This window comes from Dactylosporangium sp. NPDC000521, from assembly GCF_042898305.1.
Classification (GTDB): Bacteria; Actinomycetota; Actinomycetes; order Mycobacteriales; family Micromonosporaceae; genus Dactylosporangium.
In genome coordinates this window covers 1-57,671 of record NZ_JBIAYW010000009.1, presented here as the reverse complement: position 1 = coordinate 57,671, position 57,671 = coordinate 1, and the positions used below count along the sequence as shown (strand labels likewise).

The following is a 57,671-nucleotide window of genomic DNA, read 5'->3' as shown; positions in this document are numbered from 1 at the left end:
GGTGGCGCTGAAGCGGTACCCGATGGTCAACTCGACCTGGCAGGCCCCTCCGGGAGGCCCGGCCGAGATCCTGGTCAAGCACTACGTCAACCTCGGGATCGCCGCGGCGACGGAGCGCGGGCTGATCGTGCCCAACATCAAGGACGCCGACGCGCTCACCACGCGGGAGCTGGCCGACGGGTTGAACGACCTGGTGGCCACCGCCCGCGAGGGCAAGACGTCGCCGGCGGCGATGAGCGGCGGCACGTTCACGATCACGAGCGTCGGCGTCTTCGGCGTCGACACCGGCACCCCGATCCTGCCTCCGGGCGAGTCGGCGATCCTGGTGTTCGGCGCGATCCGCGACACCCCGTGGGTCCACAAGGGCAAGATCAAGATCCGGCAGGTGACGACGCTCGGCCTGTCCTTCGACCACCGGATCATCGACGGCGAGCTGGGCTCCAAGTTCCTGCGCGACGTCGGCGCGTTCCTCGAGGACCCCGAGGGATCGCTGCTGGCCTGGAGCTGAGCAGTCCAATCCACGGCAGGTGGCCCGGCGCTGACGCGCCGGGCCACTGTCATATGGCTGACGAACTGGGCGTTTGCACAGCCAGCGGCCCTACGAATCGTCGGTGCGTGCGCCGCGTCACTTGCTATTCGCTGGCTAAGGATCTTCCGCTGGGCGTGTAATGGATGCGAAGCAAGCCTCGTCCTTACATCCCAAGGAGCCAGCCGTGAGCACCTTCATGGAGCGTTACCGCGCCCGCCGCAACGCCGCCCGCCGCCTCGAAGCGATCGAGCGCGCCATCGCCAAGAACCCGTCCGCCGCGCTGCGCGACGAACTCCACGCCATGCTCAGCCGAAGTTGAGCCTGCGCACCAACCCCGCACTTGCCGCCCTGGTCCGACCCTCCCCGGACCGGGGCGGCGTCGTCTTGTTCACCTATTCTGGGAGCGCTTGCCGACGAACCTGAGCCTCCGCACTGCCATGTGTGGTTCAGGTCGACTACGGTCGCAAGGGTCTGACCCACAGGAGGCACGATGACGTCCGACCAGCCCCACCCGTCCGAAGCGGACGAGAGTGCGGCAAGCGCGCCGAGCTCACCCCCGCCCGGCACGCCACCGGCCGGCACCGTGCGAGCCACCGCGTCGGTCCCGATGCCGACCAGGCCTCCAGTCCAGCCGTCGTCCCCGGCGGCGCCGCCGACCCCCGCGACGTACGGCTCACCGGTCGCCTCCGCAGAGTCCGCCCCTGCCGCCTCGCCAGCCTCGCCGGCCGCTCCGCCTTTCGCGCCGGCCGCCGCGCCTCCCGCCGTCCCCGCCGCGACCGGCCAGGACGCGGTCGAGGGCGCCGAGCAGCAGCCGAGGCCCGGCCCGTTCCCGCCGGCCGGGCCGTTCGCGCCGCCGGCCCCTCCGCTTCCGGCCCGCGTGCCGCCGAACGTGCCTCCCGGCCCCGCGGGCAGCTTCCCCGGCTTCACTCCGGCGGCACAGGCCGGCGAGGCCTCGTCCGCCGCGCAGCAGAACGACCCGGCCGCGGCCCAGGACCCGGCCCAGGTGCCGGCGGGCCCGAGCGGCCCTCCTGCCGGCTACACCCAGGTGTCGGTGCCCGGCGCCGCACCGGCCGCTCCTCTTTCCGGTGCCGCGCAGGTGCCCGGATCCGGCGCGCCTTCGACCGGATCCGCCCAGGTGCCGGTGTCCGGCGTGCCCTCGTCGGGGTCGGCGCAGGTGCCCGTGTCCGGTGGTTCGCCGGCCGGTTCCGCCCAGGTGCCGTTGTCCGGCGTCCCGTCGTCCGGGTCGGCGCAGGTGCCCGGCATCCAGCACGGCAACGCCCCCGTCTCGGCGGCCCCCGTCTCGGGGAGCGCCCGGACGTATGGCACCGCCCAGGTCTCCGGCAGCGCCCAGGTCCCCGGCGCCATGCCGCCGCCGCCCGTGGTCCCGCCGACCTCCGCACCCCCGGCGACGTACGGCACCCCGGCCTCGGCACCCCCCACCGCCGCGCCGCAGGCCACGTACGGCACGCCTTCCTCCACGCCGCCGGCCACCTATGGCGCGCCCGCCTCGGCACCGCCGGCCACGTTCGGCGCACCCACGTCCGCACCGCCGGCCACGTACGGCGCACCCACTTCCGCACCGCCGGCTCCGCCGGCCGCGTACGGCGCACCATCCTCCGCAGCGCCCGCCGCGTACGGTGCGCCCACGTCCGCACCGCCGGCCGCGTACGGCGCACCCACCTCCGCACCGCCCGCGACGTATGGCACGCCGGCATCGGCGGCGACCGGTGCCGCCGCGGGCATGACGGCACCAGCGGGCGCTGAAGCGGGACAGCCCGCCGGTGCGGTGCCGGCTCCCCCGAACCTGGGGAAGATCCCGCCGCCGGCACCGTTCGCCGCACGGGCACAGGTGTCCGTCCCGCCCGCGAACGTGTCCCCGACCAGCGCGCCGCCGGCCAGCCTGCCGCCCACGAGCGCACCTCCGGCGTTGTACCAGGCGTCGGCGCCGCCGGCCAGCCTGCCGCCCACGAGCGCACCGCCGGCGTCCGGGCCACCCGCGACCGGCGTCTACCAGGCCGCGCCGCCGCCCGCCACGGGGGTGTACCAGGCGTCGGTGCCGAGCGCCGCACCGGCCGGCCCGCACTACAGCGACCTCGTCAACCTGCCCGGCGATCAACCCCCCGCTGGTGCTGAACCGGTCGGCGGGGCGCCAGTCGTACCGACGCCGCAAAACGACAAGAAGAGCAAGCGCGGCCTGATCATGGGGCTCGTCGTGGTGGTCGTGGTCTTCCTGCTCGCGGTGGCCGGCACGGGCATCGTGGTGGCGCTGAACAACGCCGACAGCACCAGCTTCGCCGTCAACTCGTGCGTCAAGCAGGACGGCAACTCGGCGAAGAAGGCGAGCTGCTCGGACAAGGAAGCATTCACGATCGTGCAGAAGGTGGAGAAGCCGGAGAGCTGCTCAGACTCGAGCCAGCCGTACATCGTGCTGCAGCACAAGGGGCAGAAGGACGAGGTCCTCTGCCTCCGTCCGGCCTCGGCCAAGTGACGTCGATGCCCGGGTCCGGCGGCGCATGGGAGCGCCCGGCGGCACTCGGGCAGACTTGAGGCATGACCGACCCGGCACAGTCGCCACTGCTCAAGGCCCGCGTCCGCGCTCCCGAACTCCGGGGGCGCGGATGGCTCAACACCGACGGACTCACCCTGTCCGATCTGCGGGGAAAGATCGTAGTTCTCGACTTCTGGACCTTCTGCTGCATCAACTGCCTGCACGTGCTCGACGAGCTGCGGCCGCTTGAGGAGCGGTTCGCGGACGTGCTGGTCACCATCGGGGTGCACTCGCCGAAGTTCGAGCACGAGAAGGACGCCGCGGCGCTCGCGGCCGCCGTGGAGCGGTACGGGGTCGACCATCCGGTGCTGGACGACCCCGAGATGGAGATGTGGCAGCAGTACGCGGCGAAGGCCTGGCCGACGCTGACCGTCATCGACCCCGAGGGCTATGTCGTGGCCACGATGGCCGGCGAGGGGCACGCCGAAGGGCTGGCGCGGCTGGTCGAGGAGCTCGTCCGCGTGCACGAGGCGCGGGGCACGCTGCGGCGCGGCTCCGCTCCGCAGGTCGCCGCCAGGACCGAGGAGACGGTGCTGCGGTTCCCGGGCAAGGCGCTGGCCTTGGCCGACGGGCACTTCCTGGTCGCCGACTCGACGCACCAGTCGCTGGTCGAGCTCGACGCCGACAACGAGACCCTGCTCCGCCGGATCGGCACCGGGCAGCGCGGCCGCAAGGACGGCACGGATCCCGAGTTCTCCGAGCCGGGCGGGCTGTGCCTGCTGCCCCCGCACGTGGCCGAGATCGCCGGGTATGACGTCGTCGTCGCCGACACGGTCAACCATCTGCTGCGCGGCCTGAAGCTCTCGACCGGCGAGGTGACCACGGTCGCCGGCAGCGGCCGGCAGTGGCGCGGCACCGTCGACTTCGACGCGCACGACTCCCTGGCGGTCGACCTGTCCTCGCCGTGGGACGTGGCGTGGTTCGACGACCAGGTCGTGGTCGCGATGGCCGGCATCCATCAGCTGTGGTGGTTCAACCCTGTGCGGCGCACCGCCGGCATGTACGCGGGGACGACCGTCGAGGCGCTCCGCGACGGCCCGCTGCAGGAGGTGTGGATGGCGCAGCCGTCCGGCCTGTCGTCGTCGCCCGACGGCACGACGCTGTGGATCGCCGACAGCGAGTCCAGCGCGATCCGCTCGATCTCCGGCGGCCGGATGTCGACCGTGGCCGGGCAGGGCCTGTTCGACTTCGGGCACGTCGACGGCCCCGCCGGGCAGGCGCTGCTGCAGCACCCGCTCGGCCTGCTGGCCCTGGCCGACGGCAGCGTGCTCGTCGCCGACACGTACAACGGCGCCATCCGCAGGATCGCCGACGGCGTGGTGACCACCGTCGTCGACGGCCTCCGCGAGCCGAGCGACCTGGTGCTCAGCTCGACCGGCGACGTCGTGGTCGTCGAGTCGGGCGCGCACCGGCTGGTCCGGCTCGCCCCCGGCACCCTGGCGGCGGCGGGCATCGACGTCGCCGGCGTCAGGCACCGCACTGAACGCCCCTCGACGATGCTCTCCCCCGGCGAGGTCCAGCTCGACCTGATCTTCGAGCCGGCGCCGGGCCAGAAGCTGGACGAGTCGTTCGGCCCGTCGACCCGCCTGGAGGTGTCCGCGTCGCCGCCCGAGCTGCTGCTGGAGGGCGCCGGCGTGACCCAGGACCTGCGCCGCCGCCTGGTCCTCTCCCCCGACGTCGCCGAGGGCGTGCTGCAGGTGGTGGCCCAGGCCGCGACGTGCGACATCGACGCGGAGTTCCCCGCCTGCCACCTGACCCGCCAGGACTGGGGCGTCCCGGTCCGCGTGACCAGGGACGGCGCCCAACGGCTTCCCTTGGTCCTCCGCGGCCTCGACGCCTGACACCGCGGTTCGTGATCCGGAAGACTTTTTGCTGCTGGAGCGACAAAAACTCTTCCGGATCAGGGAAGGGCGAAGGGGGTCAGCGGGAGGCCTGCGGCGAGGAGGGCGGCGCGGACGGCGGTCGCCATGGTCACGGCGCCCGGGGTGTCGCCGTGCACGCACAGGGACTCGAACTGCAGGTGGAGCACGGTGCCGTCGACGGCGACGACCTCGCCGGTGCGGGCCATGCGGACGGCGCGGTCGGTGACGGCAGGGATGTCGGTCAGGACCGCGCCATCGGCGCCGCGGGGCACCAGGCGGCCGTCCGGGAGGTACCCGCGGTCCACGAAACCCTCGGCGACCACCCGCAGGCCTGCCTCGGCGGCGAGGCCGGCCAGGACCGAGCCGGGCTGGCACAGCACGGGAAGGCCGAAGGTGGAAGCGGCGACGACGACGGCCGATGCGTGGGCGGCGTCGACGGCGGCGGTGTTGTAGAGGGCGCCGTGCGGCTTGACGTAGGCGACCGGGCCGAACGCCGACAGCGCGCCGATCTGGTAGCGCAGCTCGTCGGTCAGCGTGGTGGTGTCGACGTCGATGCGGCGGCGGCCGAAGCCGGCCAGGTCGCGGTAGCTGACCTGGGCGCCGATCCGGACGCCGCGGGAAGTGGCACTGGCGCAGACCCGGCGCATCGTGGAGGGGTCGCCGGCGTGGAAGCCGCAGGCGACGTTGGCGCTGGTGACGATGTCCAGGAGCGCGTCGTCGTCGCCGAGGGTCCAGATGCCGAAGCCTTCGCCGAGGTCACTGTTGAGGTCCACGGAACCGAACGGTATCGCCCGGGCGCGCCTGGGCGAGCAGCGGCAGATCCGCGGGGTCGACGACGGCGACGACCGGGTAGCCGCCGGTGGTGGGGTGGTCGGCGAGGAAGACGAGCGGCCGGCCGGACGCCGGGACCTGCACGGCGCCGAGGACGATGCCTTCGCTGGGAAGTTCGTGCTGGTGGGCGCGGGTGAGTGCGGGGCCGTCGAGCCGCGCGCCGATCCTGTTGCTGTCGTTGCTCACGGTGTACGACCCGGCGAGCAGGTCTGCGGCGGCGGTGAAGTAGTCGTGGCGAGGGCCCCAGGTCAGGCCGAGCGTGATGGGGCCGCTCAGAGCGGGGCGGGGCGCCACGTCCACGGTGGACGGGTCGCCGGTCGGGGGGCCGACCTCCAGGACGGTGGAGACGCCGACGACCGGCGGGCCGAGCGCGGCGAGGGTGTCGGTGGCGCGGCTGCCGAGCACCGGCGGCGCGGCGAAGCCTCCGCCGACGGCGAGGTATCCGCGCAGCCCGGCCACGGCGCGGCCGATCTCGACGCGGTCGCCGGCGCGGAAGTGGACGGGGGCGTTGATCGGCGCGGGCCGCCCTCCGACGCGCAGCGGTGCCGCCGCCCCGGTCAGGGCGAGGGTGCCGGCGAAGGACAGGGTCGCGGCGAACGGCCCGAGCGTGATCTCCAGGGCGGCACACGAGTCGTCGTTGCCGACGAGGCGGTTGGCGAGCCGCAGGGCCGGCTGGTCGAGGGCGCCGGAGCGGGGAACGCCGAGGTGCGCGAACCCGGGCCGCCCGCGGTCCTGCAGGGTGGTCAGCGGGCCCGCCGTCGCGACGGTGAGCGTCCTCATGCCCGCACCAGCTGGACGGTGCGGCCGGGGGTCAGCAGGGCGGGCGGATCACGGTCGATGTCGAACAAAACGGTGCCGGTGTGGCCGACGATCTGCCAGCCGCCCGGGGACGCGGTCGGGTAGATGCCGGCGAACTCCGCGGCGAGCGCGACCGACCCGGCCGGGACGCGGGGGCGCGGGCTCTCCCGCCGGGGGACGGTCCACGGCAGGCCGCTGAGGTACGCGAACCCGGGCGCGAAGCCGCCGAAGGCGACCGTGAGGGTGGTTTCGGTGAGCGTGCGAACGAGCGCCTCGACGGACGAACCGGTCATGTCCGCGACCGCCGCGAGGTCGGGCCCGTCGAACACGACCGGAATCGCCAGATTGTCCTGATAAAAGCGGACAAATGGCGGCGCTGGCCGTGAACGCAGCGAAGCGGCCAGCGACTCTGGCGCAGGGACCCCGTCGAGCAGGACGGTTCGCACACCGGGGACGATATCGGTGACCGCGAGGCGTCCGGCGGCCCGCTCGGCGTCCAGCGCGGTGAACCATGCCAGCGGATCGTCGACCTCGATCAGCAGGGCAGAGTTCCCGACGAGGCGGATCTCCATGACCGCCACCCTAGTTGGTGTCCGCCTCGATACTTGCCAGTAACCTACGGTACCGTAACCTGGAGGGCGTGACAGTGAAGACCGAGACCCGCCTGCGCCCGGTCGACCTCGGCAAGCCCAGGATGCGCGGCTGGCTGCACACCTACGCGTTCGGCGCCGCGATCATCTGCGGCATCGTGCTGTGCTCACTGGCCGCGGCCCGCCCGGGCTGGTCACCGTTCGTGAGCTGCCTCGTGTACAGCCTGACGGTGTGTGCCCTGTTCGGGACCAGCGCGCTCTATCACCGCCGGGTCTGGTCGCCCGCGAGGTACAAGCTGATGCGCCGCCTCGACCACTCCATGATCTTCGTGTTCATCGCCGGCACGTACACGCCGTTCAGCGTCCTGCTGCTGTCGGGGCATACCGGCGACGTCATCCTCACCGTGGTCTGGGGCGGTGCGCTGCTCGGCGTCGGCATGAAGCTGATCTGGCCCAACGCGCCCCGCTGGGTGGGCGCGCCGCTGTACGTCGCGCTCGGCTGGGTCGCCGTGGTGGTCCTGCCGGACATCCTGCACACGGGCGGCGTGACCGCGCTCGTGCTGACGATCGTCGGCGGCGCGTTCTACACGGTCGGCGCGGTCTTCTACGCCCTGCGCCGGCCCAACCCGTGGCCGACCGTCTTCGGGCACCACGAGTTCTTCCACGCCTGCACGCTCGTCGCCGCGATCCTGCACCACATCGCCATCTACTTCGCGCTGTACGCGAGGTAGACGGCGACGCGTGCGGTTCGTTCCGCGGATTCTTAGTAGGTCCGGTCCTCGTACGTACGGCGGCGCTCGACGACCTCGTTCACGGCCGGCCGGCGCCGCTCGACGATCTCGTCCGCGGTCGGCGGGATCGCGGTGCCACCGGCCGTCGGGACCTGGCGCACCACCGTGCGGCGGCGGCTGTTCCAGAAGTACAGCGTCAGGAGCAGACCGACCAGGCCTGCGAGCTGGAAGATCCAGCCGATCGTGTCGAGGTTGAACGGCCCGAGGTCGGTGTCGTCCAAGCCGAACGTCATGATCGCTCCGATAACGATCAGAAGAATGCTGCCACCGATACCCATCGAGGCCTCCAGGACGTTTGGTCGATAACCATCTGTACCGCTGGGTTACCCACCTACGTCGCCGCTCAATCGGGCACGCTGTAGGGCATGGCTGACGGCATCACTGGGCGCACCCTGATCCTGCTCCGGCACGCGAAGTCCGTCGACCCGGACCCGTACCCAACCGACCTCGAACGCCCGTTGAGTCCCCGCGGCCGCCGGGACGCCGCCGCGGCCGGCGACTGGCTGCGCGCGCAGGGCCTGCTGCCCGACCTGGTGGTGTGCTCGACCGCGGTCCGGACCCGCGAGACGCTGGACGGCCTGCGACTCGACACGACGCCCGTGGTGTTCGAGCACCGGGTGTACCTCGGCCCGGCCCACGACACGCTGGACCTGCTGCAGAACGCGCCGGACGTGGCGACGCTGCTGCTGATCGGCCACAACCCGACCCTGTCGATGCTGTCGGACCTGCTCGACCCGGACGCGCTCCCCGACGAGGGCCTGGCCACCAGCGGGATCGCGGTCCACACGGTGACGGGCCCGTGGCGCGGCCTGGAGACCGCGACGCTGCGGGCGCACCACACAGCCCGCGGCTGAGCGAACAGAACGACGCTGCGGCGCACCACACGGCCCGCGGCTGAGCGAAACAGAAAAGCGGGAGGGCGCCATTGCCCTCCCGCCAGCTTCTGTGGAACAGAGCCCTAGAACGCGTCCTCGGAGACGTCCATCGCGTCCAGCGTGGTGGCCTCGATGACGCGGCGGTCGGACCCGGTCCGCGGGAGCACTTCGCGGGCGAAGAACTTGGCCGCGGCGATCTTGCCTTCGTAGAAGGCCTTCTCCGTGGTCTCACCGGCCAGGGCCTTGAGCGCGACGTCCGCCTGCCGCTGCAGGAGCCAGCCGACGATGACGTCGCCGAGGGCGAGCAGGAAGCGGCGGCTGTTGAGGCCGACCTTGTAGAGCGCCCGGGGGTCGCCGGCCTGGGCCTCGCCGAGCCAGCCGGTGAAGATGCCGAGCATGTTCTGGACCTCGCCGAGCGCCTTGCCCAGCGCGACCCGCTCGACCTTCAGCTGGCCGTTGCCGCCCTCGGCCTCCAGGAACTGCTGGATCTCGGCGGCGACGGTCAGCAGCGCCTTGCCCTGGTCCTTCACGATCTTGCGGAAGACGAGGTCGAGGCTCTGGATCGCGGTCGTGCCCTCGTAGAGGGTGTCGATCTTCGAGTCGCGGATGTACTGCTCGAGCGGGTAGTCCTGCAGGAAGCCGGAGCCACCGAAGGTCTGCAGCGACTCGTGGCCGAGCAGCTCGTACGCCCGCTCGGAGCCGACACCCTTGACCAGGGGCAGCAGCAGGTCGTTGACCCGCTTGGCGATCTTCGCGGCGGCCTCGTCGCCCGAGGCCTCGGCGAGCGCGACCTTGTCCTGCCAGGAGGCGGTGTAGAGGACGAGGGCGCGGAGGCCTTCGGCGTAGGACTTCTGCAGCAGCAGGGAGCGGCGCACGTCGGGGTGGTGCATGATCGTGACGCGCGGCGCGTTCTTGTCGCCGCTGGCGAGGTCGGCGCCCTGGACGCGGCTCTTGGCGTAGTCGAGCGCGTTGAGGTAGCCGGTCGAGAGGGTGGCGATGGCCTTCGTGCCGACCATCATCCGCGCGTACTCGATGATGAGGAACATCTGGCGGATGCCCTCGTGCACGTCGCCGAGCAGCCAGCCCTTGGCCGGGACGCCGTGGCCGCCGAAGGTGACCTCGCAGGTCGTGGAGACCTTGAGGCCCATCTTGTGCTCGACGTTGGTCACGAAGACGCCGTTGCGGTCCTTGAGCTCACCGGTGTCGCCGTCGAAGTGGAACTTCGGCACGACGAAGAGCGAGAGACCCTTCGTGCCGGGGCCGCCGGCGCCGGGCGTGTCGACCGGGCGCGCCAGGACGTAGTGGACGATGTTCTCGGCGAGGTCGTGCTCACCGCTGGTGATGAAGCGCTTGACGCCCTCGATGTGCCACGAGCCGTCCGCCTGCGGGATCGCCTTGGTGCGACCCGCGCCCACGTCCGAGCCGGCGTCGGGCTCGGTCAGCACCATGGTGGAGCCCCACTGGCGGTCGACGAAGAGCTTCGCCCACTTCTTCTGCTCCTCGGTGCCCTCGATCCGCAGTGTGTTGGCGAAGGAGGGGCCGGACGCGTACATCCAGATGGGCGCGTTGGAGCCGAGCACCATCTCGGCGAGGGACCACCACAGGGCCCGCGGCGCGGAGGTGCCGTCGAGCTCGGCGGGGAGGTCGAGGCGCCAGAACTCGGCGGCCATGAAGGCCTCGTACGACTTGCGGAACGACTCGGGCATCTTCACCGAGTAGGTCGCCGGGTCGTAGACGGGCGGGTTGCGGTCGGCGTCGGCGTAGCTCGCGGCGAGGTCCTCGCGGGCGAGGCGGTCGACCTCGGCGAGGATGCTGCGGGCGGTGTCGACGTCGATGTCTCCGTAGGGACCCTGGCCAAGGACCTTGTCGACGCCGAAGACCTCGAAGAGGTTGAACTCGAGGTCCCGCAGGTTGCTCTTGTAATGGCTCATCGCGGAGTGGCCCCCGTCTCTGGGTCGCTTTGGTAGATCGAGCATGGACGACCGAGGTTACCAGTCGGTAACAGGAATCTTATTACTTGCCAGTAACCTCGGGCAACCCACCCGGGCGGGTGACGACTGTCACAACATGTGCCACCTAATTCGGCAGGCCAGGGTGACCCGTGAGTAGCGGACGGTGGCAGATGAGTAGCACAAGGGGAGGAGATGTGCACGACACGCCGTCACCTGCGGGTGACGAGATCGTTGAGCGGTTACTCGCAGTCAAGAGGAGGGCCCCGCGATGATCGTCCGGATGATGGGCTCGCTGTTCGCTCCCAAATACCCGCGCTTCTACACGGGCCGGCACCGCGCCCCGATGCGCCGCTTCGTCCCACGCCCCCGCGTGGTGACGGAGTAGCACCCGCAGGGCATCAGCCGACGGCTGCCGCTCCGGCGCCGCCGATCTCCCAGCTGGGGACCGTCGCCGGAGCCTTGACCCCCTGGTACTCCACCAGCACCAGCGCGATGTCGTCGTCGAGCCGGCCGCGCACCCACTCCAGCAGCGCGCTCTCCAGCGACGCCAGCCCGTCGCCGACCGTGCCGTGCCCCAGCAGCCGCTGCGCCCGCTCCGCCGTCGGGAAGAACTGCCCGTCGCGGCGCGCCTCCGCCAGCCCGTCGGTGAAGAACAGCAGCCGGTCGCCCGGCTCCAGCCGCTCGACGCGCGGCTTCACCACCGGCATGAAGCCCAGCGGCGGCGCGTTGGACGGCGGGTCGAGCGGAATCACCTGACCGCGGCGCAGCAGCAGCGGCGCCGGGTGGCCGCAGTTGACGATCGTCAGCGTGCCGCCGCGCTCCTCGATCAGCGCCGCCGTCACGAAGTCCTCGTCGCCGACCGACCTGGCCACGGCCCGGTCCAGGTCGGCCACGATCGCGCGCAGGTCGGCCCGCTCGAACGCCACGTGCCGGTAGGAGCCGAGGACGATGCTGGCGAGTCGGACCGCGTCCAGGCCCTTGCCCCGCACGTCACCGATGATCATGCGGACGCCGTACGGGGTGTCCACCGCCTCGTACAGGTCGCCACCGATGTCGGCGGCGGCGCTGGCGGAGATGTAGCGGGCCGCGATCGTCAGCGGGCCGAGCTGTGGTCCCAGCGGCCGCAGGACGGCCTGCTGCGCGACGGAGGCGAGCTTCGACAGCTCCGCGTACCGCGCGATCTGCCGCTGCCTGATGGCGCCGACGGCGGAGGCGATGCCCGCGGCGAGGATGACCGCGCCCAGGTTGAGCATCATCACCAGCGTGCGCTCGCGGGTGTGCATGAGCTCGACGCTGCAGAAGACGATCGCGAGCAGCGTCGAGGCGCTGCCGACCGCGAGGACCTCCGGCCAGGAGGCGAACGCCGCCGCGAGGAACGGCGCGGCGGCGAGCAGCCCGACGTAGTTGGCGTCGGTGCCGTCGGCGAGCTCAGCGACGAGGACCAGGCAGAGCAGCACGAAGGCCGCGCCGACTCCGGCGCGGGCTTCGGGAAGCAACGGTCGTTTCATAGTCCGATCGACAGCATGCCACCAACCTGCCCCCGGACCGCTCAAACAAACGGCCGGGATGCGGCTTACTTCAGTACCTCGTACTTTGCGTTGATCACGCCGGCACTCACCGAAGCGATCGACACGAATGCCCCGCGGGCAAGGTCGAGACAGCGGCCCGCGACGAAGGGTCCGCGGTCATTGATCCTGACGACGACCGATTTCCCGTTGGCCATGTTGGTCACCCGGACCCGGGTGTTGAACGGCAACTCCTTGTGCGCGGCCGTCATCCCGTTGGGGTCGAAGCTCTCGCCGTTCGCGGTGCGCGACCCACTGGCATAGTACGACGCCTTGCAGGTGCCGGTGTTCGTGACGACGCCGCCCGTGGGGTTGGTCGAGGGCTTCTTCGTCGGCGTCTTCGAAGGCGTCTTGGTCGCCTCGGGCGACTTGCTGACCTGCGCGGACGCGGACGGCGAGGCGGAGGCGGACGGCGACACGGAGGGCGAGGAGGACGGGGAGGGCCGGTCGCCGCGGTCGGCGCGGGTGTCGGCGCTGCGGCTGCCGTCGATCAGGTCGCTCGCCGAGGCCGGCTTCGCATCATCCGAACCCATATTGACGGTCGCAACTGCACCGCCGATGAGCGCGATCGCCGCGACAGTGCCGGCAATCAATGGAATGAGGTGACGTCGGCGGATTGCGATATGTCGGCCGGACAACGTCAGCACCCTTCGTCGACAGCAAGGCCGTGACCGAACGTATCGGCCTCTCCCTGGCGCCAGTCAAACCGAAGTGCCGCACGTGCGGGGATTTGGCGGGATAGGTCCGGCCGAACGGCTGATCCGACAAGGAGCCGAACGGCCGACCCTTCCCGCGTTGTCACCCCGCCCGGACGATCGCGGCGATACGCTCCGCCGCGCCCTCGACCGGGATCTCCTCTTTCTCGCCGGTCTTGCGGTCGCGGATCTCGACCATGCCGTCGGCGAGCCGCTTGCCGACCACGACGATCGTGGGCACGCCCAGCAGCTCGGAGTCGTTGAACTTCACGCCCGGCGAGACGTCCTTGCGGTCGTCGAGCAGCACCTCGAGCCCGGTGGCGGCGAGCGCGTCGGCGAGCTGCGCCGCGCCGGCCTTGATCTCCTCGGTCTTGCCCGCGGCCACCACGTGCACGTCGGCGGGGGCGAGCTCGCGGGGCCAGCACAGCCCGCGCTCGTCGGCGGTCTGCTCGGCGATCACGGCGACCGCCCTGGTCACGCCGATGCCGTAGGAGCCCATGGTGACCGTGACGGCCTTGCCGTTCTGGTCGAGCACGGTGAGGCCGAGCGCCGAGGCGTACTTGCGGCCGAGCTGGAAGATGTGGCCGATCTCGATGCCGCGGGCCAGCTCGAGCGCGCCGCCGTCGACGGGGCACACGTCGCCGTCCTGGATGCGGACCGCCTCGACGGTGCCGTCCGGGGTGAAGTCACGCCCGGCGACGAGGTGCACGACGTGCTTGCCGGGCTGGTCGGCGCCGGTGATCCAGCTGGTGCCGTCCACGACGCGGGGGTCCACCAGGTACCGGATCCCGGAGGAGCCCTTCTCGCCGAGGACGCCGGGGCCGATGTAGCCCTTGACCAGCGCGGGGTGCTGCTGGAACTCCGCCTCCGACATGGGCGCGACCTCGGCGGGCGCCACCTGGGCCTCGAGGCGGCGCAGGTCGACCTCGCGGTCGCCGGGGACGCCGACGGCGAGGGGCTCGCGCTTGCCGTCGGGCAGCGTCAGCATGAGCATGACGTTCTTCAGCGTGTCGCCGGCCGCCCAGGCCCGGTCCTCGCGGCGCAGGTCCTCACGGGCGTTGAACAGGTCGACGAGCGTCTCGATCGTCGGCGTGTCGGGCGTGTCGACGACCTGCGCGGCGGGCAGCCCCTCGATCGCCAGCGCGTCGGGGGCGGGCGTGGTGACCGCCTCGACGTTCGCCGCGTAGTCGCCGTTGGTGCAGCGCACGAACGTGTCCTCGCCGATGTCGCAGACGGCGAGGAACTCCTCCGACGCGCTGCCGCCCATCGCGCCGCTCGTCGCGGAGCAGATGACGTAGTCCAGACCGAACCGGTCGAAGATCCTGCCGTAGGCGATCCGGTGCCGTTCATAAGCGGCCCGCAGCCCGTCGTCGTCGACGTCGAACGAGTAGGAGTCCTTCATCAGGAACTCGCGGCCGCGGAGGATGCCGGCGCGGGGCCGCGCCTCGTCGCGGTACTTCGTCTGGATCTGGTACAGGGTGAGCGGCAGGTCCTTGTAGGAGGAGTAGAAGTCCTTCACGGCGAGCGTGAACATCTCCTCGTGCGTGGGCCCGAGCAGGTAGTCGCCGCCGCGGCGGTCCTTGAGCCGGAAGAGGTTGGCGCCGTACTCGGTCCAGCGGCCGGTCGACTCGTAGGGCTCGCGGGGCAGCAGCGCGGGGAAGCTCAGCTCCTGGCCGCCGATGGCGTCCATCTCCTCGCGGATGATCCGCTCGACGTTGCGCATCAGGCGCAGGCCCATCGGCAGCATCGTGAAGATGCCCGGCGCGACCCGTCGGACATAGCCGGCGCGCACGAGCAGCCGGTGGCTCGTCACCTCGGCATCCGCGGGGTCTTCGCGCAACGTCCGCACGAACAGCGTGGACATCTTCAGCACCATCGGGCATCCGCCTTACTTCTCAAACAGGCCTTCGGCGACGATACCCGTACGACTCCGGTGCGTGACTACAGGGTTTTCTCAACCCGGGCCGTTTCTTCACCATGCCCGCCGGCGGCGGCGCGTACGTCGACCAGATCACCACCGAGGCGCCGAAGCTCGCTGCCGACGCCATGTGGCACACGACCTACACGCTGCCGGGCACGACCGGGGCGCCAGCAGCATCGACGGCGTGACCGAGAGCGTCGCCTCCGCCCGGCGGGCGGTGGAGACCTCCCGGCACGCCGCCGACCGCCTCAACACCAACGCCTCGACCCTCGCCGGCCTGGTCGAGCGCTTCCGCCGCTGAGCAGGGCCGGATCGGCCGTCACGGCGAAGCCAAGTCGATCGTCACAGCGAAGCCGTCACAGCGAAGCCAGGTCGACGACCTTCAACGAGTCACCGGCCGCGGACCACAGCAGCGGGCGCGAGACCTGCTGCCGGAACGAGTCGGCGGTGTAGGTGCCGACCAACCCGGTGCGCAGGTCCCAGATCGCCGGCGGGCGCGGGTCGTTCGGGTGCAGCCAGTTCTTCACGGTGCCCCGGACGAACCGGCCGCCCGTGATCGACCGGGCGTCGAACCCGCTGGTCGTCAGCTCCCACGAGCCGTCCGTGGCCTGGGCGAACGTGAGCCCGTTCGCGTCGAGGCCGAGCCACACGTCCTGGTCCGCGGCGGTCCACCACCGCGTGGGCTGCGGACGCGGCTTCGGCGTCCGCCGCTCGCCGGTGAGCAGGTTCCACGCCACCGGCCGGTCGGTGCCCGTCGGGGCGGCGGTGACGGCCCACGGCCACCTCGAGATCTCGAAGCCCTCCGAATCGGCGATCTTGGAGGGTGTACCGCCGGCGAGCGGCATCCGCATGATGCCCTTGCGGTCCATCGACGACCCGTACAGCGTCCCGCCGGCCGCGACCCGCCGCTCCCCGACATCCTCGGTCGTGAACCGCCGCTTGTCCGTGCCGTCGTCGCGCATCGTCCAGTACTCCGCCGTCTGCGAGCCGTCCTTGCCGAAGGCGTACGCGGTCCAGACCACCATCCCGTCGGCGGCCGTGAACGCGCCCGGCCAGTAGCCGCGGGCCCCGGCGGGTCCGGCAGGTCGGTGAGGAGCTTCTCGGTGCCGGTGCGGGTGTCGTACACGGCGAGCGACACCACCTTGGCGTCACTGACGCGGACGGCGAGGAGCATCCTGTGCTCGTCGAGCATGGTGACCGGCTCGTTGGTGCCCGTCCCGAACGGGGCCGGCACGGTGTCGTCGGCCTCCACGTGCGCGAACGCGTCCTGCGGCGCGGCCCTGTCCGGTGGCGTGCCGACGAGGTGTTCGCGCCGCCGCCGGCGCCAGATCCTGATGTACTGCCGTGCCATCGACCGCCGCACGTAGGCCTCGACGGCCTCCTGCCGGCGGATCCGGGACCACTTGCCGCGCAGCCCGATGAGCGCGTCCTGCAACAGGTCCGCCGCATCGGCCTCGTTGCCGCTCAGCAGGAACCCGTACCGCATCAAACTCGCCCCGCGCGCCCGCACGAACTGCGCGAACGCCTCGTCGGCCGTCTCGCTCATCGCATCGCCTCCACCCGTGTAGAGACGCCCCGCCGCCGATCTGCTGCACGACCGCGGCGGCGAATGTTCTCAGGCGGCCCCAAGGACCGGATGTTCTCAAGCGGCCGCAGAGTCCGAATGTTTTCAAGCGGGCGCAGAGGCCGATTGTTCTCAAGCGGGTCGCGGGGCGGTCGATGTCAGGGTGTGCCGACCTTCGAGGAGCACCCACCGCTGCGGCCGGACTTCGCCGCCGTCATCGCCGCTGCCCGCCAGGCCGAGTTCGTGAGCAGGCGGGACCTGCCCGCCGCCGCGCCGCGGCCCGCCCGTCGCGACCGCCGGAACAAGGTCAAGAACGCCGGAACCGGCCCGTTGCGGCTGTGCTTCCTCGTGCCGCGCACGGACGTCGGCGGCGGGGCGCGCGTGCTGTTCGAGCACGCCAACCGCATGCACGCGCGCGGACACGAGGTGAAGGTGCTCAGCCACTTCCCGCCGCCGCAGTGGTGCGACGTGCGGCCGGAGTTCTGGACGGTGCCGTTCGGCGTGGAGCTCGCCGAGGCGGTCCCGGAGTGCGACGTGATCGTCGCCGGATACTGGGACCAGGTCCTCGCCGCCCGCTCGCTGGGCCTCGCGCCCGTGGTCCACTTCGAGCAGGGCGACTCGCACCTGTTCGAGGACCTGCAGCCGGCGGTGCACGAGCTCGTGGCCCGGCACCTCGAGGCCGCCGACGCGACGCTGACCGTGAGCGGCACGGTCGCCGGCGTGCTGCGCGACCGCTTCGGCGTCACCGCGACGGCCGTCGGCAACGCGGTCGACCCGGCCGTGTTCCACCCGGGCGGCGGCGATCCTGCGGCGCGGCCGTACGTGCTGTTCGTCGGGTGGGACGGCAACGAGTTCAAGGGCATGGCGCAGATGCGGCAGGTGTGGCGGGCGCTCAGCGCCGAGCGCCCGTCGCTGGACCTCGTGTGGGTCACGCCGAAACCGGCGCGCGAACCGCTGGGGCGGGTCGTCGTCGCCCCGGACCAGGCGACGCTCGGCACGCTGTTCCGCGGGGCCGCCGCGTACGTCTGCTGCTCGCACTACGAGTCGTTCTCCCTGCCGTGCCTGGAGGCGATGGCGTCCGGCACGCCGGTCGTCGCGACCAGGAACACCGGTGTCCTCGAATACGCCCGCGACGGCGTGAACGCGCTGCTCGCCGACGTCCGCGACGCCGACGGGCTGCTCGCGCGGGTGCGGCGGGTCCTGGACGAGCCGGAACTCGCGGCGCGGCTGCGGGAGGGCGGGCTGCTGACCGCGGCCGGCTACTCGTGGGACACGATCATCACCCGGGTCGAGAGCGCCTACCGCGCCGCTCAGGCCGCCTGGTCGCCGCCGTCGGCCCGCGACGAGTGGCGCTTCGACCTGCGCGGCCTGCGCTTCGACCAGACCCACACCGAGGTCGAGATGCGGCTCCGGCGGCGGGCCGCCGCGACGGCCGCCGACGCGGTCGCCGTGCCGGTGACGTTCCCCGCGTTCGACGGGCACCGCGGCGTGCGATGGCGGGTGGTCGGTCGGCGGCAGGGTGGCGGCGGCACCGCCGGTGTCGCCCAGGCCTACCTGCTGGGCCACGCGGACGCCCCGCCGGCGGACCTGCCCTACGCGGCGGCGCTGGGCGACTTCACCGCCGGGCGCTTCGAGGCGGCGCTGGACGGGTTCCTGGAGCTGTACGAGCGCGGCGGCGAGCTGCGCACCACGGTGTGCCGCTGGATCGTGCTCACGCTGCTCGAGCTGGGCCGCGACGAGCAGGCGGCGGCGGTCGTGGAAGCCGCTGTGCGAGGGGTCCAGGGACACAGCGATTTCCACTACCTGCGCGCCATGACGGGCCTGCTCACCGGCCGTGCCGTCGACGGCGCCGCCTATGTCGACGTCATCGACACCCTCGGGCCGGCCAGCCACTTCGACGAATGGTTCGACGAGCCGGACGTGCTCGTCCGGGAGCGGCTGCTCACCACGGTGCGTTGACGCCGACCGCGTACGGTGACCGGCGGGTGAGCGCCGGCCGCCGTACGTCCCCGATCGGGTCGGCATTGACCAGCTGCGAATATGGATGTCGTCGCTTGCGCAACCTGGCGCCGGTCCCTGGAGATCTTTGAGGACCTCGACCACCCCGACGCGGCCACGGTCCGCGGCAAGCTGAGCTGAAGCCAAGGGGGCGGTCCCGCCGCGGCGGGACCGCCCCCTTCCGGCTGTCTCGTAGAAGCGCAACGACCTCAGTCGACGGCGCCGAAGAGGGCGTCCTGGACGATGCGCTGGGCAGCCATGGCGTCCTGGCGCTCCTGGGCCTCGGCGAGCGCGGCGACGTCGAGCCGGTCGAGCGCCCGGTGGATGCGCTTGAGGGTGCCGATGGCGGTCTTGGCCGCGTCGACGCTGTCCTCGCGGAAGGGGAACTGGTCGAGCTGCCAGACGCCGTCCCAGTTGTTCTTGCGCAGCGTGTGGAAGAACTCGAAGATCTCGGTGAGGTGGACGGTGCCGACGACCAGGTCGTCGTCCCAGCCGCGCAGGTTGTCGTTGACGTCCATGCCGAAGAGACGGCCGTGGTCGATGATGAGCTGGGCGGCGTCGGCCGGCGACTCGCCGCCGTAGAGGCTGTGGCCGAAGTCCAGCAGGACGCCGACGTTGTCCAGGCCGATCTGCTCGATGCCGAGCAGGGTCCGCGCGGCGGAGTCCCACGTCATCTTGACGCGCGGCTCACGCGGCTTGTATTCGATGGCGAACTTGAGGTCGGGGTGGGCGCCGGCCAGCTCGCGCATGCCGTCGACGGCGAGCTTCCACAGGGTGCGGTGGTCGACCTGGAACGGGTAGTCCCAGCCGTCCTGACCGGGCCAGATCTTGACGTAGTCGGCGCCGAGCTCCCGGACCACGCCGGCGGCCTCGTGCATGAGGTCCAGCGCCGCGGCGCGGGTGGCCGGGTCGGGGTTGGTGAACGAGCCGCGGCTGAACTTGCGCAGGTAGATCTCGGGGGTGATCCCGATGGCGCCGAGCCCCTGCGCGGCGAGGGCGTCCTTCACCTCGCCGATACCGACACCGGGGGTGAACGGGTAGTTCAGGTCGACGACGGACAGGTCGCCGACCTGCCCGGCCAGCTCGATGGCTTCCAGCGTGGTCCGGGCCGGGCCGTAGCCGTCGGTGGCGTACCGGTCGACGTAGGTGGCGAAGTGCCAGAGGCCGGCGCCGAAACGCGGGTACTCGGTCATGCGGATCAGCTCCCGAGATGGTGTGCGGACGGGGTGGATGCTCGCTGGACGGCTTGGCGCCATCCGGAGCGGAGTTCGGCGGCGGCGGTGCCGTCGCGCGGGACGAATTCGTCGTAGGCGACACCGGTCGACGGGGCGCCGGCCGGCCAGAGTCCGGCGGCGCGGCCCGCGAGGTGGGCAGCGCCGAGGGCGGAGAGGTTCGCGGTCCGGGCCCTGCGCACCGGCATGCCGGCGAGGTCGGCCTGGATCTGCATGAGCTGGTCGTTGCCGCTGGCGCCGCCGTCGGCGAGCAGGCATCCGGCGCTGCCGATGGCATCGACGACGTCGGTCACCTGGTGCGCGATCGACTCGATCGCGGCCCGGGCCAGCTGGGCCGCCCCGGCCCCGAAGGTGAGGCCCGTGATCGTGCCGGTGGCGGTGTCGTCCCACCACGGCGCGGCGAGGCCGCCGAACGCCGGCACCAGCTGGACGCCGTCGCTGGAGGCGGTCGCGGCCAGCCCGGCGATCCGCTCGGGCGTGGTCCCGAGCAGGTCGGCCAGCCACGTGACCGTCGCGCCGCTGGAGCGGATGTTCCCCTCGGCGGCGAGCCGGGTGCCGGGGTCGCCCCAGGCGACGGTCACGCAGACGTCCTCGCCGGGGTCCGGTGCCGCGTCGGGCAGCAGCCGCATGACCGACGATCCGGTGCCGTAGGTGACCTTGACGCCGTCCGCGATCTGGGTGCCGTGGGCGTAGAGGGCGGCGTGGGAGTCGCCGAGCACTGCGGTGATCGGCAGACCGGCGAGGACGCCCCCGCGCTTGCCGATCGTGCCGAGATCGCCGGCCGATGCCACGATGTCGGGCAGGGCGCTCGCGGGTATGCCGAACAGGCCCAGGAGGTCGCCGCTCCAGTCCGCCGAGTGCACGTCGAGCAGCTGGGTGCGCGACGCGTTGCCGACCTCGATGCGGTGCTCGCCTGTCAGGGCGTACAGCAGCCAGGCGTCGATCGTGCCGACGGCGGCGTCCGGCGCCCGCTCGAGCAGCCACCGCAGCTTGGCCGCGCTGAACATGGGGTCCAGCGGCAGCCCGCTGACCGCCCGGACCGGCCCGCCGTGCCCGCCGGCCCGCAGGTCGTCGCAGAACGCCTGGGCGCGCTGGTCCTGCCAGCCGAGGACCGGGCCGGCCGGCCGCCCGGTGCGCCGGTCCCAGACGACGGCCGACTCGCGCTGCGTGCTCAGCCCGACCGCGACGACCGTTTCGAGGGCGACGCCGTCGAGACACTCGGCGGCGGCCCGCAGCACGCTGTCGAGGATGTCGTCGGCGTCCTGCTCCACCCACCCGGGCCGGGGATAGCTGATGCCGACCGGAGCGGAGCCGGTGCGGACGACCGCCCCGCTCCGGTCGACCAGCAGGCACTTGGTCGAGCTGGTGCCCTGGTCGATCGCGAGGATCAGTTCCTCAGGCATCGGAGCGGGCGAGGGTGACGGCGGCGGCCCGGATCTCCGCGGCGGTGAGGCCGAAGTGCTCGAGCAGCATGGCCGTGTCGCCGGTCGGTGCGAACTGGCGGGGAACGCCGAGCATCCGCATCGGCACGGGCCGGCGGTCCGACACGACGATCGCGGCCACCGCCGCGCCGAGCCCGCCGGTGACGGTGGCCTCCTCGGCGGTCACGATCGCGCGCGTCTCGCGGGCGGCGCGACGGATGGCCTCCTCGTCCAGCGGAGCGATGGTGGACATGTTGAGCACGCGCACGGAAACGCCATCCGCCGCGGCCTGCTCCGCCGCCTGCAGCGCCCGGGAGACCATCGTGCCGGTCGCCACCACCGTGACGTCGTCACCGTCGCGCAGGCAGCTCGACTGTCCGAAGGTGAACGGCCGGTCGCCGGTCACGGCCGGCACCTTGAACCGGCCGATCCGCAGGAAGACCGGGGTGCGGGCGCCGGCGGCCCACCGCACGGCGGCCCGGGTCTCGGCCGGGTCCGCGGGGACCACGATCCCCAGACCGGCGATGGCCCGCAGCCACGCCAGGTCCTCGATCGAGTGGTGGGTGGGGCCGAGCTCGCCGTACGCCATGCCGGGGCTCATGCCGCACAGCACGACCGGCGACTCGCTGTACGCGACGTCGGCCTTGATCTGCTCCAGCGCGCGGCCGGTCAGGAACGGTGCGGCCGCGCATACGAACGGGATGTAGCCGCTGAGCGCGAGCCCGGCGCCGACGCCGACCATGTCCTGCTCGGCGATGCCGACGTTGATGAGCCGGTCAGGGAACTCCTTGGCGAAGCCGCCGAGGTTGCTGGAGCCGACCGAGTCGTTGCAGACGGCCACGACGCGCTCGTCGGCGCGGGCCAGCTCCAGCAGCTCCTCGGCGAAGGCGACGCGGCAGTCGTAGGTCTGCGCGTCCGTCTCGACGACCGCGCTCATCGGGCCAGCTCCGCCACGGCCGCGCTGATCTGCTCCGCCGTGGGCACCTTGTGGTGCCATTCGACGCGGTCTTCCATGAACGAGACGCCTCTTCCCTTGATCGTGTTGGCGATGACACAGGTCGGCCGCTCCCCGCGGGCGGCGGTGAACGCCTCCAGGAGCGCCAGGTGGTCGTGGCCGTCGACCGTCACGACGTCCCAGCCGAAGCTGCGCCACTTGTCGTCCAGCGGGTCGAGCGCGCTGGTGTCCTCGGTGCGCGCGCCCTGCTGCAGGCGGTTGCGGTCGACCACGGCGGTGAGGTTCGTCAGCCGCCGGTGCCCGGCCGTCATCGCGGCCTCCCAGTTGCTGCCTTCCTGCAGCTCCCCGTCGCCGAGCACGACGAACACCTGCCGCGCCGAGTTGTCGAGCCGCGCCGCCACCGCCATCCCGACCGCCACCGGAAGGCCGTGCCCGAGCGGGCCGGTGTTGGTCTCCACGCCCGGAACCTTCACCCGGTTCGGGTGACCGTTGAGCGCCGAGTGGGGGGCGGCGAAGGTCTCGAGCTCGTGGGCGCCGAAGAACCCTGCCGCGGCGAGGGTGGCGTAGAGCGCACCCGCGGTGTGGCCCTTGCTGAGCACGAGCCGGTCGCGGTCGGCCCAGTCCGGTCGCTCCGGGTCGACGCGCAGGACGGCGAAGAACAGCGTGGTGAGAATGTCGAGGACGGACATGTCGCCGCCCACGTGGCCCAGCCCGGCACGGCTGATCATCACCAGGTCGGTGGTGCGGGACTGGTTGGCCCGGCGCCGCAGCATCTCACGGCGATGCTCGGGCTCGGCATCGGCGAGTTCCTTCCGGAATTGGCGCCAGGCGGCGGCGGCCGAAGAGTCGGCGACCAGCATGGGAGTCCTCTCGTTTCTGCTGTGGTGACCGTTCGAGCCGGGCGGGCTCAAGTCCTCGAGCCCGCCCGGTGCAGCACGTCAGGAGCCTGCGACGGCGAAGGCGTTGACCTGCTTGGCGTTGTCGGCGTTGACCAGCACGCAGTCCACCGACTGCTTCTCGGGCTGGCTGGCCTTGCCGTTCTTGATGTAGTAGTCGGCCTGGTCGACGGCCATCTGGGAGATCTTGCTGGCCGGCTGGAGCACGGTGGCCTTGATGCCGTCCTTGAGGATCGAGGCGACGACGTCGGGGCTGCCGTCGAAGCCGACGACGACGATGTCCTTGCGGTTCGCGGCCTGAATGGCGGCGTACGCGCCGAGCGCCATCGTGTCGTTGCCGGCGATGATGCCCTTGATGTCCGGGTGGGCCTGCAGGATCGTCTGAGTCTTGCTCAGCGCCTCGGCCTGGTCCCAGTTCGCGCTCTGCTGCGCGACCATCTTCATGTCCGGGTACTGGTCCAGCACACCGTGGAAGCCCTGCGAGCGGACGCCGGCGTTGGTGTCCGTGGCCTTGCCGGTCAGCTCCGCGTAGTTGCCCTTGTTGCCCATCACCTTGGCGAACTCCTGGCCGCCGAGCCCGGCACCCTGGGCGTTGTTGGCGACGATCTGCGCGACCGCCACACCGGTCTTGTTGATCTCGCGGTCGATGAGGAAGGTCGGGATCTTCGCGTCCTTGGCCCGCTGGATGGCGGTCACCGACGAGTCGGCGCCGGCGTTGTCGAGGATGATCGCGGCGGCCTTGCGCGAGATCGCGGTGTCGATCTCCTGGCTCTGCTTGGTCGGGTCGTCGTCGTGGCTGAGCACGAGCGTGTCGTAGCCGAGCTTCTTCGCCTGGGCGGCCGCGGCGTCCTGCTCGGCCTTGAAGAAGACGTTGTCCGGCGAGGGCGTGATGATGACGATCAACTTGCTACCGCCGCCGGCGGGGGTGCCGCTCGCCGACGACGAGGTGTCGGACGACCCGCCGCCGCACGCGGCGAGGGTGAGCAGGGCGGCAACGCCGACGGGCAGCGCGAAGCGGCGCAGGGCCGAGGGTGTCTTCATCGGACGGGAACCTTTCGGGTGGAGGCGGGTTGACGTGGCTGATGCGTTGGTGTGACGGGTGTCGATCAGGCGGTGCGTTTGGCCAGCCGGGTTTGCAGCCCCTGCTGCGCCTGCTCGGCGACGATCGCGAGGATGATCACGGCGCCCTTGACCACCGACTGCCAGAAGGTGGAGACGCCGACCAGGACCAGGCCGTCGCTGAGGAAGCCGATGACGAAGGCCCCCATGACGGTGCCGACGATCGTGCCGCGCCCGCCGCTGAGGGCGGTGCCGCCCAGGACGGCCGCGGCGATCGCGTTGAGCTCGTAGGTGGTGGCGGTGTCGGGGTATGCGGCCCCGAGCTCGGAGGTGAGCAGCAGACCGGCCAGCGCGGCACAGGCACCGGAGATCACGTACACGGCGATCTTGATGCGCTTGACCCGGATGCCGGACAGCACCGCGGCGCGCTCGTTGCCGCCGACGGCGAAGACCCGGCGGCCGAACGGGGTGCGGGTGGTCACGATGATCGCCGCCACCGCGACGGCCACCATGATCCACACCGCGACCGGGATGCCGAGCAGGCTGTCCACGCCGATGAAGTGGAAGCCCTCGTTGCCGCGATCGGGCGTGCCGGCCAGGTCCGGATAGGTGCCGCCGTTGCTCAGCAGCTGCGCGGCGCCCCGGGCGACGTAGAGCATGCCGAGCGTGGCGATGAACGGTGCCACCTTGAACCTGGTGACCAGCACCGCGTTGAGGCCGCCGACCAGCGCGCCGACGGCGATGCCGATGACGATGACCACCGCGACGGAGAAGAACAGCGTGCCGCCCGGCACGTGCAGTCCCTTGAACAGCAGCCCGCCCGCGATCATGCTCGCGAGTCCGGCGATCGAGCCGACGGACAGGTCGATGCCGCCGGTCAGGATCACGAAGGTGACGCCGATGGCCAGGATGGCGTTGATCGCCACGTGCTTGGTCATCAGGATCAGGTTGCTCTGGGTCAGGTACTCCGACGAGATGGCGCTGAAGACGATCACCAGCGCCACCAGCACGATCAGCGTCCGGCCGCGCAGCAGGAGCAGCGCCGCCGAGGCGAACCGCGAGTTCGAGGCGGGCTCCCGGCGCCTGGCCGGGACGGGATCGGACTTGGCGACGTCAGTGTCGATCATGGTTGTCCCTCCAGGACACTGTCGGATGCGGAGGCGCCGACCAGGGCCTCCTCGGTGACGTTCGCGGCGGTGAACTCGGCCGTGATCCGGCCCCGGGCCATCACCAGCACCCGGTTCGCCATGGCGACCACCTCGGCGAGTTCCGATGAGATGAACAGCACGCCCATGCCCTCGGCGGCCAGCCGGGACATCAGGGCGGCGATCTGTGCCTTCGCGCCCACGTCGATGCCCCGGGTCGGCTCGTCGAGCAGCAGCACGACCGGCTCGGTGAGCAGGGCCCGGGCGAGCACGACCTTCTGCTGGTTGCCGCCGCTGAGCGCGGTGACCGCGGCGGACAGCCCCGGGATCTTGATGCGCAGGTCGCCGACCTGGCCCGCCGCGATGCGCTGCTCGGCCGACGTGGAAAGCAGTCCGGCGCGGCTGACCCGGTCGACCGTGGCGAGCAGGATGTTGTCGCGCACGGACATGGTCTGCACCAGGCCGTCGCGCTGCCGGTCCTCCGGCACCAGCGCCAGCCCGGCGGCCAGGCGCGCCTGCACGGTCGCCTCGGGCACGAGCTCGCCGCGCACGCGCACCTCGCCGCCGCTGGCGCGGCGGGCGCCCATCAGCGCCTCGACGAGCTCGGTGCGGCCGGCCCCCATCAGCCCGTAGATGCCGACGACCTCACCGGCGCGCAGCGTGAAGGACACGTCGTCGACGAGCGGGCGCACCGTCCCGGGCACGGTGAGGTGGCGGACGTCGAGCAGCACGTCACCGGCCTGCGCGTCGTTGTGCTCGTACAGCGAGTCGGGGTCCCGCCCGACCATCTGCCGCACGATCCACCCGGTGTCGGTGTTGCTCATGGATTCGTGCGCGACGAGGCTGCCGTCGCGCAGGACCGTCACCCAGTCGCCGATGCGGCGGAACTCGTCCAGCTTGTGGGAGATGTAGATGATCGTCACATCGCGTTCGCGCAGGTCCGCCATCACGTCGAACAGGACGTCGACCTCGTGGTTGGACAGGGCCGAGGTCGGCTCGTCCATGATCAGGACCCGGACGTCGGAGAGCAGGCAACGGCCGATCTCGATCAGCTGCTGCTGACCGATGGGCAGGTCACCCACGAGCGTGTCGGGGTCCAGGTCCTGGCCCAGACGGCGCAGGACCTCCGCCGTCCGGCGCCGCTGCGCGCCGTCGTCGACGAAGCGGCCTCCCCGCCGCAGCTCGCGACCGGCGAACATGTTCTGGGCGATGGACATGTTCGGGAAGAGACTGAGCTCCTGGTGGATGATCTCGATGCCGCGCGCCATCGCCTCTCGCGGGTTGCCGAGCTGCACGGGCTCGCCGTCCAGCAGGATCTCGCCGCGCGTGGGCTGCTCCGTGCCGGACAGGATCTTCATCAGCGTCGACTTGCCGGCACCGTTCTCGCCGACCAGCACGTTGACCGTGCCGCGGTACGCCGTGAAGGTCACGTCCTTGAGCGCCCGAACGCCGCCGTATTCCTTGCTCACCCCGCGGGCGACGAGCACCTTGTCGGCGGCCGTCACGACGTGACCTGCAGTTCGGTCGGGACCACCATGATCTGGGTCGGGCTCAGGGCCGAGAACGCCCCGTAGAACGTGATCGTCTTGTCGGTGAGGCCGGCGCGGTCGACCTTGGCCACCACGTCGCTCTTGACCCGGCTGTTGATCTCGTTGGCGACGTTGGCGTAGTCGATCTGGTTGGTGAAGTCGCCGAAGGAGATGAAGCCGACGCCGTCGCGGATCGCCGTGCCCGCGATGACGGGCCCCGTGGCCACGTACAGCGTGAGCGGCTGACCGCCCTCCTGGGCGATCTCGACGGTCACCGGCCCGGTCGGCGCGGACGTGTCGACCTTGACCACCTTGCCGGCGCCCTTGACCAGGAACGCGTACGGGCTGCCGGTGCCGGCCTGGTGACCGTACTGCTTACCGGCGGCGTTGACGTCCTTGGCGACAGCCGCCGCGACGGTGGTGACGTCGACGGCGTGGTCGTGCACGGCCGGCACGATCTTCGACGCCCAGATGCCGTCGACATAGGTCCTGGCATCGAACGCCGCCGCACCACCCGGCCGCCCGCCGGCTTGCTGAGCTTCGTAGACGTACACGCCCGGCACGCGGCCGCACGCCGAAAGCACCGGCAGTGCGAGCAGTCCCACGATCGCGCACCGCAGCAGAAGAGTCACCTTCATTGTGAATATCCATTCAGTTGTGATTGGACATGCATGTACTGTGAACTTCCCATGTCGGGTTTGTCAACGGGTTGATTTCGCCCTGGCGGGAGGCGGCCTTGAACTCCCGCTACCCCGGCCCGGTCGGTCTGGTTACGCTCTCGCTGAGGACGTTGAGGAGGCACCAGTGAGTCCGAGGCTCGATGCGAACGACGGCGCGGAGCCCTACGCAGTCGCCGCCGAGCACATCCGGCTGCTGACCAAGGTGGCGCGGATGTACCACGAGCGCGGCGTGCGGCAGCCGCAGATCGCGGAGCTCCTGCACATCTCCCAGCCTCGCGTGTCGCGGCTGCTCAAGCAGGCGGTGGCCGCCGGCATCGTGCGCACCGTGGTGATCACTCCGCGCGGCGTGCACGCGGACCTGGAGGACGCCGTCGAGCAGCGGTACGGGCTGAGCGAGGTCGTGGTCGCCGACAGCGCCGGGCAGACCGACGAGATCGCGGTGACCCGGGCGATCGCCGCCGCGGCCGCCGTCTACCTGGAGACCACCCTCAGCCGCAACGACCGGGTCGGAATCTCCTCGTGGAGCGCGACACTGCTGGCCACCGTCGACGCCATGCACTCGGCACCGGGTCTCGCGACCGAGCGGGTGGTGCAGATTCTCGGCGGCGTGGGCATGAGCGCCGCGCAGAGCCAGGCGACGCGGCTCACCGGAGGACTCGCCCGCCACACCCGCGCCGAGGCGGTCTATCTGGTCGCTCCCGGGCTCGTGGCGACGTCCGAGATGCGCCAGGCCCTGGTGCGCGAGCCGAGCATCGCGGACGTGCTGGACGCCTGGCAGGACCTGACCGTCGCACTCGTGGGCGTGGGCAGCCTCGAACCCTCCACCCTGCTGCGGCAGAGCGGCAACGCGATCGCGGCGCAGGAGGAGCAGCGGCTGCGCGAGCTCGGCGCGATCGGCGACGTGTGCATGCGGTTCTTCGATGAGAGCGGTCAGCACATCGACTCGGATCTGGACGACCGGGTGCTGGGTATCAGCGCCGAGACCCTGAAGAAGGTGCCCCGCCGCATCGGGGTGGCCGGCGGGGAGCGCAAGTGGCGCGCCATCCGGGCGGCACTGCTCGGCGGCTGGCTGAACGTGCTGATCACGGACCAGGCCACGGCCGCCGAGCTCCTGCGCGACTGAACTTGGCCAGGTAGGACGGGAAGTCCGTCCAGCGGTGCTCCGAGACCTGGGCGAAGCGCCCGCCCAGCCGCCGAAGGTCGGGTCCTCCCAGCTGCGCAGGCCGTTGTCCAGCAGCCCGAAGTAGCTGGGCGAGTCACCCTCGGAAAGGAACATGGGTGCCGGGCCGGCACGGACGCATCCAACGTCCGCACCGGCCAGGCCGTGGTGACCCGGTGCTCAGATGACCTGGATGAGCACCCGGTCGTAGCGGGTGAGCGGGAACTGACCGGAGTCGGTCCCCTGGAGGATGACGGAGATCGTCTGACCCGGCACCGCGTCGGCCGGGATCGTGACCGTCACGTGGTCGTGGCCGCCGCGGTCGGCGATCGCGACCTTGCCCGGGTAGGTGCCCTCCTCCTGGTACTGCCACCAGCTGGTCGCGACCCGATCCCCATCGGGGTCGTTGGCCACGCCGTTGAGGTTCACGACCGAGCCCGGCGCCGCCTTGACGGTGCCATTGCCGGCGATCTTCAGGACGGGCGCGTGGTTGCCGGCGCGGTAGTCGCCGTCCAGACTCCAGGCGACCCGGGCCGCGAAGTCGTTCTGCGCGGCAGCGGCCCACCGCAGCGTCGTGTAGGCCGGGACCGGCGCGCCAGCCCCGTCCTTCTCGGTGCCGACCATGGTCCACAGGTTGGGCGAGGTGGTCGTCTGCACCGACCGGCCGCCCCAGCCGCCCAGGCCCGGGTTCGCCGGGTCCTCGATGCCGGTGTTCAGCAGCGGGTTGAACGCGACGTTGTCCCCCTCGGAGAGGAAGTCGTACGGCGACAGCGGCTTGCACCAGCCGGTGGGGGCGAGCTTCGGGTCACCGAAGATGTCGAGCTGGTCGCCCGGCATCGCCTGCCCGTCCAGCCAGGAGCGGTAGAGCGACCCCAGCGGGCCGACCTGGATGTTCTGCTTGATCCAGGCGCCGCTGAAGTACACCCGGTCCTGCGGCAGCCCACGGGTGTTGCCCGCGCCGCGGCTGCAGTTGTAACCCCAGGTGGAGTAGCCCGCCTGCAGGTTCTCGACCCGGATGCCCGGCCACACCGGCGCGATGTACTGCGCGTAGGTGTCGTCCTGGAAGCCGCTGGCCAGGATCACCGCCTTCTTCGAGACGGCGTCCTTGACCTGGCTCCACTGCGGGGTGCCGGCGTACTGCTCCTCGATGGACTTCAGCGCCCGCGCGATCGTGCTCGTGCCGCCCCACGCCTGCAGGTACAGCGGCCGCGGGTCGTGGTCGAACAGGAGGTCACGGATCAGGTTCGATCCGTCGGTGTCGCGGTCCATCTCGTTCTCGAAGTCGATGTTGCCGACCTTGACCCTCGACAGCAGCTCGCCCGGCGTGGGGTAGTCCGGGTCGTGCTTCTTCAGGTTGGGGTAGACCTTGGCGTACCCGGCGATGACGTCCTTCTGGATGGTGTCCGTGCCGGTCCAGCGCCACGACGTCTGCGGGGTCTTGTACTCGCGGCCCGGCAGGAAGAAGAGTGTGCCCTTCCCGTCGCCGGCCCAGTGGTACCGGCCGCTGGCATAGACGATGCCCTGGGTGTCGACATCGTTGGTGTAGAACATGTACCGGATCAGCGACGCGAGGTCGTCCTGCTCCATGTCGGTGGTGACGACCGTGCGTGGCTTCTGAGCCTGCTCCACGCCCGGGCTCGATGCGGCAACCGGTTGTGCGGTCACGGTCGCCGCGACCGCGAGGCCGGCGGTGGCCACCGCCGCCGCCAGCGCACGCAAGCGGCGTCGAGAACCAGGAGCCGAGCCGTCCTGGGGTTCGGACGTCTCCATAGCAGCTCCTTCCTAGTGAATATCTATTCACTATCGAATGGAATATCGCTCGCTCAGCAGTATTAGGTTTCGGCACGATGTCGTCAAGATTTCGCACTCATGAGTGTTCGCCCCGATCACTGCCCCACCGATCGGCACTGTCCGGGCTCTGAGCAGCAACGATGCGGGCGCACGCCGGCATCGCACACCACCCGTCACCGGACCGAAATCGAACCGGGTGCCCACGAGGGCGACGACGAACGCGGCCCGTGCCGCCGGCGCTGAACGCCACTGGCGAAACCGCGAGGGCCTCGATTTCGCGGCATTCCGCCTTGACGGACAGCGACGCCGGGCATGTCCGGATTTGGTGGTCGCCCTATCGGTCGCATCTTCAGGGCGTTCAGGTGCACGGCGCCGACGCTCGATGCGGCACGGCATCGAGCCGACAGCCGGCGCCGTCCCGGCAGTCTGACCTGCCGCATCCAAAGGTGCCGACGTCTCCGGCAGGCCGTGACATCCGCCTTACGACAACTAACGTCTATCGCGCCGGTCGGCCGACAGGGGGATCACACCAGCGCGCCGGCACCGGTCGCGGAAGCACATCGGTCGATGAGTCCGGCGGGAGCACTGCATGGCGGGTATGTCCGGAGCTGATGCGGACGAGCTCGAACGGCTCGGGCAGCGCATGCAAGAGGCCGCCAACCGCATCGAGATCATCCGCGGCGAGGTGAGCGCCACCGTCGGCCGTGCCTCCTGGGACGGCGACGACGGTCAGCACTTCCGCGACCTGTGGCAGCACCGGCTGTCCGGGCTGCTCCAGCAGGCGGCGAGCTCGACCCGCGCCGCGGCCGTCGTAGCGGTCCGCAACGCCCACGAGCAGCGCGCCGCCAGCGGCGCCGACGGTGGCGGCGGAGGCGTCTTCCCGCTCACCTGCACGGTGGGCGACGACACCTGGTCGCTCAAGAACCTCGCGGACCTCGCCGGCAAGGCCCTCTCCGCGTTCGGCGCGATCGCGGCTCTCGTCGAGCAGTTCGGCCCGAAGAAGTTCGCGAAGATCGCCAAGAGCCTCGGCGGGGCCGGTGACGTCGTCGGTGGCTTCATCGACGTGGGCCTGCTCGTCAACGCCATCCAGCACGGCCGCCAGACCGGCGACTGGGACGGCACCAAGGTCGCCGCGGCCGACGTGGTCGCCGACGTCGCGTTCCCGTTGCTGGAGGCGGCGGCGTTCGCCACGTTCCCGCCGCTCGGGGTCGCCGTCGTCGTCGCCGACGTCGGATGGAACCTGTTCGTCCCCGACGAGGCCAAGCTCGCCGCGGTCAACGGCGTGATCGACGCCGGTCGGCACCTCGCCGACGCCGGCGGGCACGTCGTCAGCGCGGTCGCCGACGTCGGCCGGGCCGCGGGCGACGTCGGCGGCGCGGTCGCGGACATCGCGAAGGGCGGCTTCAACGGTGCCAAGAAGTTCTTCGGCTTCTGAGGCCGGCTCATGACTGCGGAAGGAGCGAACCCGGCCATGGCCGAGACCACCTTGTTCACGTTCGCGGAGCTCGAGTTCGTGCTCCGGTCGGCGGCTGTGCCCGACGCGGCGCCGGTGGACGCCGCGCCCGGCGCGGCGCCGGTGGACGCCGTGCGCGAGCGGCTGCAACTGCAGCCGGAGGCGAGCGCCGACATCGTCGTCGCGTCCGGGATGGCGTCGCTGCTCGCCCGCGACCTGTGCACCGAACGCGACGGCGACGTCGTCCCCGGCGACCTCGTCGTCGCCGCGGTCGCGGCGCTGTCGACCCGGCACACCGTGTCGGAGGCGGCCGGCTGGATCGACGGCCGGCCCGTCGTGGTGCACCTGTTCAGCGGCACCGCGGCCCGCCTCGCCGTCTACCCGGGGTCGTTCGGGCTGTACCGCCTCGAGGCCGTCGACCCGGCCGAGCCCCTCGCGCGGCCGCTGATCCGGTTCCTCGACCAGAGCACCACCGGCGACGGCGAGGCGGCCGCCGTCTTCCGGTCGGCCACCGGTGCCGGGCCGGAGGTCGGCCTCGCCGCGGCGCGCAAGGCCGACGGGTCGTGGCTGCTGTCGGACTCGGTGGACAGCCCGGACGCGGGACGGCCGTCGACCCGCGAAGCGATCGTCGCCCGGATCGAGGAGCTGTTCGGCGAGAAGGCCGGTCGCTGATGGTGCTGACACGGGTCGGCGCGGCCTCCGACACGGGGCGGGTGCGCAGCCGCAACGAGGACAGTGCGCTCGCCGGCCCCGGGGTCTACGCGGTCGCCGACGGGATGGGTGGGCACGCCGCCGGCGACGTCGCCAGCGGGCTGGCCGTCGCGGCGCTGGGGCGGCTCGCCGACCGGCCGGACCGCGGCCCGCAGGACGTCCGCGCGGAGATCGCCCGGGCCAACAGCGACATCCTCGCCTCCGCGGGCGCCGACCCGGCCCGCACCGGCATGGGCACGACCGTCGCCGGGGTGAGCCTCGTGCGGGTGGCCGGCACCGAGCACTGGGCGGTGTTCAACGTCGGCGACTCCCGCGTCTACCGGTTCGTCGACGACGCGCTCACGCAGATCACCGTCGACCATTCGCTCGCGGACGACGCACCCCGCCGGCAGCACGTGGTGACCAGGGCGCTGGGGACCGACCCGGGGCCGGCCGCCGACCTGTGGGTGTTTCCGCCGACGCCCGGGGAGCGGTTCCTGATCTGCTCCGACGGGCTGTCCCGGGAGCTCGCCGACACGGAGATCGCCGCGGTCCTGCGGTCCGAGCCGGGCGCTCAGGACGCCGCGGATTCGCTGGTACGGCGTGCCGTCACCGCCGGGGGCCGGGACAACGTGACGGCCGTCGTCGTCGACCACGTCACGCCCGCGGACCCGGACGAGGACATCCACACGACACCGCCGAGGCGGCGGGCGTGACGGCGGCGCACCCGGTCGTCGGCGCCGGTTACACGCCGGGCGGCTGGCTCGCCATGGCGGGCCCCGGCCTTTGGCTGCTCGCCGACGCGTCGCCCGGCGACCCCGTCGTGGGCGAGTGCTGGCCGCTGGTCCGCGCCGGCGCCGCCCTCGCCGAGATCACCCCGGCGCTGACGGCTGCGGGCACGCCGGTGGCGTTCGCCGCGGCGCACCGCCGCGCCGGTGGCGTCCGCGTCGTCGTGCGCGGCCACGCGTGGGCCGAGATCGTCGGCGTCGATGGTCACGTCACGACGCTGCGCCCGGACGCGCTCACCGGCGCCGAGGAGACCGAGACCGACCGGCCCGTCGCCGCCGTCCGCCTCGGCGGTCCGGCCACTCCCACGGCCGCCCCGTTGGGCACCGCCGATCCGCTGCCCCTGGACGCGGGCGTCGTCCTGGCCGCCGAGCTGGTCACCCGCCTCGCGCCCCTGGAGGAGCACGAGCCGCCGGCCGGTCCCTCTGAGCCGGGCGATCCGTCGGAAGGGGCCAAGGAGGACCCGACCCGCTTCTTCGCCATGATGGGCCTCACCACGGCGGCACCGGCCCGCACGGAGGAGTTCCCCGAGCCACCCCCGGCGCCACCCGTGGAGCTCCGCCCAGCGCCGCAGCAGCAGGAGCAGCACCCTGAGCCGATCGGTCTGACCACCGTCCGGCCCGTCGAATCCGCACCCTCGGGGCGTGGCGGCGGCGACGTCATCGACCTGGACGACCTCGACTGGCTCATCACCCCGCCGCCACCGGCATCACCGCCGGTCGTGCAGACCCCGCCGATCGCCCAGACACCGCCGTACGTCCACACACCGCCGTACGTCCACACACCGCCGCTCGTCGAGACACCGCCCGTGATCCAGACGCCGCCGATGCCCGTCCAGCAGATGCCCGTCCAGCCGACGGCCGTTCAGCAGCACGCGGCACCGGCCGCGGATGACGACGACGCGCTCATCTTCACCACGGTGCGCGCCGCTCGCGGCCGCACCGGGCAGGGGCCGGCGGTGAGCGCCGTGCGCTGCCCCGCCGGGCACCTCAACGACCCGGCCGCCCGCGACTGCCGGGCCTGCGGCGAGCGGCTGCTGGTGCAGTCACCGGTGCGGGTCGCCCGGCCGCCGCTCGGGGTGCTGCGACTGTCCACAGGCGACACCATCCTGCTCGACCGGGACGTCCTGCTCGGCCGGGCCCCCGGCACCCCGTCCGGCAGCGGGGCCGACGAGCCGCACTACGTCAAGCTGTCCAGCCCGTACAACGACATCTCCCGCAGACACGTGGAGGTCCGGCTCGACGGCTGGGACGTGATCGCCGTCGACCTCGACTCCCGCAACGGCACCATCGTCGAGCAGCCCGGCGAGGCACCCGTGGAGCTCCCCCGCGGCGGCAGCCAGGTGCTGCGGCCCGGCGCGATCGTCGGCCTCACCGAGGACGTGTCGTTCCGGTTCGAGGTGAGTGAGTGAACGTCCAGCCGCCGGCCATCGCCGGATACGAGTTCCGCGGCCGGATCGCCGGCGGCGGGCACTCCGTCGTCCTGCGCTACCACCAGGTGCGTGAGCAGCGCGACGTCGCCGTGAAGGTGCTGACCCTGCGCGGCGCGGAGCGGGGCGCGTCAGCGCGGGTCGTCGCCGAGGCGAACAAGATGGCCAAGCTGAGCAACCACGGCAACATCGTGCCGATCTTCTTCAGCGCCGAGGACGGCGACCGCCCTTACATCGTGATGGCGTACTGCCCGGGCGAGGACCTCTGGACCCTGCTGAAGCGCGGCCCGTTCACGGTCCGGCGGGTGCTGCGCATCGGGGTGCAGATCGCCGACGCGCTGCAGGCCGCCCACACGCTCGGCATCGTCCACCGCGACATCAAGCCGGCGAACATCCTCACCGACGAGTACCGCAACCCACGCCTCACCGACTTCGGCATCAGCGTCCTCGACGAGGACCCCGGCGACGAGGACGGCGGCGTCGCCGTGTCGATCCCGTGGGCGCCGCCTGAGGTGCTGCGGGGCGAGCCGGCCGGCATCACCGCCGACGTCTACTCGCTCGGCGCGACCCTGTGGAACCTGCTGACCGGCCGGATGCCGTTCGCCGTGCCGTCGGGCGACAACTCCCCGGAGGCGATGGAGGCCCGCATCCTCGCCGGCCGCGCCCCGCGGACCGGACGCGCCGACGTCCCGGCCGCGCTGGAGCAGTTCCTGGCGAAGATGCTCGCGCCCGCACCCGGTTCGCGTCCGGCGACCGCCCTGGACGTGGTCCGGGAGCTGGAGCACATCGAGGCCGCGTGCGGCGGGCCGGTCCGCGCCGAGGATCCGTGGCACGAGACCGCGGCGGCGGCGCCGGCCGCCGACGACGACGCGCTCCTCACCCGCACCAGGGTCCGGCGCCCCAAGCCGGCCGAGCCGGGCGTGGAGACCCGCACCCAGCGCCGGACCCCGTCCGCGCCGGTGACGCCGGTCGCGGCCGTCGAGCCGGAGGCACCGGCCCGCAACCGCCGCTGGATCGTCGTGGCGGCCGCGGCGGTACTGGTGGCCGGCGCGACCGCGTTCGCCCTGACCCGCACCGGTGACACGCCATCCGCGCAGCGGACCGGACAGGCCGGGCGGGCCGGGCAGGAGACGGCACCGGCGCAGGACGCGGGCGCCGGCGGCGACCTGGTCCCGCCGGGCGTCCCCGCGATCGTCGCCGAACGCACGGACCCGGCGCACCTCCGGTTCACCTGGACCTATTCGGCCCCGTACGACAGCGACACGTTCGCCTGGCGGACGAAGGACGGCGCGAAGAGCGGCGTGGTCGACGCGCCCACCGTCGACATCGAGGCGCCCGCCGGGACGGAGGTCTGCGTGCAGGTCAAGGTCGTCCGCGCCGACGGTGGCAACGGCACCGTCGACTGGTCCCCGGCCGGGTGCGGCCGATGAGGACCCCAGACCCCGCCGCGGTCCTCGCCCGCGTCGGCCGGGCGGCCCGCCGCCGCTGGACCGAGCTGGCGTCCGCTCTCGTCATCGGCGGCGGCTCGCTGATCCTCGTCGTGTCCGCCGTCCTCGCCACCGGGTTCCCGGTGCGCCGGGTCGAGCTCAACGACGGCGGCATCTGGGTCACCAGCGACAAGGACGGCCTCTTCGGCCGGCTCAACAAGCCGGCCGGCTCCCTCGACGCCGCGCTCTACCCGCCCGGCGGCGCGCAGCAGGCCTACGCCCTGGACGTCGTGCAGGACGGCAAGGCCGTCGCCGCCTGGGACAAGGGCACCGGCCGGCTCATCCCGGTGGACGTCGAGCGCGGCGTCACCGTCGGCGACCGTGGCGTCCCCGTCTCGTCGGCGCAGCAGGTCGGGCTGGCCGGCGGCACCCTCGCCGTCCTCGACCCGCAGTCCGGCAAGGTGTGGGCGGTCCGCGTCGACGGCGCCGCCGGCCTGTCGTCGCTGAGCGAGCTGGACCAGGCCGGCACCCCCGTCGCCACGGTCGGGGAGCAGTCGGTCCTCGCCGTCGGCGTCGACGGCACCGTCCACGCGCTCTCCGCGGACGGCCGCCTCGCCACCGTCACGCCCGCGGCCGGCGGGTTCGCCGCGGCCACGTACCGGCAGCTCGGCGCGATCGGCCGGCCCAGGCTCACCGCCGTCGGCGCCCGCCCGGTCGTGCTGGACACCGTCTCCGGCCGGCTGACGGCGATCGACGGCGGCACCGCCCAGCTGACCGGCGTCGACGACAAGACCGTCCTGCAGCGGCCCGGCCCGGCGACCGGCGGCGTCGTCGTCGCCACCGGGAAGGAGCTGCTCACCGTCGACCTCGGCAGCGGCGCCACGACCTCGCTCGGCGCGGCGCCCGGCGGCGACCCGGCCGCCCCCGTCCGCCTCGACGACTGCGTCCACGCCGCCTGGTCCGGCACCAGCGGCGGCTACTTCCGTGCCTGCGGCGGCGCGCCCGCCGCCAAGGGCAACCTCAAGGACGCGCAGGTCCTGGAGCGGCCCGTGTTCCGGGTCAACCGCGGCGCGATCGTCCTCAACGACCTCAGCACCGGCGCCGTGTGGGACCTCGCCGACCAGCGCCGGGTCGACAACTGGTCGTCGGTGCGGCCGCCGCCGGTACAGGTGGACGACGACAAGACCAAGAAGAACGAGAGCGACGTCCCGCTGCCGGACCGCAAGCCGAAGGCCGTCGACGACACCCTCGGCGCCCGTCCGGGCCGCACCACGCTGCTGCACGTGCTGGACAACGACTCCGACCCGTCGGGGCTGATCCTGTCCGTGACCGCGGTGACCACCCCCGACCACCCGGACGTGCGGGTCGTCATCGCCGCCGACGGGCAGTCCGTCGCGCTGACCGTGCCGGCGCAGGTGAAGCCCGGCACGTCCGTGCACTTCCGCTACACCGTCGACGACGGCACCTCCTCGGCCGACGCGGCGGTGACCGTGCAGCTGCGCCGCCCGGACGAGAACACCGCACCCGCGCTGCGGACCGGCTTCAAACCGCCGGTGTGGACCGTGCCGGCCGGCGGGCAGCTGTCGCTGCCGGTCCTCACCGACTGGCGTGACTTCGACGGCGACCCGGTGGCCCTCACCGCCGCCGCCGCGAAGGCCGGCACCGTGACCACCACCCCCGACGGGTTCCTGAACTACACGGCGCCGGCCGAGGGCGGCCAGCAGCGCCTCACCTACCAGGTGTCCGACGGCATCGCCGCCCCGGTCGCCGGATCCGCCGATGTCACCGTGCAGGCGGCCACCGCCACCAACGCCGTCGCCGCGACCGCGCAGCCGGACGTGGCCCGTGGCCAGGTCGGCCAGCCGATCACCCTGCACCCGCTCGACAACGACCTGCCGGGCTCCGACCCGGCGAACCCGGCCGCGCGGCTCGCCCTCGCCGGTGAGCTGGCCAGCCCCGCCAACAGCACCGTCGTCACCAACCTCAAGAACGGCACGGTCGTGCTGACCGCCGCGAAGCCCGGCCCGTACCTGCTGGAGTACAAGGTCGCGTTCGGCAACGCCCCGTTCGCCAAGGGGCAGATCCGCGTCGACGTGGTGCCGGTCCCGGCGTCGCCGGCGCCACCGGTCGCGATGCCCGACTACGCCGTGCTGCGCGGGCAGCTCGCCACCACGGTCGACGTGCTCGCCAACGACTTCGCCGCCTCCGGCGGGGTGCTGCTCGTGCAGCGTGCGTCCGTCGCGGACACCGGGAACCCGGGGGCGCAGCTCAGCGTCGCCGTGGTCGACGGGCGGTGGCTGCGCATCGCCGCGCTGAGCGCCGGCACGTCAGCCCAGCCGCAGCTGGTGCGCTACACCGTCACCGACGGCACGACCGCACCCGTCACCGGCGAGGTCACCGTCACCCGGCTGCCGGAGGCGCCCGACATCAGGCCCGCACCGAAGGACGACGCGGTCACCATCCGGGCGGGGGACGTGGTCACCGTCGCCGTCCTCGACAACGACACCAACCCCGGCGGCGCGCCGATGTCCCTCGCCGCGGACGTGCCCGGCGCCCCCGGCCCGGGGCAGCTGACCGTCACCTCGGCCAAGGGCAGCGACCCGGAGGTGAACGGCCGCGCCTACGTGACAGGTGACCTCGTCCGCTACGTGCCGCCCGCGACCGTGACCGCGCCGCTGCAGGTGAGCGTCGCCTACGTGGTCCGCAACACCGCCGGCGACCAGGCCACCGGGCAGCTGCGGGCCACCGTGCTGCCGCTGCCGGGCGCCGCCAACGCCAACCGCCCGCCCGCGCCGCTGCCGGTCGAGGGCCGGGCCGTCGCCGGGCAGACGATCCGTGTCACGGTGCCCGTCACCGGCGCCGACCCCGACGGCGACGCGGTCACCCTCGTCGGTCTCGGCTCCGCGCCGGCCCTCGGCCGGGTGCTCAGCGTCAACGCCACCTCGCTGGAGTACCAGGCGTACCCGACGAGTGCCGGCACCGACACGTTCACCTACCGGGTCACCGACCGCTTCGGCGGCGTCGGCGAGTCGACCGTCCGAATCGGGGTCGCCCCGCCCGGGGCCCCGCAGCCGCCGGTCGCCGTCGACGACGAGGTCACCGCCGCGCCCGGGGCGAAGCTGCACGTCGACGTGCTCGCCAACGACGTCTACGCCGACACGGTCAGCATCCAGCCGCTGGTCGGCGCGCCGGCCGGGGTCACCCTCGCCGGCCCGGCCGGACCGATCGACGTCGCCGTGCCCGAGCTGACCGGCAAGCCGCTGGTCGTCGTGTACACCATCACCAACGGCGTCGGTGAGCCGTCGGCCGCCACGCTCACCGTGCGCGGGCAGCGCGACTACGACATCCCGCCGGTCGCGTTCGACGCGTACCCGGCCGTGGAGGGCGGCGCCCGCACGGTGACCGTCGACGTCGTCAAGCAGTGCGTCGATCCGGACGGCGACGCCGCCGACCTGGTCGTCACCCGCGTGTTCGACCCGGCCGCGACCCAGGCCGGCGGCCGGATCACCGTCCCGGTCACCGACGTGCCGCACACCGTCGCCTACGAGGTGAAGGACCCGGGCGGGGCGACCGCGATCGGGCTCATCCACGTGCCCGTCCCCGGCGCCGGCGCCCCGTACGCCACCCCCGGCAAGACGATCACCGTCGGGCGGGACGGCACCGCGAAGGTCGACCTCGCCGACTACGTGACCGACCCGGCCGGCAAGGCGGTGCGGCTCACCACCACCGACAAGTTGTGGGCGTCGCCGGACCCGTCGCTGACGGCGAAGGCCGACGGCGAGCGGGCGGTGACCCTCACCGCGCGCGGCGGTTACAGCGGCCCCGGCGCGCTCACGTTCGAGGTCACCGACGGCGCGTCGCTGACCGACCCGGCCGGGCAGGTCGCCGTCATCACCGTGCCGGTCCAGGTCGGCCCGCCGACCCCGGTCCTGCACTGCCCCGACGACCCGTTGCCGGTCGTCGAGGGCGGCGCCCCGCTGAGCCTCGACGTCACCGCTATCTGTCACGTGTGGGCGCCGGACCGCGGCACGCTGCCGGGCCTCACGTACACCTTCGGCTGGAAGCAGCAGCCGGCCGGCAACGTCACCCTCGCCGGGTCCGGGCAGCACGTCGGCACGGTCACCGCCGGGGCCGGCTCGCCGCCCGGCTCGACCGGCGTCGTCACGGTCGCCGTCGACGGGCACGACGGCGTCACCGCCGAGCTGACCGTCCGGGTCCTCGCCGCGGCACCGCCGACGATCAGCGCCGTCACCGTCGACGGCATCAAGGCCGGCGAGCCCACCACCGTGGACCTGACCCGCTACGTGCGCTCGCAGCTGCGCGACCCGCAGATCAGCGTCGTGTCGGTGAGCAGGACGAGCGGCATGAACGCGACCGTGACCAGCTCCGGCGCGAGCGTCCAGCTGACCCCTGCCGGCGACGCGCACGGCACGATCACGTTCGCGGTGACGGTCACCGACGTCGCCGACAGGGGGCGCACCGACCGGCACGTCACAGGGCAGATCACGCTGCACGTCCTCGGCGTGCCCGACGCCCCCGGCACTCCAGCCATCGACCGGACCGTGCTGAGCAAGTCGGTCGCGCTGTCGTGGGGCGCACCGGCCAACAACGGCGCACCCATCGAGCAGTACGAGGTCGCCTGGTCCGGCGGCAGCCAGGCGTGCGCGGCGTCGCCGTGCCTGATCACCGGCCTCACGAACGGGCGGGGCTACACGTTCACCGTGCGGGCCCGCAACCTCGTCGGCTGGAGCAAGCCGAGCCCCGCGTCGGCGGTCGCGACCCCCAACACCGTCCCCGGTGCGGTCACCGCCCTGGCCACGGCCGACCCGCAGGACCACACGCTGCGGCTGAGCTGGGCCGCGCCCCCCAACGAGGGCACCCCGGTCACCCGTTACGACGTCACCTGGACCGGCGGCGGGCGGCAGTCCGCGACCGGCACCGGCCTCACCGCGACCGGCCTGGACAACGACACCGTCTACACGTTCACGGTCGTGGCGGTGAACGCGAAGGGCCCCGGTGAGGCGGCCACGGTCGACGGCCAGTCGGCCGGTGCCCCCGCCACCCCGCCGGCGCCGACGGTCACGTCGGTGGACTCCGCGGACTCCTCGTCGCGGGCGGTCACCGTGTCCTGGCCGGCGGTCGGCCCCAACGGGCCCGGCCCGACGACCTACACCGTCAACCGGACCGGCGGCGGCGGGAAGGTCGTCTGCGCCGCGGTGACCGCGCGCTCGTGCGCCGACGACGGGCTCGCCAACGACGGGACGGTCTACACGTACACGCTGACCGCGGAGAACTCCGTCGGGCACAGCTCCGCGGCTGGCCCCGGCACCCAGATGGAGGCCGCGTCGACGCCCGACCCGATCACCAACGCGTCGGCGACCCCGACCGGCAGCGACGGGCAGGCGACGCTGCGCTTCGACGCGCCGGCCTCGCACGGCGCGACCAACACCGTCAGCTGCACGTGGAGCGGCGGCAGCTGCGGCACCTGGACCTACCCGGCGGGCGGGCAGGCCGGCGCGACGCAGACCGTCAACGGCCTGCCCAACGGCCAGGCCGTCGGGCTGAGCCTGCGCACCTGCAACGGCAGCAGCGGCGGGTCCGGGTCCGGCAGCCCGTGCAACACGGCGGTGACGGCGAACGTGACGACCTACGGCCCGATGAAGGACCTGACCATCAACACGTTCGCGAGCGGCCCCAACGCCAACTGGGTCGTCAGCGTCGACCCCAACGGCCGGCCCGCGACCGTCACCGTCCGCACGAGCGTCCGCACCGACACGTACACCACCGGCAACGGCTACTGGAGCTACTCGGGCAGCGACGTCGTCGGCTACAACGCCAGCGACACGATCACCGTCACGGTGACCGACGCCGGCCGGGCCACCCTCACGCAGTCGCACACGCAGACGACGGGCCCGGCACCGGCGACCGTCACCGTCTCCAAGGGCGCGGCCTGCGGGGGCGGCGGCGGGGCGGCCTGCCGCGGCGCCGGCACCTGCTCCAACCCGTCGTGCGGCTACATCCGGGTCACCACCGCGAACTTCCCCGGCAACGTCACCTGCACCTTCAACAGCCAGCACGGCCCCGGCGGCTTCGTCAGCGGCACGTGGACCTCGAACCAGACCAAGGACTCCAGCAACTGGTACGGCTACCCCGGCGAATGGGTCTCCGCGACCTGCGGCGGCGTCACCGGGCAGTTCACGTGGCCCGGGTAGGCCCGGAAAGGAACCCCTCATGAACGTCACACCCGAACAGGCGGCGAAGTTCCGCGAGACCTTCGACCGGCTCGTCGCCAACGTCAACACGGCGATCCTCGGCAAGGACCACGTCGTGCGGCTCGCCTTCACCTGCCTGCTGTCCGAGGGGCACCTGCTGCTGGAGGACTACCCGGGCACCGGCAAGACGTCCCTCGCGCGCGCCCTCGCCAACACCGTCAAGGGCACCAGCTCCCGCATCCAGTTCACCCCGGACCTGCTGCCCTCCGATGTCACCGGCGTCCAGGTGTACGACCAGAGCACCCGGCGGTTCGAGTTCATGCCCGGCCCGATCTTCCACTCGATCGTCCTCGCCGACGAGATCAACCGGGCGTCGCCGAAGACCCAGTCGGCGCTGCTCGAGGTCATGGACGAGGGGCACGTGACCGTCGACGGCACCCGCTACCCGGTCGGCCGGCCGTTCATGGTCATCGCCACCCAGAACCCGGTGGAGCAGGCCGGCACCTACCCGCTGCCGGAGGCGCAGCTCGACCGGTTCCTGATGAAGGCCGGCCTCGACTACCCCGACCACGACGCGATGGTGGCGCTGCTGCGCGACTCCGCGGTGCGGGACCGGGCCGCCGACGTCCGCCCCGTCATCGCGGCCGGGGTCCTCGAGCCGTTGAGCCGGCTCGCCGACCACGTGCACGTCCGGGACGAGATCCTCGCGTACGTGAGCCGCATCGCCGAGGCGTCCCGGCAGCACAAGCACGTGAAGCTCGGCGTCTCCGCCCGCGGCTGCCTCGCCTACGTGCGGTGCGCGAAGACGTGGGCGATCGCGCACGGACGGACCTACGTCACCCCCGACGACATCCGGATGCTCGCCCAGCCGCTGCTGTCGCACCGGGTCCTGGTCAACGCCGAGGCCCAGTTCGACGGGGTCACCGTCGACCAGGTGCTGCGGGAGATCTTCTACGAGGTGGCGCCGCCGCTGGAGCGGGCCGCATGAGGCTGCCGCCCGTCGCGGACCGGCTGGCCGGGGCGGTCCGGGCGGCGACCCCGCTCGGCCGGCTCGTGCTGGCCGGGTCGGTGCTGGCGCTGGCCGCCGGGGCTTACGCCGACTGGATCGAGGCCGTCACCGCCGGCCTCACCGGCCTGTTCACGCTCGGGATCGCGGCGCTGTTCACGGTCGGGCGGACCGCGATCACCGTCGACGTCGCGCCGCAGCGCCGCCGGGTCGTCACCGGCGAGCACGCCCCGGTGACCGTCACCGTCACCAACGTCGCGCCGCGCCGCATGCTGCCCTTCACCCTCGAGGTCGGCGCCGGCGCCGGTCTCGAGGTGTTCGCCGTGCCGGGGCTCGCCGCCGGCGCGACCCACGCCAACGCCTTCGAGATCCAGGCCCGGCGCCGCGGTGTCATCCCCGTCGGTCCGGCGACCAGCGTCCGCGGCGACCCCCTGCGGCTGCTGCAGCGGCGCGTCGAGTGGGCCGGCCGGCAGGAGGTGTTCGTGCACCCGGCGACGGTCCGGCTCGACCCGGTCGGCCAGGGGCTGCTGCGCGACCTCGAGGGCCGCACCACCAACGACGTGTCGATGAGCGACCTCGCGTTCCACACGCTGCGCGAGTACGTGCCCGGCGACGACCGCCGGTACATCCACTGGCGCTCCTCGGCGAAGGCCGACACGTTCCTCGTCCGGCAGTTCCAGGACACCCGCCGCACCTGCCTGCTCGTCGTCGTCGACGACACCGCGGACGCGTACGGCGACCCGGACGAGTTCGAGACGGCGGTGTCAGCGGCCGCGTCGGTCGCGGTCCGCTCGGTCGACGACGCCGTGGACGTCACGCTCCTCGCCGGGCCGCACTGGACCGGCAGCGACCTCGCCTCCCGCCGCAACCGGCAGAAGGTCCTGGACACCTGCGCCCGCGCGGACCTGGGCGCCGGCGGGCTGCCGCAGCAGGTCGCCCGCGGAGTCCGGGCCGTGCCGGAGGCCACCTACGCCGTCGTCGTCACCGGATCCCGGCCCACGTTCGCCGACCTGCGGCGCGCCTGCGCCCAGCTGCCCGCCGGGATGCCGGCCGTGGCGGTGCGGGTCGACCCGGGCGCCCGGCCGCGGCTCGCCGCGCACGCCGCCCTCACCGTCGTCACCCTGCCCGACCTCGCCGACCTGCCGGGGCTGCTGCGATGAGAACGACCCGCACCGACTTCACCGACGCCGGGTTCGTCGCCGCGCTCGGCGCGCTCGCCCTGCTCGGCTTCGCCACCACGTTCGCCGGACGGACCTGGCTCGCCGTCGGCGGCGCGGGCCTCGGCGCCGGCCTGCTGCTCAGCCACCTCGTCAGCGCCGCGCGCAAGCCGGTGCTGGTGCTCGCCGCCGCGGTCGTCGTGGCGTTCTTCGCCGGTGGCGTGCCGCTGGTCCTTCCGGGGGCGCCGCTGACCGCCGGGACCGTCCGGACGCTCGCGGAGTCCGCCGTGTACGGGTGGAAGCAGCTGCTCACCACCCTGCCACCGGTCACCGAGGCGCGGCTCGTCGTCGTGCCGTGGATCCTCGGCCTGGTCTGCGGGGCCGCCGGATCCGCGGTGGCGCTGCGGGTCGCGCCCGCACCGGGCCGGGCCGCCGCGGCGCGGGCCGCCGCCCCGGTCGCCGTGCCCGCCCTCACCCTCGGCCTGGTCATCCTGCTCGGCACCCACGAGCCGGCGGCGCGGCTCGCCGACGGCGTGGGCTTCGCCGTCCTCGCCCTGCTCTGGACCACCGTCCGGCTCGGCCGGGTCGCCGGCTCCGGCCGTGCGCGCGGCGGGCGGCGGGCCGGCCGGATCCTCGCCGGGGCCGCCGTCCTCGGGCTCGCCGCCGCGGCCGCTTCCGCCGCCGGGCCGGTGCTCGCCGCCGGCACCGACCGGGAGGTGCTCCGCGACCAGGTGGTGCCGCCGTTCGACATCGGCGCCTATCCCAGCCCGCTGGTGGGCTTCCGCAAATACACGCGCGACGCCAACCAGCTCTGGGACCAGCCGCTCTTCACCGTCACCGGCCTGCCCGACGCGACGCCGGTGCGCATCGCGCTGCTCGACGACTACGACGGCTCCGTGTGGGGGGCCGGCGGCGGCACCGGCCGCACCGACGGCGGCTACCAGCGGGTCGGCACCACCTTCGGACCGGTCGGCGGCACCACCGTGCGGGTCACGATCGCCGCCGCCTATGCGGCCGCGACCGACCTGAACCCGTGGCTGCCGGGCGCCGGCACGGCCGGGTCGATCGAGTTCGCCGGGGCCCGCCGGGCCGCGCTCGCCGAGAGCCTCCGGGTCAACCTCGCCGCGTCGACCGGCCTCGTCACGGCCCGGCTCGCCACCGGTGACAGCTACACCGTGCGGACCACCGTCGCGCCGGTGCCCCTGCCCGAGGACGCCCAGCCGGCCGGGCGGCCGACCCTCACCGAGAGCGCCCAGGCGCTGCTGTCCAGCAAGGTCGCCACCTGGACCCGGGGCGCCGCCGGCCGGACCGCCCAGCTGCGGGCCGTCGCGGCCTACCTGCGCGCCAACGGGGCCTACACCGACGGCGGCCCGGGAGAGGGCCAGTACCTGCCGGGGCACAGCCTCGGCCGGCTCACCGCGTTCTTCAACGCCAACCGGCCGGTCGGCAACGACGAGCAGTACGCGGCCGCCTACGCCCTCGTCGCCAACTACCTGGGGATGCCGGCCCGGGTCGTGCTGGGCGCCACGCCCGGCCCGGGCGGGGTGGTGCGCGGCAGCGACGTGCACGCGTGGGTCGAGGTGCACGTCGCCGGCGGCTGGGCGACGGTCCCGCAGACCGAGTTCATGCCGGACGTGTCGAAGAAGCCCGAGCAGCAGCCGCCGCAGGCCGCCGAGAACACCGACGCGATCATCGTCCCGCCGCCGAACGCCGCGCGGCAGCCGACGTCCACCACCGACACCAGCCGCACCGACCCGCGCACCACCGGCGGCGACAGGCGCGAGATGCCGTGGTGGCAGCGCTGGTGGCGGCTGATCGCGCCGGCCGTCACCTACGGCGGGCCGCCGGTGCTCGTTGTTCTGCTCGCTGCCGGTGCCGTCATCGGTTGGAAGGCGCGGCGCCGGTACCGCCGGCGCACCCGCGGACCGGTCACCGGCCGCTACTCGGGTGGCTGGCGGGAGCTCGTCGACGCGGCCCGCGACCTCGGCGCCGACGTCCCCGCCGGTGGCACCCGGCAGGAGGAGGCGGTCCTGCTCGCCGATCGCGGCCTCGGCCGGGTCGGCCCCGCGCGACCCGGAGCCCCCGGGCCCGACGTCGACCTCGGGCGGCTCGCCACCGCCGCCGACGCCGCCGTCTACGGCGCGGGCGAGCCGCCCCCGGCGCAGGCGGCCGAGTTCTGGCGGGAGATCGACGCGGCCCGCCGGCTGCTGACCCGCTCCGGTGGGCGGTGGCGGCGGGTGCGGGCCGCGCTCAGCCCGAGGTCGCTGCGCCCCCGCCGGCGCCGGCGGCACGCCGCCCCGCCCACCCGCACCGTGGCCGTGCCTGGAGGAGCCCGTTGAAACTGAAATTCACGCTGCGCAGGCAGGGCGCACCCGACGTCGACCTGCTCGCCACCGTCGACGCCGGCGCGACCGTCGGCGACCTCGCCGGGTACCTGCTGCGCGCCGACCCACGCCGGCACGGCACGCCCCCGCCGGCCCGCCGGGACATGCCGACCCTGCGGCTCGCCGGCCCGCGGGACCGGACGCTCGACCCGGCGCTCAAGCTCGCCGAGAGCGGCCTGCACTCCGGGATGACCGCCGCGGTCACGGTCACGCCCGACACGTACGACACCCGCCGCGGTGACACGGTCGCCGTCATCACCGTCACCGCCGGCCCCGACACCGGCCGCGAGTTCGTGCTGCAGTCGCGGACCACCGTCATCGGCCGGGACCGCGGCTGCGACGTCCGCCTCACCGACCCGATGGTGTCGCGGCAGCACGCCCGGCTCACCGTCGGCGGGAGCGCCGAGATCGTCGACCTCGGCTCGGCCAACGGCCTCGAGTTCGGCGGGGAGCAGACCACCCGGGCCACCCTGCGCTCCGGCGACACGATCCGCATCGGCGACACCGACCTGACCGTGCGGATCTCCAGCGGCGCGCCGGTCGACCGCGACGCCGCCGCCGAGGGGTTCATCCGCTCGCCGCGGCTCGCTCCCTACTACGAGGGGACCACCCGGCCCGCCCCGGAGCCGCCGCAGCGGCCGACGCCGGCCCGGCTGCCGCTGGTCGCGCTGGCCATGCCGATGCTGCTCGGCGCGATCCTGTACTCGATCACCAAGTCGACCACATCGCTGATCTTCGTGGCGCTCAGCCCGCTGATGATGATCGGGTACAGCGTCGAGCAGACCATCGCCGGCCGGTCGGCGTTCAAGAAGGCGCTGCGGGTCTTCCGCGACGACGTCGAGGCCCTGGACGTGGAGGCGACCGCGGCCGCCGCCGAGGAGGTCGCCGCCCGCCACCACGAGCACCCGTCACTCGCCGACTGCGTCGAGGCGGTCCGGCTCGGCACCCCGCTGCTGTGGACCCGCCGCCCGGGCGAGCCCGGCTTCGCCGACCTGCGCCTCGGCACCGGCCGGCAGCCCGCCCGCAACCGCATCGAGCTGCCGTCGAACCGGCACCTGCCGCGGGACCTGCTCGGCGAGCTGACCGCGCTCGTCCACCGGCACGACACCGTCGACGGGGTGCCGATCGTGGCCCGCCCCGCCGAGCACGGCGCCGTCGGCGTCGCCGGGCCGCGGGAGCCGCTGCTGGCCGCCGGCCGGGCGTTGGTCGTGCAGGCCGCCGCCCTGCACTCGCCGGCCGAGCTGGTGCTGTGCGCGTTCGCCTCACCGGCGGCGGCGCCGCAGTGGGAGTGGCTCAAGTGGCTGCCGCACACCACCTCGGCGCACAGCCCGCTGCCGGCGCGGCACCTCGCGTCCGGGCCGGAGAGCGGGATCGCGCTGGCGTCGGCTCTGGAAGAGCTGCTCGCCGCCCGCCAGGGCAAGACCGCCGGGCCGCTGCCGGCGCTGCTGGTCCTCGTCGAGGACGACGCCCCGGTCGAGCGCAGCCGCCTGGTCGAGCTCGCCGAGCACGGCGCCGCGCACGGCATCCACGTGCTGTGGCTGGCCGGCGACACCACCCGGCTGCCCGCCGCCTGCCGCACGTACGTCGAGCTGAACCCCTCCGGCGCCGGCGCCTACGCCGGTTTCGCCCACGACGGGCAGCGGGTCGACCCGCTGCAGGTCCAGTACCTGGACCCGGCCACCGCCGCGGAGCTGGCCCGGCGGCTCGCCCCGCTCGTCGACGTCGGCGCCCGCCTCGACGACGACACGGACCTGCCGCGGGCAGTGCCGCTGCTCGCCGTCACCGAGCAGCCGCTCAGCCCCGACCCGGCTGTCGTCATCGAACGCTGGCAGGCGAGCCGGTCGATCGTCACCGGTCCGTTCGCCCCACCGGTGCCGGCGAAGCAGGCCGGCACGCTGCGCGCCGTGATCGGCCGGTCCGCGCTCGGCGCGCACGCCCTCGACCTGCGCTCGGACGGGCCGCACGCGCTCGTCGGCGGCACCACCGGGTCCGGCAAGAGCGAGCTGCTGCAGTCGTGGATCCTCGCCATGGCCGCGGCGCACAGCCCGCAGCGGCTCACGTTCCTGCTCATCGACTACAAGGGCGGGTCGGCGTTCAAGGACCTCGCCGACCTGCCGCACAAGGTCGGTCTCGTCACCGACCTCGACCCGCACGAGGTCCGCCGCGCGCACGTGTCGCTCGCCGCCGAACTGCGCCGCCGGGAGAAGCTTTTCGCCCTGCACGGCGCCAAGGACCTGGTGGAGCTGGAGAAGAAGGGCATCACCGACGCACCGCCGAGCCTCGTCATCGTCGTCGACGAGTTCGCCGCCCTCGTCACCGAGCTGCCGGAGTTCGTCGACGGGATGATCAACGTGGCACAGCGGGGGCGGTCGCTCGGCGTCCACCTGATCCTCGCCACGCAGCGCCCCGCCGGCGTCATCAAGGACAACCTGCGGGCCAACACCAACCTGCGGCTCGCGCTGCGCACCGCCGACGAGTCCGACAGCGTCGACGTGCTCGGCTCGCCGCAGGCCGCCTACTTCGACTCCGCCGTCCCCGGCCGGGCCGTGTCGAAAACCGGCCCCGGCCGGTTGGTGCCGTTCCAGACCGGCTACGCCGGCGGGTGGACCCGCGACGAGCCGGACCCGCCGGAGATCCTTGTCGAGGAGCTCGGCTTCGGCGTGCGGACCGTCTGGGAGCCGCCCGACCGCGCGCTCGACGAGACCCCCGCGGACCTCGGCCGCACCGACATCCAGCGGCTCGTCGCCGCGCTCGAAGGCGCCCGGGTGCAGGCCCGGATCGGCCGGCCCGCCCAGCCGTGGCTGCCGCCGCTCGGCGAGATCTATGACCTCTCCGACCCGTCCCGGGTGCCCGTGTCACGCGGCGACCAGGAGCTCGTGTTCGGCATCCAGGACGACCCCGACGAGCAGGCCCAGCCCCCGGTCGCGTTCCGCCCGGACACCGACGGCAACCTCGCCGTGTACGGCACCGGCGGATCCGGCAAGAGCACCCTGCTGCGCACCATCGCGGTCGCGGCAGGCTCGACGTCGGTGCGCGGCGGCCCCTGCCACGTCTACGGCCTCGACTTCGGCGCCCGCGGCCTCGACATGCTCGAACCCCTCCCGCACGTCGGCAGCATCCTCGGCGCGACCGAGCACGAGCGCATCGCCCGGCTGCTGACCGAGCTCAGCCGGCTCGTCGCCGAACGCGCCGAACGCTTCGCCAAGGCCGGCGCCGGCACCATCACCGACTACCGCGCCGCCGCCCTCGGCCGCCCCGACGAGGCCCGGATCCTGCTGCTCGTCGACGGCGTCGCCGCGTTCCGGCAGGCGTACGAGACCGGCGAACGGGCGCGGCTGTTCGACACGTTCTGCGCCATCGCCGTCGACGGCCGACCGGTCGGCATCCACGTCGTGCTGACCGCCGACCGCCCGGCCTCGGTGCCGTCGGTCCTGTCGTCGGCCGTGCAGACCCGGGTGGTGCTGCGGATGGCCGACCCCAACGAGTACCACGGCATGAACCTGCCCGCGGACGTGCTCAAGCCCGGCTCACCACCGGGCCGCGGCCTGCTCGGCGGCGCGTCGGCGGCGTCCGCGGCGGAGTTGCAGGTCGCGCTGCTCGGCGCGCGGGCCGACGTCGGCAGCCAGGCCGCGAACCTGCGGGAGTTCGCCCGGGCCCTCACCCAGGCCGGCGTACGACCCGCCCCGGCCGTCGCCGAGGTGCCGAAGCGGGTCCCGATCGACCTGCTGCCGGCCGCCCTCGGGGAACTGCCGGTGCTCGGCGTCGCCGCCGCCACCATGCAGCCGCAGCCGTTCGCTCCCGAAGGAGTGTTCCTCGTCATCGGCGCGCCCCAGTCCGGCCGCACCACCGGCCTGCGTACCCTCGCGGCCGCGCTCCGCCGCTGGGACCCGGCGATCCGGCTGCACTGCCTGAGCGCCCAGCGCCGCTCCAGGCTCGCCGCGTCGCCGTTCTGGACCGACCGGGCGGCCGGGGCCGACGAGGTCAACCGGCTCGCGAAGCAGCTCACCGAGGACCTCACCGGCAGCGCCGGGCGGCGGGCCGCGGTGTTCCTGGAGAACGTCGTCGAGCTCGCCGGCATGGCCGAGGCGCCGCTCAACGACCTGCTGAAGGTCTGCCGGGACGAGGACGTGTTCGTCGTCGCCGAGGGCGAATCCTCGGCGCTGACGTCCAGCTACGGCATCCTCGGCCAGGTCCGCGCCGGCCGGTACGGCCTGGCCTTCGCCCCTGACATGAACGACGGCGACCGCTTCCGCACGCCGTTCCCGCCCCGGCTCAACCGGGCGGACTTCCCACCCGGGCGGGCGCTGTTCGTCCGGGGCGGCACGACCGCGGTCGTGCAGGTCGGCATCACCGATGAAGCCAGCCATTGAACCCAGTAGGAACACGATGAGAGGAGCACCATGTCCGGCTTGACAGGGATGGACATCTCGGCCGTCCGCACACTCGCCAGCCAGCTCTCGGCGAAGGCGGACGAGATCGAGACCATCGCGAGCACCCTCACCGGCCAGCTCGACGGCACCCAGTGGATCGGCGCGGACGCCGACGGCTTCCGCAACGACTGGCTCAACACCCACCGGGTGCAGTTGCAGAACGTCGCCGGCGCCCTGCGTGACGCCTCGACCCGCGCCACCAACAACGCGAACCAGCAGGAGCAGGCCTCGGCGTCGTAACCACCGCTCCGGGCCGGCGGCGACGAGTTTCCTCGCCGCCGGCCCTCTGTTCATTTCGAATCGCGAAATGCCAACTCGCTTTCCGACACCTGGCTTCCCATTCCTTGGGCCGCGTTCGTTCAATTCGAAGAAATGAGCGTTCCGAGCGGCGGTGAATATCCACCGTACAGACGAGTGATATTCACCTGACGGCACCAATACGATCGCCGTACCCCAATCACCACACGGGGTCACCCCCCGTTTCGCAGGAGGCCAGGATTGAATTCCCGGTTGCCCAGGTATGCCCTTTTAGCCGCAACAGCGGCAACGACCGTCGTGGCGGGCGCAACAATCGCGCCCATGGCCGCGGCGGCCGAAACCACCGGCCCTAACCTCAGCTATGTCGTCAACGCGGTGAGCAAGGATCGGACGGCGGACGCCGCCGCCGCCGTCACCGCAGCCGGCGGCACGGTGACGGTGTCGTACGCCCAGATCGGCGTCGTCATCGCACGCTCCACGAATCCTTCGTTCGTCCAGGCGGTGAAGGGCGCCGCCCAGGGCGCCGCCGTCCTCTCCGTGGGCGCGACCCGGACCGCGGCCCTGCCGGCCCTGGCCGAGGACGCCGAGGCCGTCGAGGACTACACGCCGGACGCGTTGGAGAACGCGACGCGGCAGAGCGACATGGTCCTCATCGGCGCGCGTGCGGCGCACGAGGCCAACCTCGGCAGCCCCACCGTCACGGTCGGGGTGCTCGACGACGGCATCGACGCCAACCACCAGGACCTCGCGCCGGTGGTGGACCAGTCGAAGTCCGTCAGCTGCGTCGGCACCGGCGCTCCCGACACGACGCCGGGCGCGTGGCGGCCCACCAGCCTGACCGCCGACTACCACGGCACGCACGTGGCCGGGACCATCGCCTCGGCGAAGAACGGCGTCGGCATCGTCGGCGTCGCGCCCGGCGTGAAGCTGGCCTCCATCAAGGTGGTCAACTCCGACGGCTTCATCTACCCCGAGTACGCGATCTGCGGCTTCGTCTGGGCGGCCGAGCACGGCATCCAGGTCACGAACAACAGCTACTACATCGACCCGTGGCTGTACTGGTGCGAGAGCCAGGCCGACCAGGCGCCGGTCGTCGAGGCGGTCCGCCGCGCGGTGGGCTACACCACCGCGCAGGGCATCCTCAACGTGGCGGCGGCGGGCAACGAGAACCAGGACCTCGCCAACAAGACGGTGGACACGACGAGCCCCGACGACACCAACCCGGTGCGCCGCACGCTCGACCCGAGCTGCCTCGACCTGCCGAGCGAGCTGCCCGGCGTGGTGACGGTCTCCTCCACCACCCAGCCGACCGTCCCCGCGACGGCCGTCGGGCCGTGGGCTCCGGGCCTGACCACGCAGCCGGCGCGGTCGTCCTTCTCCAGCTTCGGCCTCGGGGCCGTGGACGTGGCCGCACCCGGCTCGAGCATCTACTCCACGTCCCCCTCGACCGGAGTCAGCAGCTACCGCACGCTCTCGGGCACCTCGATGGCGTCGCCGCACGTGGCGGGCGTCGCCGCGCTGCTGGTGTCCAAGCACCCGGGTGCGACCCCGGACTACATCGCCGAGCTGCTGCGCAAGCAGGCGATCCCGCTGGCCTGCCCCACCTCCGGCACCGACTACACCCAGGGCCGGTGCAAGGTCGACCCCGCGAACCCGAACGTCAACGGCTTCTTCGGGCACGGTCTGGTCAACGCGTACAAGGCCGTCACCGAGGCCGAGGACGTGACCGCGCCGACCGTGGCGGTCACCGGCGTCACCCAGGGCCAGCAGATCACGCTCGGCGTGTCCGTCACGCCCGCCTGCACGACGACCGACGCGGGCAGCGGCGTGGCGAAGGCCGCGACCCTCTCCGTCACCGGCGGCCCGAAGGTCGGCTACTTCACCGCCACCTGCACCGGTGGCCGTGACCGCGCCGGCAACACGGCCGCCCCGGTCAGCGCCACCTACCAGGTGGTGTACGGCTGGCACGACTTCGGCTCGCCGATCAACGTCGACAAGCTCAACGTCGTGAAGGCCGGCAGCGCGGTCCCGGTGAAGTTCGGCCTCTCGGGCAACCAGGGCCTGAACATCTTCACCGGCGGCGCCCCCGCACTGCAGACGGTGGCGTGCGACACCTCCGCAGCGCAGGACCCGGTGGAGACGACGGTGACGGCGGGGTCGAGCTCGCTGACCTACGACGCGGCAGCCGACCAGTACAACTACGTCTGGAAGACCCAGAAGACCCAGGCGAAGACGTGCGGCCGGCTGGTCGTCACGCTGATCGACGGCACCACCCACACCGCGAACTTCATGTTCACCTGACACTGATCGAACCCAGCGGCCCGGAGGCGAACGCCTCCGGGCCGCTGCCTTTGAACGCCCTGAGCCAACTGGCGTGCGCAGCCCGCACTCCTACGCCGGCGTCTGATCGGCCAGGCCGCGCCGGGTCCGCGGGGTGGTAGGCGTCGCCCGGGGCGGCAGAAGGCGCACCACCCAGCGGCGGGCGAGCAGGGCCGCGTGCACCGCAGCCCGCACAGGCCGGGGCGGCGGGCGCAGGCCCACGGCGGCTCGGGTGCCCGGGGCCAGCAGGGCGGCCACGACCGGGCGGACCAGCGGGCGCAGCCACGGCCGGACCCGGGCCCTCGCCATCGCCAGCGTGCGTTCGCTGCACAGCTGACCGGCCTCGCTGAAGGCGAAGCCGGCCTCGGCCCGCTCCAGCTCGCGGGCCAGCTCGTCCGGTGAGCGGGGCAGGGCGCGCACGCCCATCCGCCGGCCGAGCTCCGCGTAGAACACGGCCAGCGCGGTGCGCTCGCCCGGGGTGAGCGCCCGCCAGCCGAAGCGGTCCAGCCAGCGGGTCAGCGTCACCGCCAGGGCGGCCAGCGCGAACGCGTTGTGCTCGGCGGTCACCGGGGTGCCGCGGTGGCTGCGGTTGACCCATCGCAGGATCGCCCGGCCGCGCGGGGAGTCCAGGCCGTGCTCGACGAGGTCGCCGAAGGTCAGCGACGTGATCTCGGCCCGTTCCAGCAGGGCGTCGGTGTGGCCGACCGCGGCGGCGACGGACGGGTTGGCGTACAGGTGCCAGATCATCAGGCGCCCGGCCATGCGCACGTCCCACGGGAACTCGTGGAACATGAGCAGGCGGACGATCTCGGCGTGGTCGCGCACCGGGTCGAGGCCGGCGACGCGGTCTCGTAAGTGGTAGCGGCGCACGCCGCCAAGATAGCCACAGGACGCTACCTGGTCTCCGTGACCGCGGTCGCGGTGACGGTACCGTCGGCGTTCTGGCCCTGCACCGGCGACCGAGATCTTCGAACGAAATCGGACTGCGCCACGCCCACCATGCCCCTACTTGCCAGCTTGCCGTCCAACTGCTTCGTATTTGGCTCCCTAGCAACGGCGCGCGCTCGTCACAGCACAGGCGCCGACCGGCAACAAGTTTCAAGATGCTTGGTGCGCCTCAACCACGACGGCGAGAATCATGCCGCATCAGGCCTGGCATGAAATCCGACCGCCAGCTCGACGTCGAGGGCTCGTGCCAGGCGCTCCAGAACTGGCAGTGTCGGTACTGTGCCGCCGGCCTCGAAGCGTGCCACCGCAGACTGCGTCATCGCGGCCGCCTCCGCCAGCTCGGTTTGACTCCAGCCACGGCGTTCGCGAAGCTCCCGAACCGACCGCCCCAACTCGAACGCGAGCTTGGTCGACTCGTATGCCTCAGCAGCCCCCGGCTCGGCCATCCGCCGGCTGCGCAGTTCGTTCCAATCGCCGCGGCCGCTCATCCCTCAACTCCCTCTTCGACGGTGTGCATCTCGGCCATGCATCGCGCCAGTGCCCGCCGAGCCCGCTTGACCTCACTGGTCTCACGGTCGCGGGTCTTGCGGAACACCGTGAGAAGAATGATCCGCTCTCCTGATGCGACCCAATAGGTGATCCGTACGGCGTCACGCTCCAGGTGAAACCGCAGCTCACGAAGCTTTCCGTCGAGCTGTTCGGTGTACGGCTGCACCGAGCAGTGGCCCATCATCTGCCAAGAGGTCGATGTAGAACGCCACTCGGGCGAACTGCACAGTCGTCAGCTCTTCGAGCCACTCCCGAACCTCTGGCTCCAACTCCACGGCACTCCAGGTCATAGCATCGATGCTATAGGCACCCCACGAGTCGCCGACCGCCTCGAAAGCAACCGAACAACCGGGAGACCAGGACCGTGCCCGACAAACCACACCATGTTCACGAATCCATCCGCAGGTGGCTCAGCGGCGAGGTATCCAGCGCTGACCGCAACGCCATGACGACGCAATGAGCGTCACGCAGATACCACACCGCCAGACCGCCACCGTCGAGCACTCCCCTGGCCAGCTCAGCCTGATCATCGTCATGGTCCAGCAGGACCGCGGCAGCGCCGCCGTTGACCTGCGCGTCCTACCGCACGCCGACCAATGCCGGACACTCCTCAACGCCGAGGCACTGGACCAGGTCATAGCGGCGCTCACCGAGGCGCGCCAATACACCGCGGGACGAGCGACCCATGGGAGAGCCACGATGGCCGCCAGAAGGGGCAAGCGCGATCCGCACGGCTGACAGTCGCCGCAATGGCCCACTCATGGCCCACGGCGGGTTTCGAGTCGGTTGACACACGAGAGGCTCTGGCTGGACTTACGTCCTGACCAGGGCCTCTGCGTCCGAGCGGGTGAAGGGAATCGAACCCTCACTGTCAGCTTGGGAACCGTACATGTCACCCTCACCAGACGCGTGAACCGCCAGGTCTCGCCTGCGGCGAGCGGCCTGGAGCGGCCCGGCCCTCGCCTGGATCAATGGCCCGCTAATGGCCCGGCGCGTCTCGGGCCTTCGACAGCTGTGCCCGCCATCCGTCAACGCGATCCCGGAGCGCCGAAACCTCGGCAGGATTGACACCGTACTCGGCGAAATCCTCATCATCGAATCGTGTGATCGACCGCAGCATCTGCTCGAAGATTGCCCGGTCGAAGCCTGCGTCAACCACCTCGGCAAGCTGGCACAACTGATCCAGCGTGTAACGCTCGCTTGCGATCGCGGCATCGATGTCGAGGAAGTCGCGCGCGGCGGCGCGGTTGTACAGGGCGTCCACCTTGCCGGCCATGACGTCGTCAGCGTGCAGCACTGGGCCGATGTCCATCTGCACCGGCGGCTGCGAACGCCAGTTGGCGACCAGCTCGACTCGGTGGTGCTCGCTTTGCTCTGCCGGGTGCGTGAGGTAGAGCCGGGCAAACGTCTCCGTGCGGTGATCGATCTCTACCTCGTAGCCGGCTGCCACGTAGGCGGCGATGACGACTTCGACCGCGGCGGGAAAGTCGGCCCGTCGTTGCCAGTCGGCGAAGAGATCGACGTCCTCGCTCGGACGCTGCAGGATGCCGTGGGCGGCAACGGCGTGACCGCCGGCAAGCGCGAACCCGTGCTGTCCGCCGGCCCGGAGTCCGATCTCTGCGAGCCGTCGGTGCGTTGGTCCTTTGTCGTGCATCACTAGGCAGCAGGCCGCCTTGTGGCGGCGAGGTTGGGAAACTGCGCTTCCCAGAGCTGCCGAACCTGCGGCGGCAGCACAAGGTCGCGCCAGAGCCTCTGCAGCGTCGGGCCGTCGAGCCATGTCTGGAGTTCCTCGACATGTGTGGCCTCGCGAAGCACCGTCTCGTACATGCTCGCCAACCGTCGTGGGTTACCGAGGTCGTAGACAGCCCGTCCCGACCAGTTCAACCGCCGGTCGAGGCTTACCTCACCGGTGGTCGGACCATGCAACTCGCCCAGGTCGGTCACGACGACGTATGGACGCTGGTCCGCGTAGCGCGACCCAAGCGGCGCTCGGGCGCCTTCCGTACTCATTCCCGCACCTCCATCGCCGAGCGACTCGTGTCAACGGTAGTCCACCGACCGGTCGTGGCGAGCTCCGCCGCGACGTCGCCGCCTGAGGCACGTAAGCGCGTCGAGATAGCTGACAGTTGCGGTAATGGCACGCTAGGCCGTGTCTCTTGGATCTCGGGTGGTGAGGTCGCGGAGCCAGATTTTGATGGTTGCGACGTCGATGGTGGCCAGGTACATGAAGGCACGCT

Annotated in this window: 46 protein-coding genes and 2 pseudogenes (1 of these 48 running past the window's edge); 23 read left to right on the top strand and 25 right to left on the bottom strand. The window is 72.5% G+C overall.

The window, feature by feature from the left end; all coding sequences use genetic code 11:
• The 4 genes from ACFY3L_RS28165 to ACFY3L_RS28150 all read left to right on the top strand — a co-directional run.
• Positions 1-508, top strand: partial view of a dihydrolipoamide acetyltransferase family protein gene (locus tag ACFY3L_RS28165; RefSeq protein WP_389330256.1) — the end only. The gene continues 944 nt to the left of window position 1, outside the view; 508 of the gene's 1,452 nt are visible here — the last part of the coding sequence; its start codon lies off the left edge, out of view; its stop codon occupies positions 506-508.
• 205 nt (positions 509-713) lie between these two features.
• Complete coding sequence (locus tag ACFY3L_RS28160; RefSeq protein ID WP_389330253.1) at positions 714-848, top strand: hypothetical protein; 135 nt, start codon at positions 714-716, stop codon at positions 846-848.
• 171 nt (positions 849-1,019) lie between these two features.
• The gene (locus tag ACFY3L_RS28155) at positions 1,020-3,017 is read left to right on the top strand and encodes a hypothetical protein (RefSeq protein ID WP_389330250.1); all 1,998 of its coding nucleotides are present in this window, start codon (positions 1,020-1,022) and stop codon (positions 3,015-3,017) included.
• A 62-nt stretch (positions 3,018-3,079) separates the two neighbouring features.
• On the top strand, positions 3,080-4,918 hold the full coding sequence (locus ACFY3L_RS28150) for an NHL domain-containing thioredoxin family protein (protein ID WP_389330247.1): 1,839 nt from the start codon (positions 3,080-3,082) through the stop codon (positions 4,916-4,918).
• A gap of 59 nt (positions 4,919-4,977) precedes the next feature.
• Here the strand turns inward: ACFY3L_RS28150 and ACFY3L_RS28145 are convergent, their stop codons facing one another.
• Genes ACFY3L_RS28145 through ACFY3L_RS28135 form a run of 3 tightly spaced genes read right to left on the bottom strand, consistent with a single transcriptional unit; the run spans position 4,978 to position 7,140 of the window.
• Positions 4,978-5,712 carry a LamB/YcsF family protein gene (locus ACFY3L_RS28145; RefSeq protein WP_389330244.1) on the bottom strand — a complete coding sequence of 245 codons (735 nt, stop codon included), beginning with the start codon at positions 5,710-5,712 and terminating at the stop codon, positions 4,978-4,980.
• Positions 5,696-6,550 (bottom strand): biotin-dependent carboxyltransferase family protein, encoded by an 855-nt coding sequence (locus ACFY3L_RS28140; RefSeq protein WP_389330241.1) that lies wholly within the window; start codon positions 6,548-6,550, stop codon positions 5,696-5,698. Before ACFY3L_RS28140 ends, ACFY3L_RS28145 begins: the two co-directional genes overlap by 17 nt.
• Positions 6,547-7,140 (bottom strand): allophanate hydrolase subunit 1, encoded by a 594-nt coding sequence (locus ACFY3L_RS28135; RefSeq protein ID WP_389330238.1) that lies wholly within the window; start codon positions 7,138-7,140, stop codon positions 6,547-6,549. Before ACFY3L_RS28135 ends, ACFY3L_RS28140 begins: the two co-directional genes overlap by 4 nt.
• A gap of 122 nt (positions 7,141-7,262) precedes the next feature.
• Here ACFY3L_RS28135 and ACFY3L_RS28130 point away from each other — a divergent pair, with 122 nt between their 5' ends.
• Positions 7,263-7,889, top strand: a complete 627-nt coding sequence (locus tag ACFY3L_RS28130; protein ID WP_389331355.1) for a hemolysin III family protein — start codon at positions 7,263-7,265, stop codon at positions 7,887-7,889.
• Between the two features lie 32 nt (positions 7,890-7,921).
• Here the strand turns inward: ACFY3L_RS28130 and ACFY3L_RS28125 are convergent, their stop codons facing one another.
• On the bottom strand, positions 7,922-8,227 hold the full coding sequence (locus tag ACFY3L_RS28125) for a DUF6458 family protein (RefSeq protein ID WP_389330235.1): 306 nt from the start codon (positions 8,225-8,227) through the stop codon (positions 7,922-7,924).
• Positions 8,228-8,314: 87 nt separating this feature from the next.
• Here ACFY3L_RS28125 and ACFY3L_RS28120 point away from each other — a divergent pair, with 87 nt between their 5' ends.
• Positions 8,315-8,803, top strand: coding sequence for a SixA phosphatase family protein (locus ACFY3L_RS28120; protein WP_389330232.1), 489 nt, complete (start codon positions 8,315-8,317; stop codon positions 8,801-8,803).
• A gap of 104 nt (positions 8,804-8,907) precedes the next feature.
• On the opposite strand, the gene ACFY3L_RS28115 is transcribed toward ACFY3L_RS28120, so the two are convergent.
• The 4 genes from ACFY3L_RS28115 to ACFY3L_RS28100 all read right to left on the bottom strand — a co-directional run bounded on the left by ACFY3L_RS28115 (position 8,908) and on the right by ACFY3L_RS28100 (position 14,912).
• On the bottom strand, positions 8,908-10,755 hold the full coding sequence (locus tag ACFY3L_RS28115; protein ID WP_389330229.1) for an acyl-CoA dehydrogenase: 1,848 nt from the start codon (positions 10,753-10,755) through the stop codon (positions 8,908-8,910).
• 419 nt (positions 10,756-11,174) lie between these two features.
• Positions 11,175-12,284 carry a PP2C family protein-serine/threonine phosphatase gene (locus ACFY3L_RS28110; RefSeq protein ID WP_389330227.1) on the bottom strand — a complete coding sequence of 370 codons (1,110 nt, stop codon included), beginning with the start codon at positions 12,282-12,284 and terminating at the stop codon, positions 11,175-11,177.
• A gap of 65 nt (positions 12,285-12,349) precedes the next feature.
• On the bottom strand, positions 12,350-12,988 hold the full coding sequence (locus ACFY3L_RS28105; protein ID WP_389330224.1) for a septal ring lytic transglycosylase RlpA family protein: 639 nt from the start codon (positions 12,986-12,988) through the stop codon (positions 12,350-12,352).
• A gap of 151 nt (positions 12,989-13,139) precedes the next feature.
• On the bottom strand, positions 13,140-14,912 hold the full coding sequence (locus tag ACFY3L_RS28100) for a proline--tRNA ligase (protein WP_389330221.1): 1,773 nt from the start codon (positions 14,910-14,912) through the stop codon (positions 13,140-13,142).
• Between the two features lie 101 nt (positions 14,913-15,013).
• Between ACFY3L_RS28100 and ACFY3L_RS28095 the strand changes: the two genes are divergently transcribed.
• Positions 15,014-15,145: a hypothetical protein gene (locus ACFY3L_RS28095; protein ID WP_389330218.1), complete on the top strand. Its 132-nt coding sequence runs from the start codon at positions 15,014-15,016 to the stop codon at positions 15,143-15,145.
• Positions 15,146-15,313: 168 nt separating this feature from the next.
• On the opposite strand, the gene ACFY3L_RS28090 is transcribed toward ACFY3L_RS28095, so the two are convergent.
• Positions 15,314-15,982 carry a hypothetical protein gene (locus tag ACFY3L_RS28090; protein WP_389331408.1) on the bottom strand — a complete coding sequence of 223 codons (669 nt, stop codon included), beginning with the start codon at positions 15,980-15,982 and terminating at the stop codon, positions 15,314-15,316.
• Positions 15,983-16,060: 78 nt separating this feature from the next.
• On the opposite strand from ACFY3L_RS28090, the gene ACFY3L_RS28085 reads away from it, so the two are divergent.
• Entirely contained in the window at positions 16,061-16,324 is a 264-nt protein-coding gene (locus ACFY3L_RS28085; protein ID WP_389331405.1) for a hypothetical protein, read from the top strand.
• A gap of 2 nt (positions 16,325-16,326) precedes the next feature.
• Here ACFY3L_RS28085 and ACFY3L_RS28080 read toward each other — a convergent pair.
• Positions 16,327-16,443: pseudogene (locus ACFY3L_RS28080) on the bottom strand (SigE family RNA polymerase sigma factor); the annotation flags it as partial.
• Positions 16,444-16,686: 243 nt separating this feature from the next.
• Here ACFY3L_RS28080 and ACFY3L_RS28075 point away from each other — a divergent pair.
• Entirely contained in the window at positions 16,687-18,480 is a 1,794-nt protein-coding gene (locus ACFY3L_RS28075) for a glycosyltransferase family 4 protein (protein ID WP_389330215.1), read from the top strand.
• 248 nt (positions 18,481-18,728) lie between these two features.
• Here ACFY3L_RS28075 and ACFY3L_RS28070 read toward each other — a convergent pair whose 3' ends face one another.
• The 8 genes from ACFY3L_RS28070 to ACFY3L_RS28035 form a co-directional block, all read right to left on the bottom strand.
• A complete protein-coding gene (locus ACFY3L_RS28070; RefSeq protein WP_389330212.1) occupies positions 18,729-19,712 on the bottom strand; it encodes a sugar phosphate isomerase/epimerase family protein in 984 nt (327 codons plus the stop codon).
• Positions 19,713-19,717: 5 nt separating this feature from the next.
• On the bottom strand, positions 19,718-21,154 hold the full coding sequence (locus ACFY3L_RS28065; RefSeq protein WP_389330209.1) for an FGGY family carbohydrate kinase: 1,437 nt from the start codon (positions 21,152-21,154) through the stop codon (positions 19,718-19,720).
• Entirely contained in the window at positions 21,147-22,109 is a 963-nt protein-coding gene (locus ACFY3L_RS28060) for a transketolase family protein (RefSeq protein ID WP_389330206.1), read from the bottom strand. Before ACFY3L_RS28060 ends, ACFY3L_RS28065 begins: the two co-directional genes overlap by 8 nt.
• Entirely contained in the window at positions 22,106-22,987 is an 882-nt protein-coding gene (locus ACFY3L_RS28055; protein ID WP_389330203.1) for a transketolase, read from the bottom strand. The genes ACFY3L_RS28060 and ACFY3L_RS28055 overlap by 4 nt, the downstream gene beginning before the upstream one ends.
• 78 nt (positions 22,988-23,065) lie before the next feature.
• Positions 23,066-24,064, bottom strand: coding sequence for a D-ribose ABC transporter substrate-binding protein (locus tag ACFY3L_RS28050; protein WP_389330200.1), 999 nt, complete (start codon positions 24,062-24,064; stop codon positions 23,066-23,068).
• Between the two features lie 65 nt (positions 24,065-24,129).
• Positions 24,130-25,209: an ABC transporter permease gene (locus ACFY3L_RS28045; protein ID WP_389330197.1), complete on the bottom strand. Its 1,080-nt coding sequence runs from the start codon at positions 25,207-25,209 to the stop codon at positions 24,130-24,132.
• Complete coding sequence (locus ACFY3L_RS28040) at positions 25,206-26,732, bottom strand: sugar ABC transporter ATP-binding protein (RefSeq protein ID WP_389330194.1); 1,527 nt, start codon at positions 26,730-26,732, stop codon at positions 25,206-25,208. Before ACFY3L_RS28040 ends, ACFY3L_RS28045 begins: the two co-directional genes overlap by 4 nt.
• Positions 26,729-27,394, bottom strand: coding sequence for a DUF2291 family protein (locus ACFY3L_RS28035; RefSeq protein ID WP_389330191.1), 666 nt, complete (start codon positions 27,392-27,394; stop codon positions 26,729-26,731). The genes ACFY3L_RS28040 and ACFY3L_RS28035 overlap by 4 nt, the downstream gene beginning before the upstream one ends.
• Positions 27,395-27,560: 166 nt before the next feature.
• On the opposite strand from ACFY3L_RS28035, the gene ACFY3L_RS28030 reads away from it, so the two are divergent.
• Positions 27,561-28,559 (top strand): sugar-binding transcriptional regulator, encoded by a 999-nt coding sequence (locus ACFY3L_RS28030; protein WP_389330188.1) that lies wholly within the window; start codon positions 27,561-27,563, stop codon positions 28,557-28,559.
• 69 nt (positions 28,560-28,628) lie between these two features.
• On the opposite strand, the pseudogene ACFY3L_RS28025 reads toward ACFY3L_RS28030, so the two are convergent.
• Together ACFY3L_RS28025 and ACFY3L_RS28020 are read right to left on the bottom strand one after the other, a co-directional pair.
• Positions 28,629-28,712 (bottom strand): annotated as a pseudogene (locus ACFY3L_RS28025) (hypothetical protein); the annotation flags it as partial.
• Positions 28,713-28,775: 63 nt separating this feature from the next.
• Positions 28,776-30,365 (bottom strand): DUF1593 domain-containing protein, encoded by a 1,590-nt coding sequence (locus tag ACFY3L_RS28020; protein ID WP_389330185.1) that lies wholly within the window; start codon positions 30,363-30,365, stop codon positions 28,776-28,778.
• Between the two features lie 619 nt (positions 30,366-30,984).
• Here ACFY3L_RS28020 and ACFY3L_RS28015 point away from each other — a divergent pair.
• From ACFY3L_RS28015 to ACFY3L_RS27960, 12 genes are all read left to right on the top strand, one after another.
• Positions 30,985-31,821 (top strand): hypothetical protein, encoded by an 837-nt coding sequence (locus ACFY3L_RS28015; protein WP_389330182.1) that lies wholly within the window; start codon positions 30,985-30,987, stop codon positions 31,819-31,821.
• Between the two features lie 36 nt (positions 31,822-31,857).
• The gene (locus tag ACFY3L_RS28010; protein ID WP_389330179.1) at positions 31,858-32,511 is read left to right on the top strand and encodes a hypothetical protein; all 654 of its coding nucleotides are present in this window, start codon (positions 31,858-31,860) and stop codon (positions 32,509-32,511) included.
• Positions 32,511-33,245 carry a PP2C family protein-serine/threonine phosphatase gene (locus ACFY3L_RS28005; RefSeq protein ID WP_389330176.1) on the top strand — a complete coding sequence of 245 codons (735 nt, stop codon included), beginning with the start codon at positions 32,511-32,513 and terminating at the stop codon, positions 33,243-33,245. Before ACFY3L_RS28010 ends, ACFY3L_RS28005 begins: the two co-directional genes overlap by 1 nt.
• Positions 33,242-34,726 (top strand): FHA domain-containing protein, encoded by a 1,485-nt coding sequence (locus ACFY3L_RS28000; protein WP_389330173.1) that lies wholly within the window; start codon positions 33,242-33,244, stop codon positions 34,724-34,726. Before ACFY3L_RS28005 ends, ACFY3L_RS28000 begins: the two co-directional genes overlap by 4 nt.
• Positions 34,723-36,174 carry a serine/threonine-protein kinase gene (locus tag ACFY3L_RS27995; RefSeq protein WP_389330170.1) on the top strand — a complete coding sequence of 484 codons (1,452 nt, stop codon included), beginning with the start codon at positions 34,723-34,725 and terminating at the stop codon, positions 36,172-36,174. The genes ACFY3L_RS28000 and ACFY3L_RS27995 overlap by 4 nt, the downstream gene beginning before the upstream one ends.
• Complete coding sequence (locus ACFY3L_RS27990) at positions 36,171-42,383, top strand: Ig-like domain-containing protein (protein ID WP_389330167.1); 6,213 nt, start codon at positions 36,171-36,173, stop codon at positions 42,381-42,383. The genes ACFY3L_RS27995 and ACFY3L_RS27990 overlap by 4 nt, the downstream gene beginning before the upstream one ends.
• Positions 42,384-42,402: 19 nt before the next feature.
• On the top strand, positions 42,403-43,371 hold the full coding sequence (locus ACFY3L_RS27985; protein WP_389330164.1) for an AAA family ATPase: 969 nt from the start codon (positions 42,403-42,405) through the stop codon (positions 43,369-43,371).
• A complete protein-coding gene (locus ACFY3L_RS27980) occupies positions 43,368-44,549 on the top strand; it encodes a DUF58 domain-containing protein (RefSeq protein ID WP_389330161.1) in 1,182 nt (393 codons plus the stop codon). The genes ACFY3L_RS27985 and ACFY3L_RS27980 overlap by 4 nt, the downstream gene beginning before the upstream one ends.
• Positions 44,546-46,885 carry a transglutaminase-like domain-containing protein gene (locus ACFY3L_RS27975; protein WP_389330158.1) on the top strand — a complete coding sequence of 780 codons (2,340 nt, stop codon included), beginning with the start codon at positions 44,546-44,548 and terminating at the stop codon, positions 46,883-46,885. The genes ACFY3L_RS27980 and ACFY3L_RS27975 overlap by 4 nt, the downstream gene beginning before the upstream one ends.
• Entirely contained in the window at positions 46,882-51,300 is a 4,419-nt protein-coding gene (locus ACFY3L_RS27970) for an FtsK/SpoIIIE domain-containing protein (RefSeq protein WP_389330155.1), read from the top strand. Before ACFY3L_RS27975 ends, ACFY3L_RS27970 begins: the two co-directional genes overlap by 4 nt.
• 30 nt (positions 51,301-51,330) lie before the next feature.
• Entirely contained in the window at positions 51,331-51,600 is a 270-nt protein-coding gene (locus ACFY3L_RS27965; protein WP_389330152.1) for a hypothetical protein, read from the top strand.
• Positions 51,601-51,993: 393 nt separating this feature from the next.
• Positions 51,994-53,919 carry a S8 family serine peptidase gene (locus ACFY3L_RS27960; protein ID WP_389330150.1) on the top strand — a complete coding sequence of 642 codons (1,926 nt, stop codon included), beginning with the start codon at positions 51,994-51,996 and terminating at the stop codon, positions 53,917-53,919.
• Between the two features lie 90 nt (positions 53,920-54,009).
• Here ACFY3L_RS27960 and ACFY3L_RS27955 read toward each other — a convergent pair whose 3' ends face one another.
• From ACFY3L_RS27955 to ACFY3L_RS27945, 3 genes are all read right to left on the bottom strand, one after another.
• Positions 54,010-54,807 (bottom strand): oxygenase MpaB family protein, encoded by a 798-nt coding sequence (locus ACFY3L_RS27955; RefSeq protein ID WP_389330147.1) that lies wholly within the window; start codon positions 54,805-54,807, stop codon positions 54,010-54,012.
• Positions 54,808-55,073: 266 nt separating this feature from the next.
• Complete coding sequence (locus ACFY3L_RS27950) at positions 55,074-55,373, bottom strand: multiprotein-bridging factor 1 family protein (protein WP_389330144.1); 300 nt, start codon at positions 55,371-55,373, stop codon at positions 55,074-55,076.
• Positions 55,370-55,600 (bottom strand): type II toxin-antitoxin system RelE/ParE family toxin, encoded by a 231-nt coding sequence (locus ACFY3L_RS27945; RefSeq protein ID WP_389330141.1) that lies wholly within the window; start codon positions 55,598-55,600, stop codon positions 55,370-55,372. Before ACFY3L_RS27945 ends, ACFY3L_RS27950 begins: the two co-directional genes overlap by 4 nt.
• A gap of 290 nt (positions 55,601-55,890) precedes the next feature.
• On the opposite strand from ACFY3L_RS27945, the gene ACFY3L_RS27940 reads away from it, so the two are divergent.
• Entirely contained in the window at positions 55,891-56,172 is a 282-nt protein-coding gene (locus ACFY3L_RS27940) for a hypothetical protein (RefSeq protein ID WP_389330138.1), read from the top strand.
• Between the two features lie 241 nt (positions 56,173-56,413).
• Here the strand turns inward: ACFY3L_RS27940 and ACFY3L_RS27935 are convergent, their stop codons facing one another.
• Positions 56,414-57,088: a nucleotidyl transferase AbiEii/AbiGii toxin family protein gene (locus ACFY3L_RS27935; RefSeq protein WP_389330135.1), complete on the bottom strand. Its 675-nt coding sequence runs from the start codon at positions 57,086-57,088 to the stop codon at positions 56,414-56,416.
• A 2-nt stretch (positions 57,089-57,090) separates the two neighbouring features.
• Positions 57,091-57,444, bottom strand: a complete 354-nt coding sequence (locus ACFY3L_RS27930) for a hypothetical protein (RefSeq protein WP_389330132.1) — start codon at positions 57,442-57,444, stop codon at positions 57,091-57,093.
• Between the last annotated feature and the right edge of the window lie 227 nt (positions 57,445-57,671).

What these genes read in the sequence shown, in the direction of transcription:
- ACFY3L_RS28155 (WP_389330250.1), top strand. Translation starts at nt 1,020, where the DNA reads ATGACGTCCGACCAGCCCCACCCGTCCGAAGCGGACGAGAGTGCGGCA.
- ACFY3L_RS28150 (WP_389330247.1), top strand. Translation starts at nt 3,080, where the DNA reads ATGACCGACCCGGCACAGTCGCCACTGCTCAAGGCCCGCGTCCGCGCT.
- ACFY3L_RS28140 (WP_389330241.1), bottom strand. Translation starts at nt 6,550, where the DNA reads ATGAGGACGCTCACCGTCGCGACGGCGGGCCCGCTGACCACCCTGCAG.
- ACFY3L_RS28135 (WP_389330238.1), bottom strand. Translation starts at nt 7,140, where the DNA reads ATGGAGATCCGCCTCGTCGGGAACTCTGCCCTGCTGATCGAGGTCGAC.
- ACFY3L_RS28130 (WP_389331355.1), top strand. Translation starts at nt 7,263, where the DNA reads ATGCGCGGCTGGCTGCACACCTACGCGTTCGGCGCCGCGATCATCTGC.
- ACFY3L_RS28125 (WP_389330235.1), bottom strand. Translation starts at nt 8,227, where the DNA reads ATGGGTATCGGTGGCAGCATTCTTCTGATCGTTATCGGAGCGATCATG.
- ACFY3L_RS28120 (WP_389330232.1), top strand. Translation starts at nt 8,315, where the DNA reads ATGGCTGACGGCATCACTGGGCGCACCCTGATCCTGCTCCGGCACGCG.
- ACFY3L_RS28115 (WP_389330229.1), bottom strand. Translation starts at nt 10,755, where the DNA reads ATGAGCCATTACAAGAGCAACCTGCGGGACCTCGAGTTCAACCTCTTC.
- ACFY3L_RS28110 (WP_389330227.1), bottom strand. Translation starts at nt 12,284, where the DNA reads ATGAAACGACCGTTGCTTCCCGAAGCCCGCGCCGGAGTCGGCGCGGCC.
- ACFY3L_RS28100 (WP_389330221.1), bottom strand. Translation starts at nt 14,912, where the DNA reads ATGGTGCTGAAGATGTCCACGCTGTTCGTGCGGACGTTGCGCGAAGAC.
- ACFY3L_RS28095 (WP_389330218.1), top strand. Translation starts at nt 15,014, where the DNA reads ATGCCCGCCGGCGGCGGCGCGTACGTCGACCAGATCACCACCGAGGCG.
- ACFY3L_RS28090 (WP_389331408.1), bottom strand. Translation starts at nt 15,982, where the DNA reads ATGGTGGTCTGGACCGCGTACGCCTTCGGCAAGGACGGCTCGCAGACG.
- ACFY3L_RS28070 (WP_389330212.1), bottom strand. Translation starts at nt 19,712, where the DNA reads ATGACCGAGTACCCGCGTTTCGGCGCCGGCCTCTGGCACTTCGCCACC.
- ACFY3L_RS28065 (WP_389330209.1), bottom strand. Translation starts at nt 21,154, where the DNA reads ATGCCTGAGGAACTGATCCTCGCGATCGACCAGGGCACCAGCTCGACC.
- ACFY3L_RS28060 (WP_389330206.1), bottom strand. Translation starts at nt 22,109, where the DNA reads ATGAGCGCGGTCGTCGAGACGGACGCGCAGACCTACGACTGCCGCGTC.
- ACFY3L_RS28055 (WP_389330203.1), bottom strand. Translation starts at nt 22,987, where the DNA reads ATGCTGGTCGCCGACTCTTCGGCCGCCGCCGCCTGGCGCCAATTCCGG.
- ACFY3L_RS28050 (WP_389330200.1), bottom strand. Translation starts at nt 24,064, where the DNA reads ATGAAGACACCCTCGGCCCTGCGCCGCTTCGCGCTGCCCGTCGGCGTT.
- ACFY3L_RS28045 (WP_389330197.1), bottom strand. Translation starts at nt 25,209, where the DNA reads ATGATCGACACTGACGTCGCCAAGTCCGATCCCGTCCCGGCCAGGCGC.
- ACFY3L_RS28035 (WP_389330191.1), bottom strand. Translation starts at nt 27,394, where the DNA reads ATGAAGGTGACTCTTCTGCTGCGGTGCGCGATCGTGGGACTGCTCGCA.
- ACFY3L_RS28020 (WP_389330185.1), bottom strand. Translation starts at nt 30,365, where the DNA reads ATGGAGACGTCCGAACCCCAGGACGGCTCGGCTCCTGGTTCTCGACGC.
- ACFY3L_RS28015 (WP_389330182.1), top strand. Translation starts at nt 30,985, where the DNA reads ATGTCCGGAGCTGATGCGGACGAGCTCGAACGGCTCGGGCAGCGCATG.
- ACFY3L_RS28010 (WP_389330179.1), top strand. Translation starts at nt 31,858, where the DNA reads ATGGCCGAGACCACCTTGTTCACGTTCGCGGAGCTCGAGTTCGTGCTC.
- ACFY3L_RS28005 (WP_389330176.1), top strand. Translation starts at nt 32,511, where the DNA reads ATGGTGCTGACACGGGTCGGCGCGGCCTCCGACACGGGGCGGGTGCGC.
- ACFY3L_RS27990 (WP_389330167.1), top strand. Translation starts at nt 36,171, where the DNA reads ATGAGGACCCCAGACCCCGCCGCGGTCCTCGCCCGCGTCGGCCGGGCG.
- ACFY3L_RS27985 (WP_389330164.1), top strand. Translation starts at nt 42,403, where the DNA reads ATGAACGTCACACCCGAACAGGCGGCGAAGTTCCGCGAGACCTTCGAC.
- ACFY3L_RS27980 (WP_389330161.1), top strand. Translation starts at nt 43,368, where the DNA reads ATGAGGCTGCCGCCCGTCGCGGACCGGCTGGCCGGGGCGGTCCGGGCG.
- ACFY3L_RS27975 (WP_389330158.1), top strand. Translation starts at nt 44,546, where the DNA reads ATGAGAACGACCCGCACCGACTTCACCGACGCCGGGTTCGTCGCCGCG.
- ACFY3L_RS27965 (WP_389330152.1), top strand. Translation starts at nt 51,331, where the DNA reads ATGTCCGGCTTGACAGGGATGGACATCTCGGCCGTCCGCACACTCGCC.
- ACFY3L_RS27950 (WP_389330144.1), bottom strand. Translation starts at nt 55,373, where the DNA reads ATGAGCGGCCGCGGCGATTGGAACGAACTGCGCAGCCGGCGGATGGCC.
- ACFY3L_RS27940 (WP_389330138.1), top strand. Translation starts at nt 55,891, where the DNA reads ATGAGCGTCACGCAGATACCACACCGCCAGACCGCCACCGTCGAGCAC.
- ACFY3L_RS27935 (WP_389330135.1), bottom strand. Translation starts at nt 57,088, where the DNA reads ATGCACGACAAAGGACCAACGCACCGACGGCTCGCAGAGATCGGACTC.
- ACFY3L_RS27930 (WP_389330132.1), bottom strand. Translation starts at nt 57,444, where the DNA reads ATGAGTACGGAAGGCGCCCGAGCGCCGCTTGGGTCGCGCTACGCGGAC.